The organism is uncultured Tateyamaria sp. (assembly GCF_947487805.1).
Classification (GTDB): Bacteria; Pseudomonadota; Alphaproteobacteria; order Rhodobacterales; family Rhodobacteraceae; genus Tateyamaria.
This window is the reverse complement of record NZ_CANKXW010000002.1, coordinates 671,781-728,055: the sequence shown is the minus strand read 5'-3', so window position 1 is coordinate 728,055 and position 56,275 is coordinate 671,781. Positions and strand designations below refer to the sequence as shown.

The following is a 56,275-nucleotide window of genomic DNA, read 5'->3' as shown; positions in this document are numbered from 1 at the left end:
AAGGCCCGCAAAGAGAAAGGCGACTGACATGCCACTGACGAAAGACTTCAAAGACACGATCAAAGCCCGCGCTGAGCGCGATCCTGAGTTTCGGGCGGGTCTGTTCCGCGAAGCCGTTGAGGCGATGCTCAGCGATGATCTGGAGACCGGCAAGGTGCTGCTGCGCGACTATGTGAACGCCACGGTGGGATTCGAGGCCTTGGCGCAAGACATGGACAAGGACCCCAAGAGCCTGATGCGAATGCTCAGCGCCAAGGGCAACCCGCGCGCGGATAATCTGCTGGCCATGGTTGCCCGCTTGAAGCAGCGTGAAGGCGTGTCTTTTTCCATCACCTCAAACGACAGACTACACGCGTAGCTTTTCGGTCAACCAAGCTAAGCTGGACAAGTCCCTTGTGATGTCATTGACGGCGAGGTCTCAATGCTGTGATCCGGGGACGGTGTGCGCACATCATCATTCAGCCAAAACGTTGATCAATAAGACAAAGCTTGGGTAATCAAGTCGATCATTCTAATGGGTTAGGCTCTTGATAGATTTGACTTCTTTCGAACTACGAGCTCAAGTTCGTTTGCTTCTAGCAAAGATAGTACTGTTTCTAACCTTACACCTTGATCACCATTTTCTACTTTTGAAACCGTTGCCTGCCGAAGGTCAGCGCGTTCCGCAATTTCAGCCTGAGTTGAGGCGGAAGCCTTTCTAGCTTCGGCGAGCAGAGCACCCAAGCGTTGCGGGCTAGAAATCAGACTATTCATCGCGCGTCCATTGCAGAAAAGATCACACTAGTCAGTATACGCTTTTGCGTATAATTGTATAGCCTAAGAACCTTCGCTTTGTACAACTTAACAAAGGGAATTTTGGAGTATTAGAAGCAAATGTCGCTGCCCCCTGGAGAGAAGAAGAAGCTCAGTGAGTCCGATATCTGCGACCTCTATATTACTCCGGCACTGAAGCGCGCTGGCTGGGATCAGTTTACCCAGATAAGGCGAGAAGTGACTTTGACGCCGGGGCCAATCATCGTCCGCGGTAACATGTCTTCCCGCAACAAGAAGAAAAAGAAATTTGCCGATTATGTCCTATCCTGGGAGCCGTCTCTTCCCGTGGCTGTATTGGAGGCCAAAGACAACAACCATTCTATAGGACACGGGATGCAGCAGGCGCTTAGCTACGCCGAGATCATGCAGATTCCAACGGCTTTCAGTTCAAATGGCGATGGTTTCGAACAACACAACAAGCACCCAAGCTCCGGCGAAGACATTGAAACATCTCTTTCTTTGACTGCGTTTCCAGACCCCCAAACCCTTTGGGCACGTTACAAATCGTTTCGTGGCATTGACGATGGTGAGCAAACCTTGCTCATGGAGCCGTACCATGATGACGGGTCGGGCAAAGAGCCGAGGTATTATCAGGCCGAAGCGATCAACCGCACCATTGAAGCTGTCGCCAAGGGCAAGAATCGAGTGCTATTGGTCATGGCGACCGGAACCGGCAAGACCTACACGACTTTTCAGATCATTTGGCGGCTTTGGAAGGCTGGTGCTGCAAAGCGCATTTTGTTTTTAGCTGATCGTAACATTCTTGTTGATCAGACTCTTGTGAATGACTTTAAGCCCTTTGGTTCAGTGATGACCAAAATTGGAAGTCGGAGAATTGATCCGTCTTATGAAATACACTTGGGTCTATATCAGTCACTCACGGGCCGTGAGGAAAGTGACAAGACGTTCAAGACCGTTTCCCCAGACTTCTTTGATTTGATCGTCGTAGATGAGTGTCATCGCGGAAGCGCATCTGAAAACTCGGAGTGGCGTGAGATCCTCGAGTATTTCAAGGGTGCCATACAGATTGGTTTGACGGCGACGCCAAAGGAAACCAAGGACGTTTCGAGCAGCACCTATTTTGGCGAACCAGCCTACACCTATAGCCTTAAACAAGGGATCGAAGACGGGTTTCTAGCGCCTTACAAAGTAGTGAAAATCGATATCGACAAGGATGTCGAGGGGTGGACCCCGCCACCCGGCGCCATCGATGATCTCGGCAACCCGCTTGAAGACCGACAGTACAACCAGAAAGACATGGATCGTCTTCTGGTGCTTAACCAACGCACCAAGCTGGTTGCCGCGAGGGTTATGCAGCTTCTCAACGCGACTAACCCTTTCAGCAAGACCATCATCTTTTGCGAAGACATTGACCACGCCGAGCGGATGCGCAAGGCAATCGTAAACGCTGCCGGCCAGATCGCGATCGATAATCCTCAGTATGTCCGGCGTATCACCGGCGATACTAAGGAGGATGGCAAAGCCGATTTGGACAATTTCATCGACCCGGAAAGCAAGTTTCCCGTCATTGCGACAACATCGGAAATGCTTACCACTGGCGTAGATGCGAAGACCTGCAAGCTGATAGTCCTCGATAAAACGATCACATCCATGACCACCTTCAAGCAAATCATTGGGCGGGGAACCCGCGTCGATGAGGAGCATGGCAAGTGGTACTTCACCATCATGGACTTCAAAAAGGCCACGGAGCTTTTCAACGACCCAGACTTTGACGGGGAAGCGGTCGTTATCTACGAGCCAGGCAATGATGATCCGCCCGAACCTCCTGATCCCCCAATTGATCCGGAGGACGATCATTTGGAACCGCCAGATAGTACTGGAATAACCAAACTAGTCGTCAGCGGCGTCGAAGTGGAGATCATTGCGGAACGCGTCAGCTTCATCGGTCCCGACGGTGCTTTGATCACGGAATCTTACAGGGAATTCGCGCGGAAACAGATTTTGACCGAGTTTTCGTCCTTGGACGACTTCATCCGCAAGTGGAACGACGCAGACAAGAAGGCCGCGATCATCCAGGAGCTGGAGGAGCATGGCATCTTGTTGGAGAACTTGGCCGAAGAGGTCGGCAAGGATTTCGGCGATTTCGACCTGCTCTGCCACATCGCATACGACCAGCCGCCTCTCACGCGCGCGGAGCGGGCCAACAACGTCAAGAAGCGCAACTACTTCACAAAATACGGAGACGAGGCCCGCAAGGTCTTGTCGGCGCTTCTGGACAAGTATGCGGACGAAGGTGTGCGCACGATCGAGGACGCCCGCGTCTTGCGTCTTGACCCCTTCGATGAAATTGGAACACCGGTCGAGATCATCCGCGATGTGTTCGGCGGCAAAGAACAATACGAACAAGCCGTTAGAGAGCTTGAGCAACAGATATACAGACAGGCGGACGGATAAATGGGTGATCTTACCAGCATCATCAAGGCAATTCAGGACATCATGCGCAAAGACGTGGGTGTCGATGGTGATGCGCAGCGCATCGGCCAGATGGTGTGGATGTTCTTCCTGAAGATTCTCGATGACCGCGAACAGGAACTTGAACTCATTGATGATGACTTCGTGTCGGCACTTCCCGACCACCTAAGGTGGCGCAATTGGGCGGGCGGGCGTGAAGGCCTGACCGGCGAAGGTCTGTTTGACTTTGTGCAAGATACGCTCTTTCCAAAGCTGAAGGCCCCCGTGAAGACGCAAGGCCCGCAGCGAGAACAGGCGCTCATCATCCAGCGCGTCTTCGAGAACGCATACAACTACATGAAATCCGGCACGTTGCTGCGCCAGGTCATCAACAAGATCAACGAGGTCGATTTCAATAACCGCGAAGACTGGCACACCTTTGGCGGTATCTATGAGCAAATCCTGCGCGACCTGCAAAGCGCGGGCAACGCTGGCGAATTCTACACGCCTCGCGCCGTCACTCGCTTCATCGTGAACCGAGTTGACCCAAAGCTGGATGAGGTCGTCTTTGACCCAGCCTGTGGGACCGGGGGCTTCCTGACATGCGCGATTGACCACAAGAAAGAGCACTACGCCAAAACCAGCAAAGACCGCCAGCAGCTCGCCAAGACCATCAAGGGCGTTGAGAAAAAGCCGCTGCCCTACATGCTCTGCATGACCAACATGATCCTGCATGGGATCGACAGCCCCTCAAACATCCGCCTCGATAACACGTTGGCCAAACCCTACCGCGACTATGGCGATAAGGATCGCGTGCACTGCATCATCACCAACCCGCCCTTTGGTGGGATCGAGGAAGACGGGATCGAGCAGAATTTCCCAGCAGGCCTGCGCACCCGTGAAACCGCTGATCTTTTCATCGCGGTCATCATCAAGCTGCTCAAGAAACACGGCCGCGCTGCGGTCGTCCTGCCTGATGGCTTTCTGTTTGGCGAAGGCACGAAGACACGGCTGAAAGAGTCACTTTTGACTGAGTGCAATCTGCACACCATTGTCCGCCTGCCCAACGGAGTCTTCAACCCATACACGGGCATTAAGACCAACATCCTGTTCTTTACCAAGGGTGAACCGACGAAGGACGTCTGGTTCTACGAACACCCTTACCCAGAAGGTGTGAAAAACTACAACAAATCCAAGCCCATGCAGTTCGCGGAGTTCCAGCCCGAGATCGACTGGTGGGGGGATGAGGCCGATGGGTTCAAGGCACGCGAGGAAACCAATCAGGCGTGGAAGCGTAGCGTTGAGTACTTCGAACAGCGTGGTTTCAACTTCGACGACAAGAACCCCTTTGAGGCGGCGAAGACGGACCATGACCCCGACAAGCTGTTGAAAGACTATCGGGAAGCGCAGAATGACATTCAGAAGCTGCGCGACCAGTTGAAGGACATTCTGTCAAATGCACTGAACGGAGCTCGCCCGTGACGGATGTGAACCAACTCATCACCGACCATCTGGATATCTGGGTGGCGGCGACAGAGAAGAAATCCAGCGCGGGCCGTGGGAATGGTGGTGCAACCAGCCTCTACGGAATCCAGAGGCTGCGCGAATTGATCCTGGAACTGGCAGTACGAGGAAAGCTGGTGCCACAGGATCAAGACGAGGAGCCTGCTGACGGCTTGCTTGACCGGCTGCATTTCCAGCAGTCTCAAATGTTTGCTAAGGGCTTCATTAAGAAGCCTAAACCCCTTGCAAAGATCACCAAGACAGAGATTCCCTTTGAGCTTCCGCGTGGCTGGACGTGGTGTCGAGTATCTCAGCTTGGTCACGATTGGGGGCAGAAGGTTCCAAAAGGCCAATTTACCTACATCGACGTTGGTTCCATTAACAAAGAGCTAGGACTGGTATCTGAGCCAACGGTTCTTGAGGCGAGCAAAGCGCCATCGCGGGCACGCAAGCTGGTTCGGAATGGGACCGTAGTCTATTCCACAGTTCGCCCATATCTGCTGAATATTGCGGTGATCACAGAGACCTTTGAACCTGAACCGATCGCGAGCACCGCCTTCGCTATCGTTCATCCATTCGACGGAATTTCGGCCTCTTACCTATATCGCTATTTCCGCTCGCCGACCTTCATATCGTATGTGGAAGGGTGCCAGACCGGTATCGCCTATCCGGCCATCAACGACAAACAATTCTTCTCTGGCTTGGTGCCGCTCCCCCCAACCGAAGAACAACTCCGCATCGTGGCCAAGGTGGATGAGCTGATGGCGCTGTGTGATGCGTTGGAGCATCAGGCCGAGGACAGCCTCAAGGCGCATCAAACCCTCGTAGAAACCTGCCTCGCCACCCTCACCAACAGCCAATCCCACGAAGAGCTCACCCAAAACTGGACCCGCATCGAAGCCCACTTCGACACGCTGTTTACTACTGAGGATAGTCTTAGCTCACTTTGGAAAATCATTTTAAAGTTAGCCATTAGAGGAAGCTTGGTGCCTCAGAACGAAACGGAGGGATCGGCTTCGCAACTTCTTCGAAGCATCGCAGCCAAAAAAGAAGTACTAATCTCTAACGGACGCCTGCGAAAATCAAAAGCACTCAAAGTCATCAATGAAGACGAAGCTCCCTTTACCCTGCCTAACGGTTGGGCTTGGTCTAGGCTGAACGATTTCATTGATGTTCGAGATGGAACTCACGACAGCCCCAAAGATGCAAATGGAACCAACACATTTCCGCTCGTAACAAGCAAGAACTTCAAAAACGGCGACATTGATTTTGACTCAGCGAGAAGAATTTCTGCCGCAGATCATTTCGAGATTTCGAAGCGCTCTCGCGTTGAACAGGATGACATCTTGTTCTCAATGATTGGTGGAAACTTGGGAAACCAAGTAATGGTCCGAACTGATGAGGTCTTTAGCGTTAAGAACGTGGCCCTTTTTAAATACTACGACAAGACCCAGAGCATTCCTGAGTTTGTAAAGCTATACATGGAAAACTTGGCCGTCGATTTGCAGTCACAAGCATCAGGTGGTGCACAGCCGTTTGTTTCATTGGGGTTTTTGCGGAATCTCATGATCGGTGTGCCAACGATCGAGGAACAGGAAAGAATTGTTGCAAAAGCGCGAGAACTGGAACGATTGATCGAACTGACAAGAGGCAGAATTTCTATTTCTACAGCAAGCTCAGTTGAGCTCGCTGACACCCTTACCTCGAAAATTCATTGAGAAAACATGCGCTTAAAATCAATTGAATCGATAGGTCCGAGAAACCTTTGCAAACGAGCCATCGATGCCTTGGCCTGACTTCACTGAGCTGACCTTCGGTTTCGCTTTCCTGCGTGAATTGGAGCAAAACTACGTGCTTGGTGGTAAGTTCCCCAAGGCTCCTGACTTCATCAGCCAAGGCGCAGAGGCGACGAAGGGCTATGACGTCGAGGTCACCCTCGATGGCTCAACGCCTGTCTTTATCCAGCTGAAGCGCTCCTACGTTCTAGTGCGCAACAGCGCACGCGAGATACAGGACGGCCTCTATGCTGATCCGAAAGTCTATCGCATGAACCTGCACAAGAACGGTAAGTACCGCCAACACAAGGCCCTGCAAGGGCTCGAAGCGCTCGGCAACGCCGTCTTCTACGTGACCAGCCAGATACACACACCCAAGGAGTTCTCAGACGCCTACAGCGCCGGAACGGTCGTGTCGCAGGCCTCGGCCATGTTCGCGCCCAATGAGATCGTTTTGCCGGACGACACGAAGGATCATCACGTCAGCTTCAAGCCGAACGATAGCTTCGGTTACGTGTACTCCAAAGAACCGCATCAGTTTGAACGAAAGTTTCAGAGCTTTGATAGCTGGCTTCCGACTGTTGGGCGGCGCGGACAAAGTGCGAAAGAGAACCGGCAACTGCTTGAAAAGACGGTTAAGTTCTTGAAAAAGAAACGAAGGCCGCGTGATCCGGTTCGCCAAATGATCCGCGACCAGCCACTCGAAGCCCAAGCCGCGATCCTCGCCTATTTTATTCTCGACGCCCAACTGACCTTCGTGAAGACATAGGGGAAATCTATGCGCCTAAAATCTGTCTGGATCAGCGAATATAAGAACCTTCACGACTTCACGCTCACCTTTGACGGCGACAGCTTCCTCGACATCTTCGTCGGCAAGAACGGCACGGGTAAGTCCAACTTTTTCGAGGCCCTGGTGGAGATCTTCAACTTCGTCTTTGCCTCGATGAAGCGGCGCAGCGAGATCAGTTTCGACTTCGATCTGTTCTACGAGATCGATGGTGGTGACGTGCGCGTATGTCGTGAGGGTGGCCAGTTGCAGGTCAACGGAGCGAACCGTTCGAAAATCGCCGACGCGCTGACACCCGACAACGTTATCATCTACTATTCCGGTCACAGCGACAAAATCACGTCTACCGTAGATCAGTACTCCCGGGCCTACGCCCGCCGGAACCGCAAATGGACCGGCGAGGAGGCGCGGGAGTTCATCAGCATCGGCGCGGAGTACAAGGAGATGCTGCTTTCGATCCTGTTAATGCAGCCCGACGATTGTGCGGCCCGTCGCTACATCTGCCAGAAGCTGGGGATCGAGGTCACGTCTGAAACCGTCACGCTTCGGCTTTCGCCGCCCAGGTTTAAGCACAGCGATGTCGAAGTTGGCGATGTGGCTTCGTTCCTATGGGGGGCGAAGGGCCAATCACTCGTTTTCGTTGAACGGTTGCTCAACTGTGTTAGGGGCGAGTTCACACGAGACTCGATTTATGACCGTGGGCAAGATCGATATACTATCCGCATTAATCTTGAGCTCTTCCGTGAAGAGTTTGCCGACGCGTCGTCGTCTGATCTTTTTCGCCAATTCGACAACCTTAAAACACTTGGCATGTTTGAGGGCTTGTCCATTCCGATCGGTTTGGGCGACGGAAGGCCGATCCTTGTCGGAGATTTTAGCGACGGCCAGTTCCAATCCGTTTACATTTTTGCCATCACGGAATTCTTCAAGGACCGTAACTGCATCACTCTCCTCGATGAACCAGACTCCTTTCTGCACCCGGAGTGGCAATTTAGTTTTCTTAAGCAGGTAGAAGACATTGCGGCCACCGAAGCCGCGCAAACCAATCACGTTCTACTCAGCAGTCACAGTGCTTCGACGATCGTCGAGGCCAATGAACCGCAGATACGCCTTTTTGAGATTGCGGATGGCAACGTCTCGGCGGTGCAGCGTGATAAAGCGGCAGTAGTCCAGTCACTCTCGGCTGGCCTAATTACGTTTAGTGAGCGTGAGGCGCGCCTCAACATTTACCACAATCTCAAGAACACCAATGGGCCAGTACTCATGGTTGAGGGGGTAACGGACGAAATCATCTTCGAAACGGCTTGGCGCAAGTTGTATGGAGCAGAGGTGAACCGGCCCTTTGAGATATTGAGCGCATTTTCTTGCACGACACTTGGCCGTTTGATGCGAAGCAATGAATTCTACCAAGACAATCAGGGGCGCAAAATTTTTGCGTTGTACGATTGGGATGAAGCTTACAACGAATGGAACATGAACCACAGTCAAGTTGTGCAAGGCAATGTTTCGCGTTGTTTGACCAAGAAGCGGAATGGAGTGGACGGCTACAATCTGATGTTGCCAGTTTCCGAGGAACATAGCTGCTACGGACAAGTTGTGAACGCAGCCACCAGAGAGCACTATAAAAGCAAGTCAAGTTTTCCTATGGAGCTGCTTTTTCGTGACGCGCCTGGAGTAGGCGCACATTTTGAAACCGATCCGACGCGCCCCGGCGATTGTCAGCGCTTCAAGGGTGACAAGGCAACCTTTGCTAAGGAAATAGTTCCCGCTCTACCGCCTGCGGCGTTTGAGCCCGCCAGACCCGTTTTTGACTTTATCCTGCATACTATCGGCCAATAGTAGCCAAAGCTACTCTTCGCCATAGAAATAGAACTTACGTCGCGAGACGTCGCTGTTTTTCAGCAGTATTTTCCATAGCGCTTCACCAATAAATGCGAGGATAGCCCCAGCAACACAAAGGTGAAGCAGGAACAGGGTGTAGATGTCCCAAAAGTTGCCTGTTTCAGAGCGGTAGGAAATGAAGCCAACGCAGGCGATCACCAAAAGGAAAATTCCCATCACGCGCAAAGAATTGGCGAATTTGTTGATTGGCGTCTTTGGGTCTTTCAAATGTTTCATCGGGTTGTCTGCCTTAGCCTATGGCCGAAAAGAACAGCTTTGCCTCACTTTGCGGCGAGGTACCCTTCGAAAGGGCTTGCTCAAAGATGTAATGGGTGAACTTTTGTATTTCCGCGCTGGAAAACGTCCTCTTGGTCGTCTGCGCGTGATCAAACACAGCCTGCGCGGTTTCCCCGGCTAAACGAGCGGACTGCTCACTGTCAGGCATGGAGCTTCCATACACCAGCCACATGAGGTTCTTGTCGAACTCTTCGCAAAACTTGACTGCGATAGAGAGTGGCAGCTCCCGTTTTTCAAGCTCGTAATTCTTATAAGATTTGTCAGCGATCCCCAGGATCGCTGCGACTTTGTTTTGAGGATAGCCGAGCTGACTGCGTACGCTCAGCATCCTTTGGCCAATTCCAATCAATACAGTTGACATTCGGACAAATGTTCCCATATTTGGACTTACGTAACCTTTTGTTGCGTATTCTTTCTATTGATATCACTAAATGCCAAAGAGGAAAGAACTATGGACGATTGTTCCCTGCTTACCCCGAGAGAATTGGCAGCTCATAGTGGCTGGCCTGAGAAGCGGATTAGGAAGTTGATAGCCACCAGAAGCATTCGATTCCTCAAGAACGGGACTAATTTCCTACTGCCGCAGGACGCGGTTCAGGACTACATCGCGCGGAATATGGTGGAACCTGACGAGCGTTCGGGCGCGAGCAAGCCATGAGCCGGGCAGAGCAAACGCCCATCATGGCCAGCGAGACCACCGCAGCCCGCTTGCTCGATCTGCGCACGAACGAGTTCAAGGCTTTGGTCGATGAAGGTCACCTACCGCCGGGGCATGAAATTGCGCCGGGCGTTGTTCGTTGGGATACTGAAACGCTCAAGCGAATTTCAGGTGGGGATGTGACAGGATTATGGGATCAAATTCAGTGGTAGGCCGACGCAAGAAGTACCTTTGGCAGCATCCGTCTGGCCGTTGGTACGTGCGCAAGAGCGTCAACGGCAAGATGTTCTATCTGGGGCGGATTACGGCGGAGGAAGGCACGGCTGAGTTCGACCAGCAGTATTGGGAGATTGTCAGCGGGAAAAAGGCGGTCGCCAAGACGTCATGGACCGCATTGATAGATGCTCTGCGCGAGACGGGCAAATGGGCGGGATATTCGCCCCGTTATCGAAGCGACCTTGAGCAAGTCTTTGAATATTTGACTGAAAAGATAGGGCGGGCTGACGTGGCACGCCTTACCCAAGCCGACATTTACGATGCGATGGATAAGAACAGGCATCGCGTCCGCTTTGCCAATTACATCCCGACTGCGATTAGCATGCTATCCAAGCTGGCGATCCGTAGGCGGTGGCGCAAAGACAATCCTGCGATTGATATCGAGCCGCTCAGAGTTCCCAAGGACCGCCAGAAGCCGCATTTGCCTTGGACAGATCGGGCGGTGGAAAAGATGCGCGAAGAGGGCGAGCCATTGCCCCGCCTGATTTTCGAGATTGGCGTTGGAAGTGTGCAGCGCCCTGGCGACTGGGTAGATTTTCAATGGGGCGACTATGATGGCGACACCCTCAAGTTGCGTCAGAACAAGACAAACACAGCCCTTTCCCTGCCGTGTACGATTGCGCTCAAGGCGGCGCTGGACGAGGCGAAAGCTGATCTGGGGTTCGCGCCGCACCCATCGCGCCACATCCTAACCCGTGCTGATGGTTCGAAGATGGATTATCACGCGATGGCGCGCGTCATGGTGCGCGAACGTAAGCGGTTAGACCTGATGGCCCATGATCAGCATGCACTGCGATATCGCGGGGTGATGGAATTGGCGTGGGCAGGCTGCAGTGACGATGAAATCGCCAGCTACAGCGGCCATACGTCTAAAGCGATGATCATCAAATATGCGGGGGAAGCGCGGCAAATCATGCGGGCGCGGCAGGCAGCAGCAAAGCGCAAATGACCCCGAACAGAACAGGCACAGAACGTGAAACTGATACCAGAGGTGATAGCCAATGAGCGGAAAAATTCGTAACCCATTGATTTTATTGGAGGCGAGTACCGGAATCGAACCGGTGTACACGGATTTGCAATCCGCTGCGTCACCACTCCGCCAACTCGCCTTGTATGGTGCGAGAATGCCGATAGACCATTCGCACAACGCCTGCAAGTGGGGCTTGTGCAAAAGTCGGGCGTGCGGCGTCTAGCGCGTTGCTCCGTCGCGCGGGATGTGGCACATCTAGAGACAAGATTCTGAACGAACGAGTTTAGCTGCCATGACAGACTTTTCCGCCCGCCGCACAATGATGGTCGATACGCAGGTGCGGCCTTCTGATGTGACCAAGTTTCCGATTATCGATGCAATGCTGACCGTCAAGCGGGAGGACTTTGTTCCGGCGTCGAAACGGGACGCGGCCTATCTGGGGGAAAATCTCGATCTGGGCGGGGCGCGCGTCCTGCTGGATCCGCGCACCCTCGCCAAGATGCTGGACGCGCTGGACATCGAGAATGAGGAACTCGTGCTCGATGTGGCGGCGGGCTACGGCTATTCGTCTGCGGTGATCGCGCATATGGCCGCGGCGGTTGTTGCGCTGGATTCGGACGAGGACATGCTGCGCGAGGCTCAGGACACGCTGATGGCTGCGGGCATCGACAACGTCATCACGCAGGCAGGCCCGTTGCATGACGGCGCGGCCGAGCATGGCCCGTATGATGTGATCGTGGTCCAGGGCGGTGTGGCCCATGTCCCGGACGCGTTGGTGGCACAGCTCAAGGAAGGCGGGCGGATGGCCTGTATCTTCATGGATGGCGCGCTTGGCGAAGTGCGCGTCGGTTACAAAATGGACGACAGAATGTCGTGGCGCCGGTCGTTCAACGCGGGCGCTCCGATCCTGGAAGGGTTCGAAAGGCACGACATCTTCCAACTCTAGACAAACAGGCATGCGCCCACAGGTCATTGGCGCAAAATGCGGGGGACAGAGCAGATGGACAAAAGAGCAGGGCACATGAGGGTTTGGCGCGTGGCGCGTTCGGGACTGGCGGCATTGGCGTTCTCCGCGTCGATGGCCCAGGCGGACAGTCTGGCAGATGCGCTGGTCGGAGCCTACAGCCACAGCGGGGTCCTTGATCAGAACCGGGCGCTGCTGCGTGCCGCGGACGAAGATGTTGCCATCGCCTTGTCCACCTTGCGACCGATCATATCATGGTCCGGGGACGTGACCCGCCAGTTCGGCAATTCCACCACGGCGGCTTCGGGGTTCACAGCACGAGACATCGGCTCCACATCGGTGAGCCTTGGGCTCTCGGCAACGCTCCAGCTTTTTGACGGCGGTGCGGATGCGGCGCGTGCAGAGGCCACCAAGGAAACCGTTCTCGCGACCCGCGCGGGGCTGCTGAACATCGAACAGAACGTGTTGTTGCGCGCCGCGGTGGCCTATTTCAATGTCGGACGTCAGCAGGAATTTGTGTCCTTGCGCCAGAACAACCTGCGCCTGCTGCAACAGGAATTGCGTGCGGCGCAGGACCGGTTTGACGTGGGCGAGGTGACACGCACGGACGTGGCGCTGGCCGAAGCCGCCGTGGCCCAGGCCCGCAGTAACCTGGCCGACGCGCAACGGAACCTTGCGCAGGCCCGGGCGGAATATGCTAACGCGACAGGCCGCCAACCCGGTCGGCTTGCAGGACTGCCCCGACTGCCGAAAACCACGACGGATCTGGCAAACGCGCAGGCCGTGGCCGTGCGCAACCACCCCGAACTGGACCAGGCGCGCCACCAGATCAGTGCAAATGAACTGCTCGTGACTGCCGCAGGCGCCGACATGATGCCCAACATCACGCTGGAGGGGCGTCTTGGCGTCAGCGAAACCTTCGGGGATCAAACGAGCTCGGAAACCGGCAGCATCGGTTTGAACGTCTCGGGCCCGATCTACCGCGGTGGTGAGTTGACCGCGCGCGAACGCCGGGCGCTGGCGGTGCGCGACGCGTCGCGTGGCAACCTGCACAACGTGCGCCACAATGTGCAGCAGGGCGTGGTGAACGCGATCTCCGATCTTGTGGCCGCCCGGGCGAGCCTTTTGGCATCCGAACGCCAGATCCGCGCGGCGCGCGTGGCGTTCCGAGGTGTGCGCGAAGAGGCGACATTGGGCGCACGGACCACGCTGGACGTTCTGGACGCGGAACAGGATCTGCTCGACGCCGAAACAAACCGCATCTCGGCGCAGGCCGACCAGTATATCGCGGCCTATTCGGTGCTGGAATCCATGGGCCTTTTGACGGCGCAACGCTTGAAACTACCCGTGCAGATTTATGACCCTGCGGCCTATTACAATCTGGTCAAGGACGGTCCTGCCAAGCTGTCCAAACAGGGCAAGCAGTTGGACAATGTGATCCGCGCACTGCAAATCGATTAAGGTTTTCAGCACAGTATTGTGCGACTCTCACGCGCGGGGTAGACTGCGCGTTGAGGTTAAGAGTGGTACAATACAATGTCTGATCCGATGACCAACACCGAGGTGGAGGACGTTCTGGCGTCCATTCGTCGCCTGGTGTCCGATGACAAGCGGCCGGAGACCGAAGCCGAGGCAACCGCTTCCAGCGACAGGCTGGTGTTGACGCCGTCTCTCCGCGTGATGGAGCCTGAGGCCAAGGACGCCGAACCGGACGACGTGGATGTGTCACCCGAACCGGACATGGATGCGACCTCTGACCCGGAAACCGACAAGACCCCGGAAACCGACGAGGCCCCCGATCAAGACAAGGCACCCGATCAGGACGACGCCTTCGAAGGCGCCCAGATCATGCAGGCCGTCGAGAATATCGAAGCGGTTCTTGCAGATGACGATCGGGACGTGGTTGCCGAACAGCCTTCGGTCGATATCGAACAGATGTCCATTCACGAGGCCTTTGCCGCCGAAGACGCGCCAGAGGAGGTGGAAGACCACGATGCGAACGCCGCCACCGAAGATGTGGCGGAGCCCGAGGCAGATGACGCCTCCGGTGACGTTGAGGTGGACGCAGCCCCCGAGCATGAAGATGACGCGGACATCGAGGACTTGGACGCGCAGGCCGACAGTGCTCCCCAGGGGTTGAGCGAAAAGATTGCGGCACTGGAAACCCTGATCGGCAAACGCAGCGAAGAGTTTGAACCTGACGAGCCTGGCACCGATGCCTATGCCGGTACTGAACCGCCAACCATGGCGTGGGAAGACGCGGATGAGGCCCCGGCCTATGCCGCCTATACCGATGCGCAACGCGACGCACCCGAGCCCGACCTAGAAGAGGCGGCGCAGATCTTTTCCAGTGACGAGGACGTGCTGGACGAAGAGGCCCTGCGCGACCTGGTCAGCGACATCGTACGGCAAGAGTTGCAGGGTGCGCTGGGTGAACGGATTACGCGCAATGTGCGCAAACTGGTGCGCCGCGAGATCCACCGCGCGCTGGCGGCACAAGAACTCGATTGATGACAGGCGCGGGCGTGACTGAATGAACACGCCGGCGCACCTTCTGATCGGAGCTGCGGCTTTTGGCAGGCCCATGCGCACCGGTGTTCTGTTGGCGGCTTTTCTTGGCGGCCTGCTGCCGGACCTGTCGCTCTACCTCATGGCGGGCACGTCTCTGTTCGTGCTGGGGATTTCCCCGCAACGGGTGTTCAACGAACTTTACTTCTCCGACGCATGGCAGACCGTATTTGCCATCGATAATTCGTTTGTTCTGTGGGGGATCCTGTTGGCGGTGGCGCTGTGGTGGCGTGTGCCCTGGGCCATTGCGTTGACGGGGGCTGCGATGCTGCACCTGAGCCTCGATTTTCCACTGCACCATGACGACGGGCGGCCGCATTTCTGGCCCGTGTCGGATTGGGTGTTCGAAAGCCCGTTCAGCTATTGGGACCGGGCCCATGGCGCCATGTGGATCGCCCCGATCGAAGGCGTCATCGCGCTGGCTGCGGGGATTGTCCTGCTGCTGCGCCGCGAGCCGATCTGGGCCATGGTGATGACGATGATCCTGATGGCGGCCGAGGTGTGGATTGTGCGGCAGTGGCTGTTTTTCTTCATCGACAGCTAGAGCGACATGCAACTGACCAGGAACATGCTCCATCTTCAGACCCGTCGAAGTCTGGGTTGAATGGGTCAGGCTTTTAAGTTTCTGCTTTGGGGCAGGCCACAGGGCAAAAGAAAACGCGCCCGGCAGAGGGGCGCGTTTTCCTTAGCAGCAGTCGTGTGGCGCAGGATCAGGCGGCTTCGGCCTGTTGTGCTGCGTTGCGACGCTCGGACTCCTCACGGCTCAGCGCCACGGATGTCCGCACACCTTTGCCCACGAATTCCATCAGCCCTTCCACGACACGTTCGTTCGGGTCGATACCCGCACAGCTCAGGACTTCACGTCCGTCGCGCGACCGTGCCCAGCGAGCGATCTGCTCAGGGCCATTTCCATATTTCTTGTCATCGGCGATTGCATCGTCGAGGGCAGCCAATACGACGGCTGCAAACAGTTTACGTGCACGGTTGCCTTGTTCATTGTTAAAGGCTGTGCCGTCAACGAAATCTTTCATTCGTCGTCCTTCCTTTATTCTTGCTCTTGTCTTTCCGGCGTGACGCTCGTTATGGCCTATCCCTACCGATTCGGATACCCCATATTTGCATGGCACCCTTGCGCTGAGCGCATATCTCGCTGCGGGTGCAGCACAGTATTTGGTTGTCTTGCCGCGTCTCCATCACCGAGATATAGGGGGCATCAACTTTTCATCAACCTTTTGCCATGGTTTTGACACATGCCTAAAATTAACGGAAACGAGATCCGCCCCGGAAACGTGCTGGAGCACAACGACGGCCTGTGGGCCGCGGTCAAGGTGGACCACGTGAAGCCCGGCAAGGGCGGCGCCTTTGCTCAGGTCGAGATGCGCAACCTGCGCAACGGATCCAAGCTGAACGAACGGTTCCGCAGCGCCGACAAGGTCGAGCGCGTGCGCCTCGAACAGAAAGACCAGCAGTTCCTCTACGAAAATGACGGGATGCTCGTCTTCATGGACACCGATACGTACGAACAGATCGAACTGCCCGCCGAAATCCTCGGCGACCGGCGTCCGTTCCTTCAGGACGGTATGACCATCGTGGTCGAATTCTACGAGGCCGAGGCGTTGAACGCGACACTGCCGCAGAAAGTAACCTGCAAGATCGTCGAGACCGAGCCGGTGGTCAAAGGTCAGACGGCTGCCAACTCTTTCAAGCCTGCGATCCTCGACAACGGGATCAAGGTCATGGTGCCGCCCTTCGTCGGGCAGGACGAGGACATCGTCGTCAACACCGAGACGATGGAATATTCCGAGCGCGCCTGATCTCGGAGATCAGTCGGCGGCGTCCCACGTGACGGTGGCGTCGCCCGCCTGCATGGCCCCGCGCGCCCGGTCAAAGCGCAGGTAGGCCAGCGCGGTATCGCCTGACCGGCTGTGCAGCGTGCCCACCGGTTTGCCATCGGCGGTGATGGCGGTGCCCGGCTCCGCCGCACCCGTCACCTGCACCTGCACCAGCCCCTTGCGCAGGGTCGTCTTGTGCTTCATCCGCGCGGTCACCTCCTGTCCGACATAGCAGCCCTTGCGGAAATCCACGCCTTGCAACGCCTCGAACCCGGCCTCAAGGATATAGGTGTCGGGATGCAGGTCCGCCCCGCTTTGCGGGATGCCATGCGCCACATAGATGGCGGCCCAATCCTCCGTGTCTTCCTGCGGCGCATCGCGGTAGGCGCGCCAGCCAAGGGCGGGATGCCGCGGGTCGGCCAAGCCGTCGGACGGCACATCGCCCAGCCCGCGGTGCAGGAACAGGTCCGCATCCTCGATCGCCACATCCGCGCGCAGCTTGTACATGCTCAGCCGCTGGCGCAGGGCAGGGGCCTGACCCGCATCGGCATCCAGCAGCACCGCGTCGCCATCGGCGACCAGAAAGAAATCCGCCAGATACTTGCCCTGTGGCGTCAGCAGCGCGGCATAGACCAGACCGGCGTCGATCCGCTCCACATCATTCGTGACAAGCCCTTGCAGAAAACTCCGCACGTCACGGCCGGTCAGGCGGAGGATTTCACGGTCAGACATCAGGCGTTCCTTTCCCAGCGGGTCCTTTTCATATAACAGCCAACTCCACGTGCAAAAGGGGAGAAGGCGTCGTGCCCGCACCAATATCCGTGATCGTACCCACGCTGAACGCGGCGCCGCAGCTTCAGGCCTGTCTGGCTGCGTTGATGGAGGGCGTCGAGGCGGGCCTGATCGCAGAGCTGATCGTGACCGATGGTGGTTCAACGGATGAAACGCGCGTGCTGGCAGAGGCTTGGGGGGCCAACTTCTGCGAAGGCCCCGCCTCGCGCGGGGGCCAATTGCGCCGTGGCTGTGACATGGCGCGGGGCCAATGGTTGCTGATCCTGCATGCGGACACCGTTCTGGCACCCGGCTGGACCGCTGCGGTGGACGCGCATCTCTGGCAGGCGCGGGCGGGCTATTTCGCGTTGCGCTTTGATCATGGGGGGCGCTTCGTTGCTGGATGGGCCAACCTGCGGGCCCGCTTCCTCGGGCTGCCATACGGGGATCAGGGGCTCTTGATCCGCCGCACGCTCTATGACGCGGTGGGTGGGTATCAGGACATTCCGCTGATGGAGGATGTCGCCATGGCCCGCGCGCTGTCGGGGCAGTTGCAGGCGCTGGACGGTGTGGCAGTGACCAGTGCCGCCAAGTACCGTCATCAGGGCTGGATACGGCGCGGCGCGCGCAATCTTTGGACCTTGCTGCGTTATCTGTCGGGGGCCGACACACAGGCCCTGGCCCGGGCCTACCGCCGCGAACGCTGATCAGCCCGCCAGACGTGTCCAGAGCCGGGTCAACAGGCCCGGTGCGGGCGGTTCGGCCCGCTGCCCATCGCCGCCAAATCCGGGCGTCATGGTCCCGTCGATGACCGTTTTGCCGTCCTTGAACTGCAAGCGGTAGAGATCGGCATAGATCCCGCCGCGCTCCAGCAACTCTTCGTGTGTGCCGGAATCCATCACTTTGCCGCGGTCCATGACCACGATCTTGTCAGCCCCGCGAATGGTGGCCAACCGGTGCGCGATCACCAGTGTTGTGCGCCCCTTGGACAACCGGTCGAGCGCGGTCTGCACCACCTTTTCCGATTGGGCATCCAGCGCCGAGGTCGCCTCGTCCAGAAGCAGCACAGGCGTGTCGCGCAACAGCGCGCGCGCGATCACCACCCGTTGCCGCTGTCCACCAGACAAGGCAGAGCCGCGCGGCCCCACATGGGTGTCGAGGCCATCGGGCAGCTTGTCGAGAAAGTCGGTCACATGAGCCGCATCAAGTGCCGCCTGCAAGCGGTCGTCGCTGACATCCGTGCGCCCCAGCAACACATTTTCCCGCAAGGTCTCATCGAACAGCAGCGCCTCTTGCGTCACCACGGAGTAAAGCCCACGCAGATCGGTCAGCGACATCTCGATGGTGGGCACCCCGCCAATGCGCACCGTACCGCTTTGCGGATCCACAAGGCGCGTCAGCAGGTTGAAGATGCTGGATTTCCCGGCACCCGAAGCCCCCACCAGCGCAGTTGTCTCGCCGGGCCGCGCAATCAGGCTGACATCGTCCAGCACGCGCGTGTCACCATAGGACAGCGACGCGCCCTCGATGGCAATTTCGGGCACCCCACCTGGGGCCACTGCGGGCGTGTCGGGGGAGGTGAGCGCCAATGGTGCGTCCAGCAATTCCTTGACCCGCTCGATGGACGCCGCCGCCGCCTGCCACAGGCCCGAAATGTTGCCCAGCCGCCGCATCGGATCAAAGGCAAAGCCCATCGCGGTAAAGAACGTCATGAACTGGCCGATGGTCTTTTCGCCCGAGATGATCTCGGACCCGCCATAAAGGATCACGGCCATGAACCCGACGCCCGAGATGATGTCGATCATCGCCGGGATGGTCGCGGCACCAAAGGCGGTTTTTGACTCGGTCTTGATGAACCGTTGGGTCAGACTGCGATATTGCGACGCCTGGTAACGTTCCAGCGCGTTCAGCTTGATCTGCACGATGCCGTGAAATACCTCATCCAGCCGCGTGGCCAGCGTGGCGCCCAGATCGCGCGACTTGCGCGCCTGCGCCCGCACGAACCGCTGCGCCATGGCTGCCGGCAGGACCAGAACGGGGATGCCGATACAGGCCAGCAGGGCCCAGACCGGATCGACGCTGATCGCCACGCCCAGCAGGACAATCAGCCCCATCAGGTCGCGGCCCGCGCCGGTGATGATGGCGCGCCACACGTCGCCCACCGCGCCCACATCGCCCTGTACCCGCTGGATCAGGAACCCCGGCGGGTGGATCTGGTGAAAGGCGCCGTCCTGCAACATGATCCGGTCCAGCAGGTCCATCCGCAGCGCGGCACTGGTCTTGAGCGCCACGCGGGTCAGGATCAGCTTTTGAATGACCGACGACACGGCGCGCACCACGAATGTCATCACGACCAGCGCGCCCACCCAGAACAGCATGCCCGCGTCCCCGGCCACAAAGACCTGATCGAACATCGGTTCCATCAGCTTGGCCAGCGCCCCCAGCATCGATCCTTCGATCAGCATGAAGAACACGGCCACACCCATGATGCGCGCGTGCTTTTTCAGATAGTTGGTCCAGAGCCACCGCAGCAACGGGCCCGAAGGTGCACTTGGCGTGTCTGGTGTGTTGGGTGAGGTCACGTGTGGATACGTGCGGCGTGCGGGCCGCGCTCCGATCTGTTCCGTTGAGCCAAAGATGTATCGCGGGCGGTGGGGCAGGGCAAGCACTGCGCTGATTGACGCCGCGCCGCAGCACGCTAGGGTGCGCGGGCAACGCTTCGGAGAACGCCATGTCCACCACATCCATCGCCAGTCAGGGTCGTGCCTACCTTGCCATTCCGGGCCCGTCCGTCATGCCCGAGGCCGTGTTGCAGGCGATGCACCGCGCGGCCCCGAATATCTATGCGGGCGAGCTGATCGATATCGCGGCCAGCCTTGTGCCGGATCTTAAGGCCGTGGCGCGGACGGATGGCCATGTTGCCATGTATATCGGCAACGGCCACGCCGCATGGGAGGCCGCATTGGCCAACACGGTGGCTCCCGATGACACGGTACTGGTGCCCGCAACAGGGCGCTTTGCCCATGGTTGGGCCGAGATGGCCGAGGGGCTGGGCGCGCGCGCGCAAATCCTCGACTTTGGCAAGCGCGCGCCATGGGATCTGGACCAGATCGCCGACGCCCTGCGCGCTGATACCGGCCATGCGATCAAGGCGGTACTGGCGGTGCATGTCGACACGTCCACATCCGTGCGCAACGATGTGCCCGCGCTGCGGCGTATTCTCGACGATCTGGACCACCCCGCGCTTTTGATGGCCGATTGCATCGCGTCACTGGGCTGTGACCGGTTCGAAATGGACGCCTGGGGTGTGGATGTGATGGTCACGGGCTGTCAAAAGGGGCTGATGGTGCCGCCGGGCATGAGTTTCGTGTTCTTCAACGACCGCGCGCAGGCCGTGCGCGCCGCCATGCCCCGCGTCAGCCGCTACTGGGATTGGGAACCGCGCGCCAACCCGCAAGAGTTCTTTATGTACTGGAACGGCACCGCGCCCACGCATCACCTCTATGGGCTGCGCACCGCGCTCGACATGATCCACGCCGAGGGGATCGAGCATGTCTGGGCCCGCCACACCCTGCTGGCGCGCGCGATCTGGGCCGCCTGCGAGACGTGGGCACAGACCGGCCCGCTCGAATTGAACGTGGCCCGCGCCGAGGATCGCAGTACCGCCGTCACCGCCTTGCGGCTGGGTTCCCCGCACGGCACCGCGCTGCGTGACTGGGTGTCCGAACATCTGGGCCTGACGCTCGGCATCGGTTTGGGCATGGCCCCTCCGGGGGATCCGGCCTGGCACGGGTTTTTCCGGCTGGGCCATATGGGCCATGTGAACGGCCACATGATCATGGGCCTCCTGGGCGGCATCGAAACGGGTCTGACCGCGCTCGATATCCCGCACGGGACCGGCGCGCTCGAGGCCGCGGCACAGGTGATTGCCAAGGGCTAGACGTTCTTGCCACGCCGGATCGATGCGGCCTGCCGTTCTGCGGCCCAAACGCGGCCGCGCTCGATCAGGTGGTTAACGCCAAGCCCCAGCAATACGGCGGCGATCAGGCCCCAGATCGCCCAGATTGCAACAAGGATCCACGTGATGTTTACGCCGAACATGACAATGCAGGCGCTGGTGTAATTCGGCGCGCGGCCCATGCGGTGATCGTCCATGACACCCTCGAAGACAAAGCGAACTGCCCGCGAGTATACTGCGACATTCTGACGTGTCAGCCCCCCTGCGCCTCCGCGAGGGCAGGGGGTAGCGCGGTGGCAAAGGCCGCCAGGTCGGCCTGCGTGCCACAACTGACCCGGATGCAACGGTTTTGCGGCGCGGCAAAGGGCATGCGCACGAAGATGCCCCGCGCGATCAGGCCATCGAGCACCGCTTTGGCGAAGGCCCCGTCGCGCCCGCAATCGATGGCCACGAAATTTGTGGCCGACGGCAGGGGCGTCAGCCCGTTCTCGGTCGCGATCCGGGCGATGGTCTCGCGTGCCGCCCCGATCTGTGCAACGACGCTGCGTAGGTAATCCTGGTCCTGCAATGCCGCCAGCGCCCCGGCCTGTGCCGACCGGTTCATGCCGAAATGATTGCGCACCTTGTTGAACGCATCAATCAACGGGGCCGCCCCAATCGCATAGCCGACCCGCGCCCCCGCCATGCCATAAGCCTTTGAAAAGGTGCGCATCCTGACGACGCGCGGGTCAGTGGGGGCGATGTCCGGCGCGGTGCCTGCGGGCGCGCATTCGACATAGGCCTCGTCAAGGATCAGCACGGTGCCCTCGGGCAGGTGCGCCATCGCGCGCAGCAGGGTCGCACCATCATGGACCGTGCCCATCGGATTGTCGGGATTGGCGAGGTAAACCAGCTTGGCCCCAACCTCCGCCGCCTTGGCAAAGAGGGACGCGGGGTCTTCGTGGTCGTCCACATAAGGCACGGTGTGGATGGTGCCGCCGTAGCCCGCGACATGGTAGTTGAACGTCGGATACGCGCCCAGCGACGTCACAACATGATCACCGGGCCCCACGAACAGACGCGCGAGGTACCCCAGCAGGCCGTCGATCCCTTCGCCCACCATAATGTGTTCGGGCGCGATCCCGTGATGGGTGGCAAGGGCTTGGCGCAGGTCGTGGTTTTCCGGGTCGCCATACATCCACTGCCCGGCCTGCGCCATCGCGGCCACGGCAGCGGGCGAGGGGCCAAAGACGCTCTCATTGGCCCCCAGCCGCGCGTCGAACGCCGCACCACGCGCGCGCTCCTGCGCTTCGGGGCCGACAAAGGGCACGGTCGAGGGAAGGCTGGCGGCAAGCGGGGTCAGGCGAAGATCTGTCATGGCCAAGGCCTAGCGCGGGCGCGCGGCGTGGGCAAGGATTTGGAGATTGGGCGGGGCGCTCCTATATGAGAATCATTCGCAACTAGGGAGCGAGATATGCCAGACCTGACACGCCGCGGTTTCATCGTCACCGCACTGGCGGCCAGTGCGGTGCGCACAGTGCCTGCCGTAGCCACCCGCACAGGGGGGCGCCGCATCCTGACGCTGGTCTATGACAAGGGCCTGGGCATGATGCGCGCCGTGGAACGCGTGGTGCCCTGACGTTTTTCTGGCCAAGTCAACAGCAATCGGCTTGGGTGGGGCAAAGCAGAAGGAACTCGCCATGTCCGACACGCCCCGCGTCACCATCACCTACGAAGATCACATTGCCCACGTCCGCTTGACACGGCCCGACAAGATGAACGCGGTCGATCAGGCCATGATCGACGCCGTGATTGCTGCGGGTCTTGAGGTTGCGGCCTCGGACGCGCGCGTCTGCGTTGTGTCGGGCGCGGGCAAAGGATTTTGCGCTGGCATTGACGTGGGCAGCCTTGGCGCGATGATCGGCAAGGATCCGGGTGAGCTGCTGATGCCACGCACCCACGGGGACGGCACCACGAACCAGTGGCAGGAGGTTGCGATGGTCTGGACCCGCTGTCCTATGCCCGTGATCGCCGCCGTGCATGGCGTGTGCTATGGCGCGGGGCTGCAACTGGCGCTGGGGGCTGACATCCGCATCGCGTCGCCCGATGCCAAACTGGCGGTTATGGAGATGAAGTGGGGCATCGTGCCGGATATGGGCGGGATGGTCCTGTTGCCGCGTCTCGTGCGGTCGGATGTGTTGCGCAAGTTGACCTACACTGCGACCCCGATCGGGGCGGCGCAGGCCGAAGCGTGGGGGCTGGTGACCGAGCTGGCCGACGATCCGGTTGCGGCTGCGCTCGAGTTGGCCGCGGGCCTGACGCAGAAATCGCCCTCGGCTCTGCGTGCGGCCAAGGCATTGATTGCATTCGCGGAATCCCATCCGGCTGAGGATGTCCTGTTGGAGGAAAGCCGCGCCCAAGCCGCGCTGATCGGGACGCCCGACCAGATGGAGGTCGTCGCCGCCCAGATCCAGAAACGCCCGCCTGTGTTCACGTGATCCAAAGGCCGCCTTGCGGCGACGCGATTCTTGGCGGCGGCTGACAGGTGAGCCCTCATTTTGCGTGCGCGGGTGCCTGAACAGCCACCCGCAGCACCGGCTCAGAGTTCCTTGAGCCGGGCCAGAGCCTCTTGCAGTTTGGCTTCTTCGTCTTCGCGCAGGGCGAGGTTGGCCTTGGTTTCCTCGACCACCTCTGCGGGCGCGCTTTCGGCGAATTTCGGGTTCTTGAGCCGTCCGCGCAGACCGCCCAGTTCCTTGGCCAGCTTGCCGAGGGTCTTTTCGAGCCGGGCCACTTCGGCGTCTACATCGATGACATCCGCAAGGGGCAGACCGAAGGTGCCGCCCGAAACAGCGAGGGCCACGGTGCCTTTGGGGAAATCAGCGACTTCTTCGAGGCTTTCGAGCCGGGCGAAGCGGTGGATCAGCGCCTTGTTGCGCTCGTATGCCGCTTTGGCGTCTGGCGCGAACCCCTTGACCACGCACGGCACGTAGGCACCGGCGGGGACGTGCATCTGCGCGCGGGCCGAGCGGATGGCCTCGATCAGCTTGATGACCCAGTTCAGTTCGACATCTGCCTCGGCATCCACGAGGTCGGTGGTATAGTCCGGCCAGTCAGCGTGGATCAGACGTTTGGGACGCTGTTTTTGTTGCCAGAGCTCTTCGGTGATGAAGGGCATGATGGGGTGCAGCAGGATCAGGCATTGATCCAGCGCCCAGGCATAGGTGGCCTTGGTTTCCGCGATTTCTTCGGCGGTGCCTTCGTCAAAGATCGGTTTGGTGAATTCCAGATACCAGTCGCAGAACGTGTTCCAGGTGAAGGCGTAGAGCGCGGAGGCCGCGTCGTTGAAGCGGTAATCGGTCAGGGCCTGGTCCACGATTTCGCGGGTTTTGGCCACTTCGCCCTTGATCCAGCGGTTGAGCGGGTGGCGTGTCCCCGCGGGGACAGTGTCGGAATGGGGCAGGTCAAACACGCCGCGCATCTCGCCGTAGCTGGCCGCGTTCCAGAGTTTGGTGCCGAAGTTGCGGTAGCCCGCGATGCGCTGGGTGTCGAGTTTGAGCGTGCCGCCGAGCGACGCCATAGCCGCGGAGGCAAAGCGCAGGGCATCCGCGCCGTATTCGTCGATCAGGTCGAGCGGGTCCACGACGTTGCCGGTGGATTTCGACATCTTCTTGCCCTTGGCGTCGCGGACGAGGCCGTGGAGGTAGACGGTGTCGAAGGGGATGGTATCGGTAACAGCCAGCTGCATCATCATCATGCGGGCAACCCAGAAGAACAGGATGTCCTGGCCGGTGATGAGGTCACTCGTCGGAAAATACTTGGCGAGTTCGTCCGTGTCCTCGGGCCAGCCGAGGGTGCCAATGGGCCAGAGGCCGGAAGAGAACCAGGTGTCGAGGACGTCTGGGTCGCGCACCAGTGAAACCCAAAACTGGTCCTCATCCGTGGTTTCGCCGCCTTTCCCCCGCAAATTTATCTGTGTGTGAAGCCTTGGGTGCAAATCGCCAACGGTTCCCGACGCTTTTCCGAGTGAGATTTCAAAGCGATCTCCATAGTATTCGCGCGCACTATTGAGCACGGATTTTTCATCTGCAGCGCAGAAGGCGACCGCATTGTCGAGCTTCCACCAATAGGTTTCATCGGCGGCTTCGCGATCGCGTTGATCAGCAATCCCGTTTTGGAGGAATTCTTCGTCAAACTTGGGCCCATACCAAACCGGGATCTGGTGCCCCCACCAAAGCTGGCGCGAGATGCACCAAGGCTCGATGTTTTCGAGCCAGTGGTAATAGACCTTCTCCCCGCTTTCGGGCAGGATTTTGACGTCGCCATTGCGCACCGCGTCTAGCGCGGGGCCGACGATCTTGTCGGTGTCCACGAACCATTGGTCGGTGAGCAGGGGTTCGATGACCACCTTGGAGCGGTCGCCGAAGGGCTGCATGATGGGTTTGTTTTCGACCATGGGGATGGTGGGCAGATTGCCCACCCTACGGTCGGGGTCTGCCTCGGCCTCGGCGTCGTAATCCGGGTTGGGGATCATGACAGCGTTGCCTTCGGCGGTGATGTCGGCGACCACACGTTTGCGGGCCTCTTCACGGGTGAGGCCGCGGTATTCGTCCGGCACCAGGTTCATGGCGGCGATCATCGCCTCGTCGAACTCTTGTTTACCGTTGGCGATGGCCTGGGCCACGGCGGCCTCTTTGGCGTATGGTTGGCCGTCGGCGCGCATGTTCGCCTTTGTGTCCATCAGGTTGTACATCGGGATGCCGCCGCGTTTGGCGACCTGATAGTCATTGAAGTCGTGCGCACCGGTGATCTTGACCGCGCCGGAGCCGAAGTCGGGGTCGGGGTATTCGTCCGTGATGATCGGGATAAGACGACGGTGTTCCTTGGGGCCAACCGGAATTTCGCAAAGTTTTCCGACGATTGGCGCGTAGCGCTCATCCGATGGGTGAACAGCGACGGCGCCGTCGCCCAACATGGTTTCGGGGCGCGTCGTGGCGATGGAGATGTAGTCGCGTTCCTCGGTCAGGGTGACGTTCCCGTCCGCGTCCTTTTCCACATAGGTGTAGGTCTCGCCGCCCGCGAGCGGGTATTTGAAGTGCCACATGTGGCCCGGCACTTCGATGTTCTCGACCTCGAGGTCCGAGATCGCTGTCTCGAAATGCGGGTCCCAGTTGACCAGCCGCTTGCCGCGGTAGATCAGGCCCTTGTTGTACATGTCGACAAAGACCTTGATCACCGCGTCGTGGAAGTTGCCATCGTTCCCGTCGGGCGCACCCGGCGCGCCGGACATGGTGAAGGCCTCGCGCGACCAGTCGCAGGACGCGCCGAGGCGCTTGAGTTGGGACACGATGGTGCCGCCGCTTTCGGCCTTCCAATCCCAGATCTTTTGCGTGAACGCCTCGCGGCCCAGTTCGGTCCGGCTGGGCTGTTGCTGTTCGGCCAGACGCCGTTCGACCACCATTTGCGTGGCGATGCCGGCGTGGTCCGTGCCCGGTTGCCAGAGCGTGTCAAAGCCGCGCATCCGGTGCCAGCGGACCAGCACGTCCTGAAGCGTGTTGTTGAACGCGTGGCCCATGTGCAGGACGCCGGTGACGTTGGGGGGCGGGATCATGACGCAGTAGGTCGCCGCATCCGTGCGTGCGTTTGCCCCGGCGGCAAAGCAGCCCGCAGCCTCCCAATCGGCATAGATCCGAGGTTCGACTTCGGCGGCGTTGAACTTTCCCAGTGCCATGGCGCTGATCCCTTTTTCTGTTGGCCGTGAGATAGCGGTGGGGGCCGGTGAAGGGAAGGGGGGTTTTGGCGCCCGTGATGTTGGATTAGCCTGCGGTGCATGAAGGATTACACCGATGGGCCCGCGCCCGGTGTCTTTGTTCTGTGGATTGCCAAGGGGGCGTTGTTTCCTGTTGTGCTGGTGATCTTTGTCGGCTTTGCTGCGGCCTTCAGTTACCAGTCGCTCAAGCTGGGACTGGCGTTTGATGTCGAGGGGATTGTGACCTCGGCCACCGTGACGGATCGGCGGACGGAGACCTTGCGGCGCGATGGGGAGACCGAGACGGCGTACCATGTGACCTTTGCCTACGAGACTGCGGATGGTCCGATGGTGGTGGAGCGCAAGGTCAGTCGGGGCGTTTTCCGCGATATGGTGCCGGGTGCATCGCGCGATATCCGGTATCTGGCCAGTCGGCCACGGGTCATGGAACACACGGTTGGTCACATCTGGCAGGGCGGTCAGGTCATGCGGTGGGTGTCGCTGGGGTTTGGCCTTGCTGCGCTTGGTGCGTTCTGGTGGACCGCGCGCCCGGCTGTCGAGGCGTTGCGGGCCAGGAAATACGGTCGGGCGGAGTGGGCCAAGGTGCACTATGTTGATGAGCGTGTCAGCAAGTCCAAGGATGCGGAGTCGCGGACATATGTGCTGGTTTGGCGCGATGCGCGGGGTGAGATGGGGGAAAGCCTGCCGTCAAGCTCCAGGACCCGCTATTTCCGGTATGGACCCACATCCGACATCGAGGTTTTTCGCGACAGCCGGGGCAAAACATGGTGGGTTGGCGATGTCGGCCCGCGCGCGGCTGCGGCCACCGTGCCGGATGTTGGCAAGTCCTAGTCGTTTCTGGCTCTGGACACTGGCTCAGGTGTCGCTAGGTTCGCAGTCAACCAGTCCCCTCCAGCGACAGGAGCTTTCCCATGGATAAGTTCGGCAAGAGCCAACCCGTCATTCGCCGCGAAGATGTTCGTTTCCTGACCGGGGAGGGGCGGTATGTCGATGACATTGCGCCCGACGGTGCGTTGCAGACATTCGTGTTTCGGTCGCCCGTGGCGCATGGCGTCATCACCGAACTGGACGTGAGCGACGCCCGTGAGGCCGATGGCGTGCACGCTGTTTATACGTTGGCGGACCTTGAAGCGGCGGGCATGAAGGTCGGGATGCCGGCGGCACTGATCAAGAACCGCGATGGCAGCGACGGAGCCAATCCCGAGCGCCCCGTGCTGGCGCGGGACCGGTTGCGGTTCGTGGGCGAGCCCGTAGCCGTTGTGATTGCCGACACGCTGGCGCAGGCCCGCGATGCCGGTGAGATGATCATGCTCGACTATGACGATCTGCCGGCCAAGATGGACACGGCCAAGGGTGGCGAACCGATCCATCCGGAAGCGCCGGACAATGTGGTCTATGACTGGGCGATCGGAGACGAGGACGCAACCAACGCGGCTTTTGAGGCGGCGGCGCGTGTGGTGGCGCTGGACGTGGCGGACAACCGGGTGATCGTCAACTCGATGGAGCCGCGCGGATGCTATGCCGAGCCAGATGGCGACCGGTTGCACGTGGCGATCAACGGGCAGGGGGTCTGGGGACCCAAGGGTGTGCTGGCCACGGCCCTCGACATGCCCGAGGACGCCATCCGTGTGACCAACCCTGACACCGGCGGCGGATTCGGGATGAAGGCGTTCATGTATCCGGAGTATTTCGTGGTGGCCCACGCCGCCCGCGCGTTGCAGCGCCCTGTGCGCTGGATGTCGGAACGGACCGAAGCAATGCTTTCGGACAATGCGGGACGCGATCTGACGTCGCTGACCGAGCTGGCCTTTGACGAAAATCACTGCATCATTGGCTACCGCGTTCTGACTGAGGCGAACATGGGGGCGTATAATTCGCAGTTCGCGCAGTACATCCAGACGCAGTTGTTTTCGCGGGTGCTGACCGGGGTCTATGACATGCCGGCGGCGTTTTTGCGGTCGGTCGGCTATTACACCAACATGACGCAAGTGGATGCCTATCGTGGGGCCGGGCGGCCGGAGGCGATTTATATCCTCGAGCGGGCCATCGACCGGGCCGCGCGCGAGCTGGGGGTGGATCCGATGGAGCTGCGCCGGATCAATTTCATCAAGCCGGACCAGTTTCCATACGACACGTTGGTGGACGAGACCTATGACGTGGGCGATTTCGACAAGGTGCTGCGCCGCGCCGAGGCCGAAGCCGATGTGGCCGGGTTCGCCGCGCGCAAGGCGGCGGATGCAGCGGCCGGGCGTCTGCGGGGCATCGGGGTCTGTTACTATATTGAAAGCATTCTGGGCGATCCTTCGGAAAGTGCGAAGGTCGAGTATACGGATGAGGGCCGCGTGAACATCTATGTCGGCACACAGTCGAACGGGCAAGGTCACGAGACGGTCTATGCCCAGTTCCTGTCGGATCAGACGGGCATCCCGGTGGATCTGATCGACGTGGTGCAGGGTGACAGTGACCGGATCAAGCAGGGCGGTGGAACCGGCGGGTCGCGGTCCGTGACGACGCAGAACACTGCAACACTTGCCACGGTTGCGGCGATGACGGAGGCCTTTGTTGCCTTCCTCAGCGAGGAGGAGGGCGTGGCCGCGTCCGAGATTTCCTTTGACGACGAACAGTTCCGCATCGAAGGGTCGAACATGACGCCGACCATGCTGGAGGTGGCGGAGATGGCCCGCGAGAAGGGGCGCGAGGATCTGTTGGTGCACGAGCGACGCACCACGCTTGACGCGCGCAGCTTTCCCAACGGGTGCCATATCACGGAGGTTGTGATCGATGCTGACACCGGCGTCACCACGGTCGACCGCTATACGGTCGTGGATGATTTTGGCAACCTTATCAATCCGATGCTGGCCGAAGGTCAGGTGCATGGCGGGGTTGTGCAGGGCATCGGGCAGGCCCTGACTGAACATGTGCAATTCGACGAAGATGGCCAGCTGCTCACGGCAACGTTCATGGATTACGCCTTGCCGCGTGCCGATGACGTTCCCTACATCGGTTTTACGTCCGAGCCGGTGCCGTCCACAGCCAACATCATGGGGATGAAGGGCTGTGGTGAGGCGGGCACCGTCGGAGCGCTGGCCGCGGTATCCAATGCGGTGCAGGATGCGCTGTGGGAACATGGCGTGCGTCAGGCGGACATGCCGTTCACGCCGATGAAGGTTTGGGAATTGTTGAAGGATGGTCCTATCGCGGCTGAATAAATCCATTGCGGGCTGGCTTCGGGGCCGGTTCGGGAAAGGATTGGCCGAAGTGGCCCCGCCGGTGCGGGGCCAGACCGTTCACGTGATCATCATCGATGGCACCATGTCGACGCTGGAGCCCGGCGACGAGACCAATGCGGGGTTGACCGCAAAGTTGCTGGGCGAGATGGGCACAGCGGTGTCGCTGTATTACGAGCCGGGTTTGCAGTGGTCGCATTGGCGGCGCGGTGGGGACGTGATCTTTGGCCGGGGGATCAACCGGCAGATCCGGCGCGCCTATGGCTATCTCGCCTCGCGGTATCGGCCTGGTGACCGAATTTACCTCTTTGGCTATTCGCGCGGCGCCTATGCGGTGCGGTCGCTGGCGGGCATTATCGACCGGGTCGGTCTGCTGCGCGCGGATGCGGCGACCGAGCGCAACATTCGTGACGTTTACCGGCATTACGAGTGCACGCCGGACAGTGCCGCGGCGGTGGCCTTTGCCGGTGTGCATTGCCACGCGGCGGTCGAGATCGAGATGATAGGCGCCTGGGACACGGTCAAGTCACTGGGGTTGAACATGCCCTATCTGTGGCGACTGAGCGCGCCACGTCATGCGTTTCACAACCATCATCTTGGCAAGAGCGTGAAGCGCGGGTTTCATGCGCTGGCGCGCAACGAGACGCGCGTAGCCTATGCGCCGGTGATGTGGGACACGCGGGAGGACTGGGACGGGCATCTGGTGCAGATGTGGTTTCGCGGCACCCATGGGGACATTGGCGGCCATTTGACCGGTTATGATGCGGCGCGACCTTTGGCCAATATTCCGCTGGTGTGGATGCTGGAGCAGGCGGAAGCCAGTGGTCTGCCGTTGCCCGAGGGCTGGGCCGGGCGGTTCGCGCAGGATCCGCAAGCGCCGTCCGTGGGGACGTTTCGCGGCCTGGGTCGTTGGTTCATCACCCGCAAGCCGCGCCCGGTTGGGCTGGATCCGTCGGAGCGGGTGCATCCGTCGGTGGCCATGGGGCCCGAGCCCAGGTCGCTGGCGGATCGGGTGTCGGAGTGGCGGGGTCGTGTGATCGGTCCGGGACGGGGGTGACGCTGTTTGGCCTGTGGCCAAAGGCGCCCCACCCGCCGTCCCGCAGGTCTAGCGCAGGGTCATGATCAGGCAGGTGGTTGAGCCGGTGGCATAGAGTTTGCCATCGTCCACGCCGCGGATTTCCCCGGTTGCGACGCCCGTGCTGCGCCCGGCGTGGTCCACGGTGCCGGTGCATGCGATGGTCATGCCCAGCGGGATCGTGCGGGTGATGTTGATCTTGTATTCCAGCGTAGTGTAGATCGCGCCGCGCGGCACTTTGGTCATCACGGCGCAGGCCATCGCGCTGTCGAGCAGCGTGCCATACCAGCCGCCATGCACGGTGCCCATCGGGTTGGTCGTCTTGAATGTGGGCGTGCCGTGGAAAGTGGCGGTGCCGTCGGCCACGTGGTGGAGCGCGTAGCCCAATGTGCTGCCGATCGGGGGGGCGGGCACGGTGCCGTCAAGGATGCCTTGCATGAACTCCAGGCCGGACATGGACAGGAGGTCGGCCTGGCTGGGCAGGTCACCGGGGCCTTGGGCGATCAGGGGCATGGGCGTGGTCCATCTGTTGATGGGGTCACGATAGGTGAATTGGACCGATTGGTCTAGTGCGGAATTCGACCCGGATCAGGCAACGTTGCGCATTGCGGCGGGAGGCAGCAGGCCAAGCGCGCGGCAGACTTGCAGTGTCATGTCGGGGCGGTTGAGCGTGTAAAAGTGCAGCGCGTCCACGCCTTCGCTGATCAGCGTGTCGCACATGTCCGCGCAGTGGGTCAGGGCAAAGAGGTCCGCGCGGTCCTCGCGCGTGGCACGGTCAAAGGCTGTGGCAGTTGCGGCGGGGATGGGAGTGCCGCAGCGCTGGGCAAAGCTGCGGGCACGGGCCCAGTTGGTGATGGGCAGGATGCCAGGGGTGACGGGTGCGGTGATGCCTGCATCCGCGCAGGCGTCGCGGAAGCGCAGGAATGTGTGTGCCTCGAAGAAAAACTGGGTCAGCGCCTCGCTTGCGCCGGCGTCGAGCTTGGCCTTGAGCCAGTCGATGTTCTGGCGCATGGACTGTGCATCGGGGTGGCTGTCGGGATAGGCGCCGACACGGATGTTGAAAGGGCCGGCATTGGCGAGGGCACGGATCAGTGCGACGCTGTCGGCGAACCCGTCGGGATGGGGTGTGAAGGCACCGCCATCGGCGGGGTCCCCGCGCAGGGCCACGATGTCGGAGATGCCTGACGCGGCGTAGCGGTCAGCTGTGCGCAGCACGTCCGCGCGGCTTTGGCCTGTGCAGGTCAGGTGGGCGGCGACGGCCAGGCCGGAGGTTTTGCGCAAGGTCTGGGCCGCCTCCTGTGTCAGGGCCTGGGTGCTGCCGCCTGCGCCATAGGTCACGGAGATGAAGCGCGGCGCCAGCGGGGTCAGAGCCTTGACCGTATCCCAGAGATGGAATGCGGCATCGAGGGACTTGGGCGGGAAGGTCTCGAAGGACAGGGCGGTCATGGGCATCTCCGGGGATTGGGGTTGTCACCTGTATGCCGCAGGTTGTAACTTGAGACAAATTCATAACTCTCAAGAAGAACATGAGGTTTGCATGCATATCGAGTTTCGCCACCTGCGCACGATCAAGGCCATCCACGAGGCGGGCGGGTTGGCGCGGGCGGCAGAGCAGTTGCACATCACACAGTCCGCATTGAGCCATCAGGTGAAGGGGTTGGAGGATCAGGCGGGAGTTGAATTGTTTGTGCGGCGGTCGAAACCGCTGAAACTGTCGGCGGCGGGCTTGCGGCTGTTGCGGTTGGCCGAGCAGGTGCTGCCGCAGGTGGAGGCCTTGCAGGCCGAGTTCACGGGGTTGCGCGACGGATCGTCGGGGCGGTTGCATATCGCGATTGAGTGCCACGCCTGTTTCGAGTGGTTGTTTCCGGTGCTGGAGATGTTTCGCAAGTCGTGGCCGGACGTGGATGTGGATATCCGGCCCGGTCTGGCCTTTGATGCGCTGCCTGCGCTGCTGAAGGAGGAGGTGGATCTGGTGGTGTCATCGGATCCCGAGGACCTGCCCGGCGTGGAGTTCGTCGAACTCTTTGATTATGCGCCGGTTTTCGTGGCCGCGTCGACCCATCCGCTGGCGCAGAAGCCGTGGATCGATGCGGCGGATTTCAGGGATCAGACGCTGATCACCTATCCGGTGGAACGGACGCGGCTGGACGTGTTCAGCCAGTTGCTGATCCCGGCCAAGGTCGAGCCTGCGGCGGTGCGTCAGGCGGAGTTGACGGCGGTAATCCTGTTGTTGGTGGCGTCCAATCGTGGGGTGTCTGTGCTGCCCGACTGGGTGGTGCGCGAGGTGAAGTATTCCAGCGATTATGTCACTCGGCCTTTGACCGAACAGGGGCTGACCCGGCGGTTGTATGCGGCGGTGCGGAGTGATGAGCGCGACAAGCCCTATATGCGGAAGCTGATTGATCTGGCGCGGATAGAGGCGCGCAAGTTGCAAGCCGTGTAAGGGCTGCGTTTCAGGGATCGTCTGTGTGGCTGGCCGCTTTTGTGGGCGCAAAGGCAGCCCTTGCCACCGGGCGCGTCTGCCTACGCAGCCGCACCCGGCAAAGACGCCCGTCTACGGACCCTTGTGTCGGCTGCGGATCAGATGAGTTTTACGATCAGTTTGCCGGTGTTCCGACCCTCGAGCAGGCCCATGAACGCGCCCGGAGCGTTTTCGAGCCCTTGCACGATGTCTTCGACCACCTTGATCTCTCCGTTGGCCACGCGCGGGGCAACGTCGGCCAGGAAGGCGGGCATCTGGTCCCAGTGGTTGGAGATGATGAAGCCTTGCACGTTCAGATGTTGGACGAGGATTGTACGCCACAGGGCGGGTACGGACATGGCCGCCTCTGCGCCCGCGCCAAGGCCGCCCGCATTGTACCATGAGATCATGCCGCAGAGCGGGATGCGCCCATGGGCGTTCATCAGCGGGATCACCGCTTCGAGGACCTTGCCGCCGACATTTTCGAAATAGATGTCGATGCCGTCCGGGGCTGCGCCGTTCAGGGCCGCGCGCAGGGATTTGGCATCCGAATGGGCGCGGTGGTCGAGGCAAGCGTCAAAGCCGAACCTGTCCACGGCCATGGCGCATTTGTCGGCCCCGCCTGCGATGCCGATGGTGCGCAGGCCCATGGCCTTTGCCAGTTGCCCGACCATGGATCCCACCGGGCCGGTGGCTGCGGCCACAACGAGGGTTTCGCCGGGCTGCGGACGGCCCAATTTGTGCAACCCGTACCAGCCGGTAAAGCCGGGCATGCCCAGCATGCCGAGGCTGGTGGTGAGCGGTGCGGCGTTCGGGTCGACCTTGCGGCACAGCTTGGCGTCCGCCACGGCATGGGTGGCCCAGCCAAAGCCGCCAAAGGCGAAATCGCCGGGTTGGAACCGGTCGGAGTTCGAGGCGATGACTTCGCCGACGCCGCCGCCTTCCATCGTGGCGCCCACGGGCGTGGCTGCGGCGTAGGATTTGCCGCCATCCATGCGCCCGCGCATATACGGATCGAGGGACATGTAGTGCACGCGCACGAGGATTTCGCCCGCACCCGGTGTTGGCACTGGGCCCGTCTCGAGCGCGAAGTTGTCCGGCGTGGGCGCGCCTGTGGGGCGGCTGGCGAGGGTGATGTGCTGCATCTGGTCGGGCATGGCGGGCTCCTTTGTGGGTGCGGCCACCTGAACAGCCGACGGCCCCCTTGGCAAGGGCGCGGCATGGGCGTATAGCGCCCCCTTGATCCCACACCCCCATCCGGAGCGACCCGATGCAAGGCAGCGCAAATCTCAACATCATGGTCAAGGCCGCGCGCAAGGCGGGCCGGTCGCTGGTCAAGGACTTTCGCGAGGTGGAAAACCTCCAGGTGTCCATGAAGGGGGCGGGCGATTTCGTGTCCAAGGCCGATCTGGCCGCCGAAGAGATTATCCGCGACGAGTTGCGCGGCGCGCGGCCCACCTATGGCTGGCTGGCCGAGGAAGGGGGCGAGGCGGATGGTGAGGATCCCACGCGCCGCTGGATCGTGGATCCGCTGGATGGCACGACGAATTTCCTGCACGGGTTGCCGCACTGGGCCGTGTCCATCGCGCTGGAGCACAAGGGGCAGATCGTGGCGGGCGTGGTGTACGACCCGGCCAAGGACGAGATGTTTTTTGCCGAAAAGGGCAATGGCGCCTTCATGAACGACCAGCGGTTGCGTGTGTCGGGGCGGTCCAAAATGATCGAGGGCCTGTTTTCGACGGGCCTGCCCTTTGGCGGGCGGTCAGACCTGCCGGAGACGTTGAAAGAGCTGGCGCGCCTGATGCCCGCCTGTTCCGGGGTGCGGCGGTTCGGGGCGGCGGCGCTGGATTTGGCCTATGTCGCGGCGGGGCGCTATGACGGCTATTGGGAGCGTCGCCTGAACGCGTGGGACATTGCCGCGGGGCTGTTGATCGTGCGCGAGGCCGGTGGGCTGGTGGAACCGCTGACGCCCGGCAACGACATCCTTGAAGATGGCGAGATCATTTGTGCCAACGAGCCGATGTTCCCGCAGCTGGCCAAGATCATCCGTACCTAATCTGCTCGGTCGGACGGGTGGTTGATGCCATCGGTCCAGGGGATCGGTTCATGCTCTGCGGGGTTGACGCCTTCGAGCGTGCCCATGTTCACGCCGATCTCGTTCGGGTCAGCGCGGCGGTTGTGGAACATGTAAATCCCGCAGATCTTGCAGAAATGGTGGCGCGCGGTTTGCGTGCCCCATTGATAGAGCGTGAGAGCGTCCGCACCTTGCAGGATGTGCACCCCGTCCTTGGGAGCGGTGACGGCTGGGGCCGCGCGGCGTTTGCAGAACGAACAGTCGCAGCGGCCGGCCGTTTCCAGCCCGCGCGTCAGCGTCACGTCGAGCACCACGGCCCCACAATGGCACGATGCTATCATCTGCGCACCTTGGGCAGGCGGGACCGGACATATTGCGCCTCCGGGTGCGGTGGGTGGCCGTCGGTGCGCCGCCAGAAGGACGGGCCACCACGGCGCAGCCAGAGCGGTGTGGCCGCGAGCATCCCTGCGACAAAGCCACCTGCGTGGGCCCAATATGCCACGCCGCCCGCCGTCGCGTCCGCGGCGAGGCCGCCCACGAACTGCATGGCGAACCACAGCACCAGCATGATCCACGCAGGGATCGGGAAGATGCGGAAAAACACGATCAGGATCAGCAGGATGTCGACCCGTGCGCGTGGGTACATCAGCAGATAGGCCCCCATGACCCCCGCGATGGCCCCGGATGCGCCCACCGTGGGCACGGTGGAATAGGGGGCGGACAGGATGTGCACCAGCCCGGCAGCCACGCCTGTGGCGAGGTAGAAGCCGAGAAAGGGCAGGTGGCCCATCTCGTCCTCGATATTGTCGCCAAAGATCCACAAAAACAGCATGTTGCCCGCAAGGTGCATCCAGCCGCCGTGCAGGAACATCGAGGATATCAGCGTCTCGTACCCGTCACCCGATGCGATACGGGCAGGGATCGCGGCGTATTGAAAGAAGAACCCGTTGAGCGCGCGCCCGTCCTGGAACAGACCCACATAGCTCAGGAAGATCCCGATATTTGCCGCAAGCAGCAGGTAGGTGACGTAAGGCGTTCGGCCCGATGGGTTGTGATCGCGAATTGGGAACATATCCGCACAGTTGTGCCAACGCGCGCCGGGGTCAAGCGGTCAGGCCGCTGACCCCAGAAGGGCGGCGTTGCCACCTGAGGCGGTGGTGTCCACGCAGACGTGCCGCTCCACGGTGGCGTGTGCTATGTCCGGTGTACTTGTGATCAAGGGGATAACGGGGCCGGTGCGCGCAGCCAGTGCCTGATCCATGGCACGCGCGGTGTCCGCATCGCCCCACCAGATCACGCCGCCATAGGCTGGTCCGGTGCGCAGTGCGTCTGCGTCAAAGGCGCCAGTGGCCATCACCGCGACACCGCCCAGGGCCTCGACCTGATCGCACTGTGCGCGGGCGGCGTCGGCGCCGGGGCCTGCGCAGAAGAGCGGTGCGCGTGGGTGGCGGCTGAGCATGTTGGATTCGCCTGTGGGGCCGGGCATCGCGGTTTGCATCAGGGCCTTATGCGGGGCCTCTGGGCAAGGGGGCAGCGGGGCGGGGGCCGCCCAATGCGATACGGTTCCCGCGGGCAGCGGTGCGGTGAACCGCGTGATATAGTCTGGGCCGCCCGCCTTGGGGCCGGTTCCTGACAGGCCGTGCCCGCCAAAAGGTTGGCTGCCCACCACCGCGCCGATTTGGTTGCGATTGACATAGATGTTGCCCGCCGTGATCCGATCAGACACGTGCTGAACCCGGTCATCGATCCGTGTGTGCAACCCAAAGGTCAGCCCGTATCCCGTGGCATTGATGTCATCGATCACGCGGTCGAGGTCCTGTGCCCGGAAGGTTGCCAGATGCAGCACTGGGCCAAAGATCTCCTGTTCCAGATCGCCGATGCCGGTGACCTTGATGAGAGTCGGTGCAACATACGTGCCGGCTTGTGGCGTCGGCAGGCGGTGCAGGACGCGCCCCTCGGTCAGCGCCAGCGCGATATGCGCGTCAATGCCCGCGCGGGCCGCGGCGTCGATCACCGGGCCGATGTCTGTCGACAATGCCCAGGGTTGGTCAATGTGCAGCGCGTCCATCGCGCCGACCAGCATCTCGGTGAAGGCGGGCGCGATGTCTTCTTGCATATAGAGACAGCGCAGGGCGGAGCAGCGTTGCCCGGCGGACTGAAAGGCGCTTTCGATCACCGACTGAACAGCCTGTTCGGGCAAGGCGGTGCTGTCCACGATCATGGCGTTCAGACCACCCGTTTCCGCGATCAGTGGCGTGCCGGGGGCCGCGTGGGTGGCCAGCGTGCTGCGGATCCGCAGCGCGGTCGCGGTGGAGCCGGTAAAGGCCACGCCGTTGATGCGCGGATCGGAGGTGAGGGCCGCGCCGATCTGACCATCGCCCAGCAGCAGTTGCAGCGCGGCGCGTGGCACGCCCGCCTCGTGCAGGAGCGACACAGCAAGGTGCGCGATCAGTGGCGTCTGTTCCGCAGGCTTGGCCAGCACGGCGTTGCCTGCCGCAAGGGCCGCCGCGATCTGGCCGGTGAAGATCGCAAGCGGGAAGTTCCACGGCGAGATGCAGACAAACCGGCCCGCAGGTGCGCAGTCGTCCGCGAAATTGGCGTAGTAGCGCAGGAAATCCACCGCCTCGCGCAATTCGGCGACGGCGTCGGGCAGGGTCTTGCCCGCTTCGCGTGCCAGCAGGGCATAAATCTCGCCGAAATGCGCCTCGTAGTGGTCCGCGGCGGCATTCAGGATACGGTGGCGGTCGGGGGCTGCTGCGTCCCAGGGCTGTGCTGTATCAAAGGCGGCAGTGACATCGCCCGCGTCCGCCCAAGTGGCATGGCCCACCACGTCCCTGGGATCTGAGGGGTTGATGCAGTCGTGCCGCGTGCCTGTATTCGGCGCGACGGTCAGCGATGTGGCAGCCCATTGATGCTGGGCAAAAGGCGCGCGCGCGGTGTCGATCTGCGCCAGCGTCGGCAGGTGGGTCAGGTCGAACCCGCTCGAATTGCGGCGCGCAGGGGCATAGAGAGCAGGCCCGTCCGGGATCACGACAGGGGCCTCGGAAAGGGCGTCGAACGGGTCGGCGGCGACCACCTCGGCCGGCACCGCGTCATCGACGACCTGGTTCACAAAGCTGGAGTTGGCCCCGTTTTCCAGAAGCCGCCGCACCAGATAGGCCAGCAGGTCGCGGTGCGCGCCAACGGGCGCATAGATGCGGCAGCGGGTGCTGTTGTCGCGCAGCACCATGGTGTGCAGCGCCTCGCCCATGCCGTGCAGACGTTGGAATTCAAAGGGCTGCGCGTCGGCCATATGCAGGATCGCGGCGACCGTATGGGCGTTGTGCGTGGCAAATTGGGGATAGATACGATCGGTCAGGTTCAGCAGTTTGCGCGCATTGGCGATATAGGACACGTCGGTGGCCGGTTTGCGGGTGAAGACGGGAAAGCGGGCCATGCCTTCGACCTGCGCGCGTTTGATTTCCGTGTCCCAGTAGGCGCCCTTGACCAGACGGACCATGATGCGCCGGTCGTGCCGTTCGGCCATATCGTGCAGCGTGTCGATCACGGCGCCCGCGCGGGGGCCATAGGCCTGTACGACCACGCCAAAACCGTCCCACCCTGCCAGCGCGGTGTCGCCCAGCACCGCGTCGATCACCTCGAGCGACAGTGTCAGACGGTCTGCCTCTTCGGCGTCGACGTTGAGCCCCATGCCTGCCGATTTGGCCAGCAGTGCAAGTGATCGCAGACGCGGGACGAGATCGCACATGACGGTCTCGGACTGGGCGCGCTCATAGCGGGGGTGCAGCGCCGAGAGCTTGACCGAGATGCCCGGGTTCTGGCGGATGTCATCGCTGGTGCAGGCGCGCGCAATGGCCGAGATCGCACGGCTGTAGCTGAGGTGATAGCGCCGGGCGTCCGCATCGGTCAGCGCGGCCTCTCCCAGCATGTCGTAGGAGTAGGTAAAGCCCTTGGCCTCCATGCCCGCCGCACGGTCCATGGCGGCGTCGATATCCTCGCCCAGCACGAACTGGCGGCCCATTTCCTTCATTGCGCGGGCCACGGCACTGCGGATCACCGGCTCGCCCAGACGCTTGATCGCGCTGCGCAGATGGCGCACCGGGCCCGGCTGATCATCATCGAGTACGCGGCCGGTCAGCATCAGCGCCCAAGTGGAGGCGTTCACGAGGCTTGAGCTGGAATGCCCTAGGTGCTTGCCCCAGTCGGACGGCGCGATCTTGTCCTCGATCAGCGCATCGATCGTGTCAGCGTCGGGCACGCGCAAGAGCGCCTCGGCCAGACACATCAGCGCGACCCCTTCGTCGGTCGACAGACCATATTCGGCGAGGAAAACCTCCATCAGTCCGGGCGCGGCCTGCGTGCGGATCGCGGTCACAAGTGCGGCGGCATCGCGCGAGATCGCCGCGCGCGCCGCATCAGACAGATTTGCAGTGGTGATCAGTTCTGCCAGGACCTGATCGGGGTCCGCATACATACCTGCGTCCAGCGCCATACCGCGTTCCAGTTCGATGTCACGTGCCATCATGGTTTCCTTTTCCATTGTGGGCAGTATAACAGCTTATGGATAGGCGTAATGGGCTGAAATTCGCAAAAAGGCAGGAATAATGATCAAGAGAGAGACGGGATTGAAGCCATCTCGGCTGGACGGAATGGACCGGTTCGACCAGGCGATTCTGACGGCGCTGGCCGAGGATGGCAGGATGAGCATCACCGACCTTGCCAGTCGGATTGGCCTGTCGAAATCGCCCACGCAGGCGCGGTTGCGCCGTCTGGAAAGCAGTGGGGTCATTATGGGATACCGCGCCCTTTTGGATCCGATCCAGTTGGGGCTGGATCACGTGGCCTTTGTCGAAGTCCGTCTCGAAGACACCCGCGAGGCCGCTTTGCGGGCCTTCAACGCAGCAGTGCAATCTGTACCGGAAATCGAGCAAGCCCACATGATTGCAGGAAATTTTGACTATCTTCTCAAGATCCGGACGCGGAACATGGCGCAGTACAGGGCGTTCCTTGGCGATGTGATTTCGTCGCTGCCGCATGTCACGGCCACATCGACATTCGTGGCAATGGAAGCCGTCAAGGAGGTCATGTTGCCGGGCATTGACTGAGTTGTGTCCGCGCAAGGCTTGACCTGCGACGCTTGTGCCGCATCCTTTGGGCCATGAAACACCTTTTGCTTCTTGCCTGTCTGGCTGGCCCCGCGCTGGCGGACACGTGCCCTGCGGTACAGGACAACCGGGCTGCCCTCACGGAATTGCGCGACCAAATCCGCGCTGCACCCAGTCAGCTAGCGGCGGAGCCGTTGTCGGCGCAAATGTGGGAGATCTGGCTGACTGCGCCTGATGCCCCGGCGCAGGAGATGTTGGACAAGGGCCTGCGGCAGCGCAATAACGGCGATTACGCAGGGGCGTTTGCCAGTTTTGACCGGTTGATCGCCTACTGCCCAGACTATGCCGAAGGGTTCAATCAGCGCGCGTTCACCAGTTTCCTGCGGGCCGATTACCTGTCCGCACTGCGCGATCTTGACGCCGCTCTTGAGCTGTTGCCGGATCATGTTGGCGCGCAATCCGGGCGCGCGTTGACGCTGATGAACATTGGTCGGGCGCAGGATGCGCGGGCCCAGATGCTGGACGCGCTGGCCAACAACCCTTGGCTCTCCGAACGGGCATTGATCGCGGATGGCGCGCCGCTGGGCCCGGCGGGCGAGGATATCTGAGCGTCCTCTTGAGTAGCCGCGCGCGATTGCCTAACAAGGTCGGGCGCGGGCGTGATGGAATGGTAGACATATCAGACTTAAAATCTGAAGGGCGTATGCCCGTGTGGGTTCGAGTCCCACCGCCCGCACCAAACCCGATCTGCCGATAATCCCGGGCACGAATCGGCGTGAATTCAGGAATACTTGTCCCCCTTTGCCCTCACTGCCGTGCGGCTTTCTTCGTTTTGCACCTCTGACACGGGGCGTGCTGTCTGCACGTCTGGGTGAAAGTTGCCCGGAGTTAATCGCGCAGTAAGGGTGCTGTTCTATGACCCGACGACGAGCAATACGCGCCGATCGGGTTTGCCCATCAGTGCATGGAAAAAAGGTGTCGCACATGCGGGCGTTCAATTTGGCCAAACTGAGGGAATCACGCCTCAACAGTCTGCTGGTGAAATCGGTTCTGATCGCGGCGCTCATGACACTTGCGGTTGTGGCTGCCAAGACAGTGTATGACCGCAGCGAGAAATGGCAGCTGATCTCCGAGGCCTTGTCCGCGCGCGCTGTGGATGTGACGGACCTGCTGGCGATGCAAATGGGCGGGTCGATCAAGTTCGGCAACGAGGTGGCGGTGCAGCAGATCACGACAAATGTCATGGCCTCGGCACAGCCCGATGCGTTGGGCGCGCTGGTGGTCAGTGCCACAGGCGTCGTCCTGTACCAGACCGACGGCCAGAATTTTCAATCGGAGGCAAACCTGGCCCTGATCTCGCAAGCACTGGAAAGCGGAACCCGTGTCATGTCTCCCGATATGCTGACCGTGGTCACGCCTGCGATGTTCGGATCGGACGGTGGCATTGCCGGTGCGGTCTTGACAGCATGGACGCTGCAGCATGTGACCGCGTCGCTTTCAGATAGCGAATTGCGTGCCATGGGGATTGGCGCGATCGTGCTCCTTCTGGCGGTGTGCGGCATCACCTTGTATCTGTATTTTGGCATGGCAAGGCCGCTGGATCGGCTGGGCGCGTCGATGGATGGAATTGCCAACAAGAAATTCGACATCGAAATCCCGTATACGGACCGCGCTGACGAGGTTGGCCGGATTGCCCAATGTCTGGATGCGTTCAGACTGAGCCTTGCAAGGGCGAAATCGATGCAGCGGGAAAGCGCGTTCAAGGGCGCGGCATTCGAGGGCAGCTCGGCGCCCATGATGATGATCGACGTAGAGGGCATCGTGACCTTTGCAAACCCGGCTTGCGTGATGCTGCTGGATGATCTGGCGTCCGACCTTGAAACGGTTTGGCCCGATGCGGCGAAAGGTGCGTGGGTTGGCTCTGATCTGCGAAAACTGCATGGGATCACGGACGAGGCCGGCGAGGTTGCATCGACCTATCTCAGAATTGGCGAAAGACATCTGCGGCTGAAGGTCAACGCGGCTTTGGATCACAAGCAAAGGGACATTGGCGCAGTCGTTGAATGGAGTGATCGCACCGAGGCGCAACGAAATGCCGCCCTGCTGGATGGGATAGACCGCACGCAAGTGCGCATGGAGTTCGATAAGACCGGGGCGTGTTCCGCGCTCAATGCGAGTGCTGCGGAGGCTTTGGGGTTCAATGAGGCGGGTTGTCAGGGCACCGCTCTGGGTTCCGTTTTGTCAGAACAACAATCCGATCCACATATGCCGGACGATCTTGCAGCCTGCGTTCTGCGCGGCGAGCAGGTGCACGGGAAAATCGATGTGATCGGCGAGGGCGGTCAGGCTGCAGTGATCGACGGTGGTTTCATCGCGGTGCGGTCCGAAGAAGGCGTGCTTGAGCGTGTAATCCTGATTGGGGCGGATGTGACGCGGACAGAACAGGATGTGCGCCGCGCACATGAGGAACAGCGCCGCGTCGGAGAAGAGCAGACCCGCGTCGTCGCTCTTCTGGGTGAGGCGTTGCACCAGTTGGCGGATGGCGATCTGGATGCCCAGCTGTCGGCGGACATGCCGGAAAACTATGCGCAGCTGCGAGCCAATTACAATCTGGCGATCACGGCGTTGCGCGACGCCATGACCGCGGTGGCGCATAACGTGGAGTCGATCCGCAACGAGACAGCCGAGATTACGACGGCAGCGGACGATCTGTCGCGCCGCACGGAACGCCAGGCGGCGACGCTCGAGGAAACGGCCGCGGCACTGGACGAATTGACGACCTCCGTTGCCTCGGCAGCCGAAGGCGCTGATGCTGCGAGCCGCATGTCGGCGGATGCGCAATCCAACGCGGAAAAAGGCGGCGAGGTAGCCGGTCTTGCCGTGGCAGCCATGGACGGGATCAAGGCATCGTCGCAGGAAATTTCCAAGATCACCTCGGTCATTGATGATATCGCGTTCCAGACAAACCTGCTTGCGCTCAACGCCGGTGTCGAAGCGGCCCGCGCAGGAGAAGCGGGGCGCGGGTTCGCTGTCGTTGCAACAGAAGTACGCGCCTTGGCGCTTCGGTCATCGGACGCGGCGCGCGAGATAAATACGCTGATCTCCACTAGTTCGGATCAGGTGCAACAGGGTGTCGATTTGGTTGGACGGACGGGAACAGCGCTCTCTGCGATTGTGACATCGGTTGCGGAAATTTCGGAGCGGGTGTCGGAAATCGCCAGTTCCGCGCGGCAGCAGGCGGCGGGGCTGAACGAAATCAACGTGGCCGTCAATGAACTGGACCATGTAACCCAGCAAAACGCGGCGATGTTCGAAGAAACCACTGCTGCCAGCCACGCTTTGACTGCGGAAGCCGATAGCCTTGCAGCAGCGGTTGCGAAATTCCGGTTGAAAAATGCGCCGGCGATCAAGGTGCGGCCGCTTAGTCAGGCCGCTCCCGCCACAGATATGCCAATCACCGAGGGCGCGCTCGCTTTGGCTGTGGATCCGGCCGAGGACACGAATCCGCAGGCCGGGTGGGAAGAGTTCTAGCGCGCAGGGCTCTGGGCGGGTCACACTGGCCCATGCCAGTTGGGCCCATGTCAGTTAGATCCAGGTACAACAGGCCTGTCTGTTTCTCAGCGAAGCGCGACCTCGACCAATTCAGACAGGTCGAACGGGCTTGATCAGCCGCGCGTGCCGGCAAACCGCGATTGCCAGTCGGCGCGATCATCGTCGGAAATCTTGGCAAAAAGGTTTTCGGGCACAGCAAATGTCTGACCCGCCTGCACCGACGACAACGCTGAAGCCACGTCCTCGGGCCAGTCCGCGCTTTCCATGCCGAGACTGCTCTGCATCCGATCGGACGCCGTTGGGATGAAGGGGCTTGATATGGTTGCGTAAAGGCGGATGAGATTAAAGGCCATACGGATCTGCATGGCCGCTTGCGCTTCGTCTACCTTGATCGTGGCCCAGGGTGCCGCGGCTTGCAGGTATTCATTGCCTGCCACCCAGATCGCGCGCAACTCCTGAGCGGATTTGCGCACTTCCATGGCTTCCATCAAAGCACCGTAACGCGTCACCCGCGCTTGCAGCTCTTCGATCAAAGCGGTCTCGCGATCGCCATAGGTTCCGCCCGAGGGCACGGTCTCACCGAATTTCGAGCGACAGAACTTTGTCACCCTGCTGACGAAATTACCCAACACGTCCGCGAGATCCTTGTTCACGCCCTGTTGGAACAACTCCCACGTAAATTCGGAATCCGAGGTTTCCGGGCAATTGGACAAAAGCCACCAGCGCCAGTAGTCGGCGGGCAGGATCTCCAGCGCCTGGTCCATGAACACGCCGCGCCCCTGGCTGGTTGAAAACTGCCCGCCATCATAGGTAAGGTAGTTGAAGGACTTGAGGTGATCGACCATCTTCCACGGCTCGCCCGACCCCAGGATTGTTGCCGGAAAGCTCAGCGTGTGAAAGGGGACATTGTCCTTGCCCATGAACTGGGTGTAGCGGACGTCATCTGCACCTTTGTCCGTGCGCCACCAGCGTTCCCAATCCGCATCGCCGTTTGCGTCCGCCCATTCCCCGGCGCAGGCAATGTATTCGATGGGGGCGTCGAACCAGACATAGAACACCTTGCCTTCCATGCCGGGCCAGTCTTCGTTCCCGCGCCGCACGGGGATGCCCCAGTCCAGATCTCGCGTGATGCCGCGATCCTGCAAGCCGTCGCCGTCATGCAACCATTTCTTGGCAATGGACGTGGTCAGGATCGGCCAATCGGTCTTGCTGTCGATCCAGGCATCAAGGTCGTCTTTGAGCGCGGATTGGCGCAGGTAGAGGTGTTTGGTTTCACGCACCTCCAGATCGGTCGAGCCGGAGATGGCGGAACGCGGATTGATCAGGTCGGTGGGATCAAGCTGTTTGGTGCAGTTCTCGCATTGATCGCCGCGTGCCTTGTCATAGGCGCAGTTCGGGCAGGTCCCCTCGATATATCGGTCCGGCAGGTATCTTCCGTCCGCGTTGGAATAGACCTGCTGTTCGGACACTTCGCGGATCAGACCGGCATCGGCCAGCCGTCCGGCGAAATGCTGGGTCAGCGTGTGGTTTTGCGGCGATGAGGACCGGCCAAAGTGATCGAAGGACAGGCCGAACCCTTTGGCGATGTCCGCCTGAACAGCGTGCATTTCGGCGCAATATTCGGCGACCGGTTTGCCCGCCTTGGCGGCGGCCAGTTCGGCCGGGGTGCCGTGTTCGTCGGTGGCGCACAGAAACAGCACCTCGTGCCCGCGCGCGCGCAGGTAGCGGGCATAGAGATCGGCGGGCAACTGGCTGCCGACAAGATTGCCGAGGTGCTTGATCCCGTTGATATAGGGAATGGCGGATGTGATCAGGTGACGCTGCATGGGGTGGCCTTTTGGCATGTTGCGCCCCATGTAGCAGCGCGGTGCAGCCGGGAAAAGGCCCTGATGACCTGCGCGTTATTTGTCGTCGCGAAAGTGCTTGGTCAGGCGGCCGATCTGAAAGGACGTGCGGGGGCTGTAGACATAGCGGGTCCTGTCCGTGGGCGCCGCGCGCGCGCGCATCCGGGCCAGCCCGAATACGATCAGCGCACCGTGCCCCAGGGCGATCATCGCAAACAGCGCAGGGGGACCAAAGGCATCGATCAGGGCGGAGGCGGTCAGGGGGGCGGCAATCGCGCCAAGAGCGAAATAGAACATCAGCGCCGCCGACAGTTCGACACGCTCGGAGGCATCAGCAAAATCGTGGGCGTGTGCCGCGGCGACAGAGTAGATCGGGAAAGTCGTCAGACCGAACAGCCCTGCGGTGAGCATGATCATTGCTGTTCCGGCCCCGCCAGCGAACGCGGTGATGGCGCAGCTGGCCATGGCTGCGGCAGACAGCCAGATCAGCACCCATCGCCGGTCATATTTGTCCGCCAGCCAGCCCATTGGGTATTGCGCGATTGCGCCGCCCAGCACGAAAGCGGCCATGAACCACGCGATCTGCGCTGTGGTCAGGCCGACTTCCTGGCCATAAACGGGGCCGACCATGCGGAACGACGCGCTGGACAGGGCGGCCACCAGAACGCCGGCGGCGGCGAGCGGAGACCGGTCGAAGGCAAGGCGGGGCCTCAGCCTGGGGGAGGCGGGCGTTTCGGGCTGTTTGACCTTGGTCAGGGTCAGCGGCAGCAGAGCGGCGCAGCACACGATGGCGAGGATGTTGTAGCTGACATAGCTGGCGGGTTCGAGCACGCCGATCACCAGCTGTGCCGCGAGCGACGCGCCCATATCAATGACCCGGTAGACGCCCATCGTGCGACCGCGTGTTTCGTTGGTGACCTTGGCCTGCAACCAGGCCTCGACCACAGTGTAGCAGCCCGCCACGCACATGCCCGAGGCGACCCGCATCACGGCCCAGGCCACGGGATCGACGATCAGCATATGGGCCAGTAGTCCGATAGCGCCTGCTGCGGTAAAGGCGGCAAAGGCGCGCGAGTGGCCCACGCTGCCCATCAGGCGTGGCGCCCACCAGCACCCGATGAAGAACCCCAGGAAGTGCGCCGAGCCGAGCAGGCCGATTTCCTGCCGTGTAAAGTCGAGCGCCAGTCCGGACAGCGCGTCCAGTGGACCAAGGGAGCCGGAGCTGAGCTGGAGCAGGATGACCGAGAGGAACAGGGCCGCGAAGGAGATGATCATGCGCATGACGTGCCCCTTGTGCGCCATCGTGCGGCGGGCCCCATGCCATTATTCGACGGTGGGTTGTCGTTTTCAGGCCGGGGCGGATATTTCTGCGCTGATGGCGATGGCGACTGTGTCGTTCACGAGATCGCCATAGCCGGTGGCGCCAAAGTCGCGGCGGTTGATCGTGCCGGAGAGGTTTACGGTCAGTGCGGTGAAGTCGTCGGGGGCAGAGCCGCGCGGGCGAAAGAGGTTGGCGTCAAACCGGACAGGGCGGGTTTCGCCGCGCAGGGTCAACAGCCCTTCGATCACCGCGCCGTCCGAGAGCCGCGACCGTGATCCCAGCCGGATGCGGGTCGAGGTAAAGCGCGCCAGCGGGAAAGCCGCGGCATTCAGGACGCTGGAGGATTTCAGCGCCTCGGTCGCGAGGATCAGCCCGGTGCGGGCGCGGCGCACATCGGCCGTGACGTCCGCGGTGGAGGCGGCGAGGTTGCTGGTGTCGACGCTGAGGTTGGCGGTGTCGATGGGGACGGTTCCCTTGATCGGCGCGCCGTTGAGGTGAAACGTGTAGGTGATTGTCGCGCCTGCGCCGCTCAGCCGGTAGGCGCGGGGGACGGCAAGCGCGGGCGTGGCGAGACTGGCGAGGCTGAGGCCGATGAAATGGCGGCGATGCATGGGCGTATCCTTGATCGGGTGACAGGACGCTAACACGGCAACGTCAAAAATCATGCATCCGATCACGCAGCCTTGATGGATCCGGAGATATGCGGCAGCGGCTGTCCGGGCGTGCGGGTGACGCGCCATGCCTTGGGCGGGGCCGTGCGCGCGCGCAGGCGGGTCAGGGTCCATGCGCCGGGGGTGCCCTTGTGATCGGGGGCCAGGTGCCAGCGGGTTTCCACCCCTTGCGCCCCACCCATACCGGGGGTCAGCAAGACGCCCAGGGGTGGCGCGACCGTGCCCTTGCCCCCGGTTTCAGCCGCCAGGTGCATCCGCCGCACCGGCGTCAGCGCGGGCAGGCCCGGAAGGTCCGCAATCACGCAGGCAACCGCGCCTGAGCGCAGCGCTTCCTCCATGCTCCACAACATGTCATCGGCCCGTTTTGCGTGGACCATGATCAGCCGGGCGGGGTTGATGAAGGGCATGAAGCCGCAGGCGTGCAGCTGTTCGCCCCCCCATTCGGGCGCAATCCAGATCACCGGGCCGGTTGTCTGTGCCGCCAGCCACAGGGCCAGACGGTGGCGTGCGGGTCCGCAGGCTTCGTGCACCCGCCCGAGCGCAAGCCCGTCGATGCCGGTGTTGGTGCCCGTGTTGGTGCCCGTCTGATCCGGAGCGTCGGGCAGGATGTTCAAACACTGCGCGGCCTTGCTGCGGGCCATGAGGGACTGGGGGACTGGCATGGTTTGGAATATACATGTTCCCCATATGTTCTCAATAATTCTCTGACAATGCCAACTGGAAATTTAACTTGCCCGTCAGGACCGCGCCGCTAGGGTCCGCATAAGACACTGACAAGGAAGAAAACCCATGGAACGACGCAGACTTGGCCGCACGGATATCGAAGTATCGGCCTTGTGCCTGGGGTCCATGACATGGGGCACCCAGAACACCGCCGCAGAGGGGCATGCGCAGATCGACCGCGCCATCGCGGCGGGCATCAATTTTGTCGACACCGCCGAGATGTACCCGGTCAACCCGATCAGCAAGGCCACCATTGGCCGCACCGAACGGATCATCGGGCTGTGGCTGGAAAAAGGGGGCACGCGCCATGATCTGGTGCTGGCCACCAAGCATTCCGGCGAGGGCATGCGCCACGTGCGCGGCGGTGCGCCGATCACGGCGCAGAGCATTCCGGAGGCCATCGAGGGATCATTGCGCCGGTTGCAGACCGATTACATCGACCTCTACCAGTTTCATTGGCCCAATCGCGGCAGCTACATGTTTCGAAAGAACTGGACCCATGATCCCAGCGGGCAGGACCCGGTCGCGGTGCGCCAGAACATGGAAGACTGCCTGGGTGCGTTGCAGGACGAGGTGACGCGCGGGCGCATCCGCGCATTTGGCCTGTCAAACGAAAGCGCATGGGGTACTGCGCAGTGGCTGGCCGCCGCAGAACGCACGGGCGGGCCGCGCGTCGCAAGCACGCAGAACGAATACTCGCTGATGTGCAGGCTTTATGACACGGATATGGCCGAGCTGGGCGTGAACGAGGACGTGGGGCTGTTGGCGTTTTCGCCTTTGGCGGCAGGTCTTTTGACGGGCAAGTATCAGGCAGGTGCGGTGCCCGAGGGATCGCGTCTGTCGCTGAATGCGGATCTGGGCGGGCGCAAGACGCAGCGGGCCTTTGAGGCGGTGGATGCCTATCTGGGGGTAGCGGGCAAGCACGGGCTGGACCCGGTGCAGATGGCGCTGGCCTGGTGCATGACGCGGCCCTTCATGTGTTCGGTGATTTTTGGGGCCACGTCGATGGATCAGCTGGAGGTGGCGCTGGGTGCCGCCGACCTGGAGTTGGACGGGGAGGTGCTGGCCGATCTGGATGCCGCCCACCGGGCCCATCCGATGCCGTATTGATCCCCTTGCGCACCTGCGGTGCACGTGATTGCCGGTGACCCCCTACCTGGCCTTCCCCTCGGGGGAAGGAAGAAGAATTCAGGCCGACCCCGTTATGCTGGCGGTGCGGGCGCTGCTCGGTGGCGTACCGTAGGTCTTGGTGTAGGCGCGTGTGAGGCTGGCCACCGCAGGAAAGCCTGTGGCGAGGGCGACGTCCTGCAAGGGGGTGTCGGTGTGCAGCAACAGCCGCTGTGCTTCGGCCAATCTGAGGCCGAGGTAGTGGGATTTGGCCGTCGTGCCTAACGTCCGTCGGAAGTGGAGTTGCAGCGTGCGCGCACTCAGGCCGAGCCTGCCTGCGATGTCCGGCAATGGGAGTGGCTGGTCGAGATGCGCTTCCATCAGGTGATGCGCCCGCGCCGTGATACGGGTATGGCGGTGGGCTGGCGGGTGGCGCAACTGTGGTTCCGACGCATCCGGGTGATGGGTGTGAATGAAGCTGGCCGCCACGGCTTGCGCAAGGCCCGCGCCGTGGACAGTTGCGATCAGGTGCAGCACCATGTCGAGGGCCGGGGCCGCGCCGCCGCTGGTCCAGAGGCGGTCTGATACCACGTAGCGGGCATTGACGACGTGCACCTCGGGGAAGGTTTCGGAAAACGCGGTCAGGTCTTCCCAGTGCGTGGTGGCGCGGTGGCCGTTCAGGATGCCCGACTTTGCGGCAATCCAGGGCCCGCCGTCGATCGCCAGAATGCGCGTGCCGGATCGGTTCAGACGCCGGAGGCTGGCCATGAGGCGCGGTGTCGCCTGGGACTGCAGATCAAATCCCGCCACGATGATCAGGACGTCGCAGTCGGTCACGCGGTGAACCGGGGCCGCCGGAACGGTAAGGCCGCTGGTGAGAACGACATCCCGGGCGTCGGGCGTGGCAAAGCGCCAGTCAAACGCGTGCCGCCGGCTGTGACGGTTTGCGGCGCGCAGCGGGTCCACCGCCGCGGCGAGAGACAGGGTGTTCGTATTTTGCAGGACGAGAATTTCGGTTTTTGCCATATCACTTCGCTTTTTGCCAAGGTTGACATGGAATTCTCGCCAATGTGTGAAAAAACGCAAGGAGACCGCAGATGCCTTTGTCGATGAACCGTGAGGTGTTTATCACCTGTGCCGTGACCGGGTCTGGGGGCACGCAGGACCGCAGTCCGCATGTGCCGCGCAGCCCCGAGCAGATTGCCAACAGCGCGATCGCGGCGGCCAAGGCCGGGGCGGCGATTGTTCATTGCCACGTGCGCGACCCCGAGACAGGTGCGCCGTCGCGCGACCTGTCTTACTACCGCGAGGTGACGGATCGCATCCGGGATGCGGATGTCGATGTTGTGTTGAACCTGACCGCGGGTATGGGGGGCGACATGGTGTTTGGAGATGTCGAGGCCCCCTTGCCGCTGAAAAACGCAGGCACTGACATGATCGGGGCCACGGAACGTGTGGCGCATGTGGCGGAGTGTCTGCCGGAGATATGCACGCTGGACTGTGGCACGATGAACTTTGCCGAGGCTGATTATGTCATGACGAACACGCCGGGCATGCTGACGGCAATGGGGCGCATGATGACCGGGCTTGGGGTCAAGCCGGAAATCGAGGCCTTTGACACCGGGCATCTTTGGTATGCCAAGCAGTTGGTGAAGGATGGTGTTCTGGATGCGCCTGCGCTGGTGCAGCTGTGCATGGGTGTGCCATGGGGCGCGCCGGATGACCTGAACACATTTATGGCGATGGTGAACAATGTGCCCGAGGACTGGACGTTTTCCGCATTTGCGCTTGGACGCAATCAGATGGCCTATGTGGCGGCGGCTGTGCTGGCGGGGGGCAACGTTCGCGTGGGGCTTGAGGATAATCTGTGGCTGGGCAAGGGAGAGCTGGCGCAGAACTGGCAGCTTGTCGAGCGTGCGGGCACCATCATCGAGAACATGGGTGCGCGGGTCATTGGCCCGGATGAGGTCCGCGCCAAATTGGGCTTGACCAAGCAGGCCCCCAAGGGGTGAGGGCGGCGCGCGCTCTGCTGTTGTGGTTGGCGCTTGGCGCCTGTGCGCCTGCGCCGCAGGAGGCCTTTGAGCTGCCATTGCGCAATCCGACGGTGCCGATCGGCGCGATTTCCCGATTTGACCTGGGCGCGTTCGCGGGTGACTGGCAGGTGCGGGAGAGTGCGGGCGGGGCGTGGATCCTGACGCGTTTTTCGGTTGACGCTGACAGTATGGACTGGCGCGAGGTCTGCGGCGCCGGGCCTGCGCACGGGCGCATCAATCTGCGTGCGCCGGGCATATTGCGCGTCACATATGAGGACGGCGTGCAGCGCGATATCTGGGTCGTGTGGATCGACCCCGATCATCGTACGGCAGCGCTGGGCACGCCTGAGGGCGACTTTGGCTTTGTGGTGACGCGGACAGACAGCGTGCGGCGTGATCAGGTGACGGCGGCGCGGCAGGTTTTGGATTTCAACGGATACCGGACGGACACATGGAACAAGGTACAGTGAAGACGGCGGCCATCATCGGTGGCGGCGTTATTGGTGGCGGCTGGGCCGCGCGGTTTCTTTTAAATGGATGGGATGTGCGGGTGTTTGATCCGGACCCGCAGGCCGAGGAAAAGTTGGCGCCGGTTCTGGCGCAGTCGCGGCGGGCCTTGCCCAGCCTGACGGATGTGGCCCTGCCTTCCGAAGGGCGGTTGACCTTTTGCGATACCATGTCCGAAGCGGTCGACGGTGCGATTTGGGTCCAGGAAAGCGTGCCTGAGCGATTGGAGTTAAAGCGCAAGGTCTACCAGACGGCGCAGGCGGCGATGTCGCCTGACGCGATCCTGGCTTCTTCCACCTCCGGGTTCACGCCATCGCAGTTGCAGGGATGTGCGACGCGACCGGAACAGATCATGGTGTGCCACCCCTTCAACCCCGTGTATTTGATGCCGCTGATTGAGGTGGTTCCGTCACCGGCGACGGATTTAGCTTTGGTGGAAAAGGCCGAAGGTATCCTGCGGTCGCTTGGGCATTATCCGCTGCGCGTGCGCAAGGAAATTGATGCACATATTGCGGACCGGTTTCTTGAGGCCGTGTGGCGCGAAGCACTGTGGCTGGTCAAGGACGGGGTCGCCACCACCGAAGAGATCGACGAGGCCATCCGCATGGGGTTTGGCATTCGCTGGGCGCAGATGGGGCTATTCGACACTTACCGAACGGCGGGTGGCGAAGCGGGGATGCGGCATTTCATGGCGCAGTTTGGTCCGGCGCTACAGTGGCCGTGGACCAAGCTCATGGATGTGCCTGAGTTTACCGACGAATTGGTGGACCTGATCGCGGGGCAGTCCGATGCGCAGTCCGGGCACATGACCATCTCGGAGATGTTGCGCGCGCGCGACGACAACCTTGTCGGCATGATGCGCAGTCTCAAGGCCAATGATTGGGGTGCTGGCGCGGTGATGAACGCCCATGAGGCGAGCTTGCGCGCCGGTACGGTGCTGGGCGCGCATCTGGATGAGCTGGAGGATGTATCCGCCCCGTTGCTGACGGTCCGGCGTGCGGTGCCGCTTGATTGGACGGATTACAACGGTCACATGAACGAAGCGCGGTACTTGCAGGCCTTTGGCGACGCGACGGACCGGTTCATGGAGATGGTGGGCTGTGATGCGGCCTATATCGCGACGGGGGGCAGCTATTTCACGGCCGAGACGCATATCCGACACGTGGATGAGGCCCTGGCGGGCACTTTAATCGAGGTGCGGACGCAGGTGCTGGCGGGCGCTGGCAAGAAGCTGCATCTGTTCCACGAGATGTACGACGGGGACCGTTTGCTGGCTACGGGAGAACATTTCCTGCTGCATGTGAGCCTTGAGACGCGCCGTCCGTCCGACCCGTCGGAGGCGATTTTGGCCGCACTTGCCCGTGTGTCGGGCGCGCATGCGGATTTGCCCCGACCCGACGGTGCGGGGCGCGCTGTGGGGCAGCGGCCGTGAAGCGTGTTCTGGTCACGGCAGGCGCGTCGGGGATCGGCCTTGCCATGGGGCACGCTTTTGAGGCTGCTGGGTTTTCGGTTCGGGTGACGGATGTCGATGCCGCCGCCCTGGAGAAGGTGCCCGCATCCTGGAACGCGCATTTGTGCGATGCGGCGGACGAGGCACGCGTTGCGGCGGTGATGGAAGCGGCGGGCCCATTGGATGTGCTCTGTGCCAATGCCGGCATTGCGGGCCCGACCGCGCGTGTTGAGGATGTCGACCTCGCGGAGTGGCGGGCCTGTGTGTCGGTCAATCTCGAAGGGGCGTTCCTTGCGGTCAAGCATGGGTTGCCCGCGATGAAGGCCGCGGGGCAGGGCAGTATTGTGTTCACCTCGTCGACGGCCGGGATATATGGCTATCCCAATCGCGCGCCTTACGCGGCGGCGAAGTGGGCCGTGATCGGGTTGATGAAGACGGTCGCGATGGAAGCTGGGCCGTTTGGCGTGCGGGCAAATGCCATTTGCCCCGGTGCTGTGGAAGGCGCGCGGATGGAGGGTGTTCTGGCGCGCGAGGCGACGGCCAAGGGCATGACCCGCGACGCGGTATATGCGGGCTATGCGCAGGGCACGTCGATGCGCAGTTTTGTGGAGGCTTCGGACATTGCGGATATGGCGGTGTTTCTTGGATCAGATGCCGCGCGGCGCGTGTCTGGGCAGGTGATCGCGGTGGACTGCCATACGGAGAATCCTGATCCCAAGCTGTGAGGTCGGGGGCGGCTCTGTTTGCCTGACGGCAAAGGCGCCCGCCCGCCGACCCGTTTGGCGCTATGTCATTTTGCGGCGCAGGGTTTCGACGTGATCGGGGATATCGCGAGCGGTAAAGGCCGCGCGCCGTACAAGATCGTCGAAATGGAGCGACAGGGTTTCGATGCGCGCGCGGTCTCGAAAGGCCATGTAGTGGCCGCCGGTGTAGATCACGGCAAGCAGCGGGCCGAAGACCGTGATGGGCGCGGAATAGAGCATGCGGGCGTCATAAAGGTAGAGGCGGAGCCTCGGATAGAGCTGTGTGCTGAGGGTGAGCAGTTGATTCAGCTGGTCGGCGCGGATGTGTTTGGGCAAGCCTGAGTAATAGCCGGTGCCGGTGGCGAAACTGTCCAGTTCGTGCAGGGGCAGGGCGATCTCGTAGTCGGACTGCGCGCTGCGCATCCAGTTCAGGCGGTCCCTGGACGCGTTGATCGCCTGGGTCGTGGTGCGGCCAAGATGAGGCCCGTATTCCCATTCCAGCATGGCGTTGGTCTTGAGCATATCGGGCAGCCCGGCGGGCACATGGCGTATCTTGTAGCCTGCGGCCTCCTGGTGCCAACCAAAGATACGTTCATCAATCAGGGCACGGGGGGCTTCGGTCAGGGTGAGGGCCGCGGCTGTGAGAGCGGCGGCGCTTTCGGGGCGGTCGGAGAGGCCCAGAAGCCAATCAGCCGACACGCCCAAGGCCTGGGCGCAGGCCCCGACGGTCTGAGCGCCGGGCAGGCGGGCGCCGTCATCGGCAAGGGCTTGGCTGACCGTTGATCTGTCCGTACCGATCGTTCGGGCCAGTGCGCTTTGCGACATTTTCTGTTCACGCATTGCCGCGGCCAGCCGCTGGCGGAACTGGGCAGCGCGGTCTCGTTTGTCGATAATTCCTACCATGTGGTGACAAATATCACGAAACGCGGTCTTTGTTAACCACTTGCCAACTGCGCAGCAGGGCGATGCATCGCTAGGGTTTGACGGTACGCCCACACGCCCGTGAAAGGAAACCGCACGCAATGCATCGTAAACGGACGACGCGGTACCTGCCGTCAGAACGGCCCTTTGTGGTTGAATGGATCACTCTGACGTTGTTCCTCGCCTGTATTCTGACTTGGGGTGCGTCGATTCTTTGGTTGCCTTCCGTGTCCTTGCCTCTGGCCATCCT

Annotated in this window: 53 protein-coding genes and 2 tRNA genes (2 of these 55 only partly in view); 33 read left to right on the top strand and 22 right to left on the bottom strand. The window is 61.4% G+C overall.

What is annotated here, in order from left to right:
- Together Q0949_RS09260 and Q0949_RS09255 are read left to right on the top strand one after the other, a co-directional pair.
- On the top strand, positions 1-27 hold the final stretch of the coding sequence (locus Q0949_RS09260) for a type II toxin-antitoxin system RelE/ParE family toxin (RefSeq protein ID WP_299370809.1). 321 nt of this gene lie to the left of the window's left edge; only the last 27 of its 348 coding nucleotides appear in the window; the start codon falls outside the window, past its left edge; it ends in the stop codon at positions 25-27.
- Position 28: 1 nt separating this feature from the next.
- Positions 29-358: a transcriptional regulator gene (locus tag Q0949_RS09255; RefSeq protein WP_299370806.1), complete on the top strand. Its 330-nt coding sequence runs from the start codon at positions 29-31 to the stop codon at positions 356-358.
- A gap of 161 nt (positions 359-519) precedes the next feature.
- On the opposite strand, the gene Q0949_RS09250 is transcribed toward Q0949_RS09255, so the two are convergent.
- Positions 520-753 (bottom strand): helix-turn-helix domain-containing protein, encoded by a 234-nt coding sequence (locus Q0949_RS09250; RefSeq protein WP_091428958.1) that lies wholly within the window; start codon positions 751-753, stop codon positions 520-522.
- A gap of 120 nt (positions 754-873) precedes the next feature.
- Between Q0949_RS09250 and hsdR the strand changes: the two genes are divergently transcribed.
- The 5 genes from hsdR (at position 874) to Q0949_RS09225 (ending at position 9,129) form a co-directional block, all read left to right on the top strand.
- Positions 874-3,228 (top strand): EcoAI/FtnUII family type I restriction enzme subunit R, encoded by a 2,355-nt coding sequence (gene hsdR / locus Q0949_RS09245; protein WP_299370802.1) that lies wholly within the window; start codon positions 874-876, stop codon positions 3,226-3,228.
- Positions 3,229-4,707, top strand: coding sequence for a class I SAM-dependent DNA methyltransferase (locus tag Q0949_RS09240; protein WP_299370800.1), 1,479 nt, complete (start codon positions 3,229-3,231; stop codon positions 4,705-4,707). It begins immediately after the preceding gene.
- A complete protein-coding gene (locus tag Q0949_RS09235) occupies positions 4,704-6,446 on the top strand; it encodes a restriction endonuclease subunit S (RefSeq protein WP_299370798.1) in 1,743 nt (580 codons plus the stop codon). Before Q0949_RS09240 ends, Q0949_RS09235 begins: the two co-directional genes overlap by 4 nt.
- 64 nt (positions 6,447-6,510) lie before the next feature.
- The gene (locus Q0949_RS09230) at positions 6,511-7,272 is read left to right on the top strand and encodes a hypothetical protein (protein ID WP_299370796.1); all 762 of its coding nucleotides are present in this window, start codon (positions 6,511-6,513) and stop codon (positions 7,270-7,272) included.
- Between the two features lie 9 nt (positions 7,273-7,281).
- Complete coding sequence (locus tag Q0949_RS09225) at positions 7,282-9,129, top strand: AAA family ATPase (protein ID WP_299370794.1); 1,848 nt, start codon at positions 7,282-7,284, stop codon at positions 9,127-9,129.
- Between the two features lie 9 nt (positions 9,130-9,138).
- Here the strand turns inward: Q0949_RS09225 and Q0949_RS09220 are convergent, their stop codons facing one another.
- Both Q0949_RS09220 and Q0949_RS09215 read right to left on the bottom strand, forming a co-directional pair.
- Positions 9,139-9,408: a hypothetical protein gene (locus tag Q0949_RS09220; RefSeq protein ID WP_299370791.1), complete on the bottom strand. Its 270-nt coding sequence runs from the start codon at positions 9,406-9,408 to the stop codon at positions 9,139-9,141.
- Between the two features lie 13 nt (positions 9,409-9,421).
- Positions 9,422-9,829 carry a helix-turn-helix transcriptional regulator gene (locus Q0949_RS09215; RefSeq protein ID WP_299370789.1) on the bottom strand — a complete coding sequence of 136 codons (408 nt, stop codon included), beginning with the start codon at positions 9,827-9,829 and terminating at the stop codon, positions 9,422-9,424.
- 293 nt (positions 9,830-10,122) lie between these two features.
- On the opposite strand from Q0949_RS09215, the gene Q0949_RS09210 reads away from it, so the two are divergent.
- Both Q0949_RS09210 and Q0949_RS09205 read left to right on the top strand, forming a co-directional pair.
- Positions 10,123-10,338, top strand: a complete 216-nt coding sequence (locus Q0949_RS09210) for a hypothetical protein (RefSeq protein WP_299370787.1) — start codon at positions 10,123-10,125, stop codon at positions 10,336-10,338.
- A 47-nt stretch (positions 10,339-10,385) separates the two neighbouring features.
- Positions 10,386-11,351 (top strand): tyrosine-type recombinase/integrase, encoded by a 966-nt coding sequence (locus Q0949_RS09205; RefSeq protein ID WP_299370785.1) that lies wholly within the window; start codon positions 10,386-10,388, stop codon positions 11,349-11,351.
- 86 nt (positions 11,352-11,437) lie between these two features.
- Here the strand turns inward: Q0949_RS09205 and Q0949_RS09200 are convergent.
- A tRNA-Cys gene (locus tag Q0949_RS09200) sits at positions 11,438-11,511 on the bottom strand.
- Positions 11,512-11,664: 153 nt separating this feature from the next.
- Here Q0949_RS09200 and Q0949_RS09195 point away from each other — a divergent pair.
- The 4 genes from Q0949_RS09195 to Q0949_RS09180 all read left to right on the top strand — a co-directional run bounded on the left by Q0949_RS09195 (position 11,665) and on the right by Q0949_RS09180 (position 15,448).
- Positions 11,665-12,318 (top strand): protein-L-isoaspartate O-methyltransferase, encoded by a 654-nt coding sequence (locus Q0949_RS09195; RefSeq protein WP_299370783.1) that lies wholly within the window; start codon positions 11,665-11,667, stop codon positions 12,316-12,318.
- Positions 12,319-12,393: 75 nt separating this feature from the next.
- Complete coding sequence (locus Q0949_RS09190; protein WP_299370782.1) at positions 12,394-13,797, top strand: TolC family outer membrane protein; 1,404 nt, start codon at positions 12,394-12,396, stop codon at positions 13,795-13,797.
- Positions 13,798-13,872: 75 nt separating this feature from the next.
- Complete coding sequence (locus tag Q0949_RS09185) at positions 13,873-14,847, top strand: hypothetical protein (RefSeq protein WP_299370780.1); 975 nt, start codon at positions 13,873-13,875, stop codon at positions 14,845-14,847.
- 22 nt (positions 14,848-14,869) lie between these two features.
- Positions 14,870-15,448, top strand: coding sequence for a cobalamin biosynthesis protein CobQ (locus tag Q0949_RS09180; protein ID WP_299370778.1), 579 nt, complete (start codon positions 14,870-14,872; stop codon positions 15,446-15,448).
- Between the two features lie 166 nt (positions 15,449-15,614).
- Here Q0949_RS09180 and Q0949_RS09175 read toward each other — a convergent pair whose 3' ends face one another.
- The gene (locus tag Q0949_RS09175; protein ID WP_039684470.1) at positions 15,615-15,935 is read right to left on the bottom strand and encodes a DUF6280 family protein; all 321 of its coding nucleotides are present in this window, start codon (positions 15,933-15,935) and stop codon (positions 15,615-15,617) included.
- Between the two features lie 219 nt (positions 15,936-16,154).
- Here Q0949_RS09175 and efp point away from each other — a divergent pair, with 219 nt between their 5' ends.
- Positions 16,155-16,718, top strand: a complete 564-nt coding sequence (gene efp, locus Q0949_RS09170) for an elongation factor P (RefSeq protein ID WP_299370776.1) — start codon at positions 16,155-16,157, stop codon at positions 16,716-16,718.
- 9 nt (positions 16,719-16,727) lie between these two features.
- On the opposite strand, the gene Q0949_RS09165 is transcribed toward efp, so the two are convergent.
- On the bottom strand, positions 16,728-17,468 hold the full coding sequence (locus tag Q0949_RS09165) for a folate-binding protein (RefSeq protein WP_299370774.1): 741 nt from the start codon (positions 17,466-17,468) through the stop codon (positions 16,728-16,730).
- A 71-nt stretch (positions 17,469-17,539) separates the two neighbouring features.
- On the opposite strand from Q0949_RS09165, the gene Q0949_RS09160 reads away from it, so the two are divergent.
- Positions 17,540-18,214 carry a TIGR04283 family arsenosugar biosynthesis glycosyltransferase gene (locus tag Q0949_RS09160; protein ID WP_299370772.1) on the top strand — a complete coding sequence of 225 codons (675 nt, stop codon included), beginning with the start codon at positions 17,540-17,542 and terminating at the stop codon, positions 18,212-18,214.
- Here Q0949_RS09160 and Q0949_RS09155 read toward each other — a convergent pair whose 3' ends face one another.
- Positions 18,215-20,089 (bottom strand): ABC transporter ATP-binding protein, encoded by a 1,875-nt coding sequence (locus Q0949_RS09155; RefSeq protein WP_299370770.1) that lies wholly within the window; start codon positions 20,087-20,089, stop codon positions 18,215-18,217.
- Positions 20,090-20,238: 149 nt separating this feature from the next.
- On the opposite strand from Q0949_RS09155, the gene Q0949_RS09150 reads away from it, so the two are divergent.
- A complete protein-coding gene (locus tag Q0949_RS09150) occupies positions 20,239-21,447 on the top strand; it encodes an aminotransferase class V-fold PLP-dependent enzyme (RefSeq protein WP_299370768.1) in 1,209 nt (402 codons plus the stop codon).
- Here the strand turns inward: Q0949_RS09150 and Q0949_RS09145 are convergent.
- Together Q0949_RS09145 and Q0949_RS09140 are read right to left on the bottom strand one after the other, a co-directional pair.
- Positions 21,444-21,662: a hypothetical protein gene (locus Q0949_RS09145; RefSeq protein ID WP_299370766.1), complete on the bottom strand. Its 219-nt coding sequence runs from the start codon at positions 21,660-21,662 to the stop codon at positions 21,444-21,446. The two genes, Q0949_RS09150 and Q0949_RS09145, sit on opposite strands and share 4 nt — an antisense overlap.
- Before the next feature lie 56 nt (positions 21,663-21,718).
- Entirely contained in the window at positions 21,719-22,822 is a 1,104-nt protein-coding gene (locus Q0949_RS09140; protein ID WP_299370764.1) for a pyridoxal phosphate-dependent aminotransferase, read from the bottom strand.
- Between the two features lie 96 nt (positions 22,823-22,918).
- Here Q0949_RS09140 and Q0949_RS09135 point away from each other — a divergent pair, with 96 nt between their 5' ends.
- Positions 22,919-23,083 (top strand): Tat pathway signal protein, encoded by a 165-nt coding sequence (locus tag Q0949_RS09135; protein WP_299370762.1) that lies wholly within the window; start codon positions 22,919-22,921, stop codon positions 23,081-23,083.
- A gap of 61 nt (positions 23,084-23,144) precedes the next feature.
- A complete protein-coding gene (locus Q0949_RS09130; RefSeq protein ID WP_299370760.1) occupies positions 23,145-23,942 on the top strand; it encodes a crotonase/enoyl-CoA hydratase family protein in 798 nt (265 codons plus the stop codon).
- Between the two features lie 101 nt (positions 23,943-24,043).
- On the opposite strand, the gene Q0949_RS09125 is transcribed toward Q0949_RS09130, so the two are convergent.
- Positions 24,044-27,172, bottom strand: coding sequence for a valine--tRNA ligase (locus Q0949_RS09125; RefSeq protein ID WP_299370758.1), 3,129 nt, complete (start codon positions 27,170-27,172; stop codon positions 24,044-24,046).
- Between the two features lie 99 nt (positions 27,173-27,271).
- Here Q0949_RS09125 and Q0949_RS09120 point away from each other — a divergent pair, with 99 nt between their 5' ends.
- The 3 genes from Q0949_RS09120 (at position 27,272) to Q0949_RS09110 (ending at position 31,495) form a co-directional block, all read left to right on the top strand.
- The gene (locus Q0949_RS09120; protein ID WP_299370756.1) at positions 27,272-28,042 is read left to right on the top strand and encodes a DUF3592 domain-containing protein; all 771 of its coding nucleotides are present in this window, start codon (positions 27,272-27,274) and stop codon (positions 28,040-28,042) included.
- Between the two features lie 80 nt (positions 28,043-28,122).
- A complete protein-coding gene (locus tag Q0949_RS09115) occupies positions 28,123-30,420 on the top strand; it encodes a xanthine dehydrogenase family protein molybdopterin-binding subunit (protein ID WP_299370754.1) in 2,298 nt (765 codons plus the stop codon).
- On the top strand, positions 30,398-31,495 hold the full coding sequence (locus Q0949_RS09110) for a DUF2235 domain-containing protein (protein WP_299370752.1): 1,098 nt from the start codon (positions 30,398-30,400) through the stop codon (positions 31,493-31,495). The genes Q0949_RS09115 and Q0949_RS09110 overlap by 23 nt, the downstream gene beginning before the upstream one ends.
- Before the next feature lie 48 nt (positions 31,496-31,543).
- Here the strand turns inward: Q0949_RS09110 and Q0949_RS09105 are convergent, their stop codons facing one another.
- Together Q0949_RS09105 and Q0949_RS09100 are read right to left on the bottom strand one after the other, a co-directional pair.
- The gene (locus Q0949_RS09105; protein ID WP_299370750.1) at positions 31,544-32,026 is read right to left on the bottom strand and encodes a PaaI family thioesterase; all 483 of its coding nucleotides are present in this window, start codon (positions 32,024-32,026) and stop codon (positions 31,544-31,546) included.
- A gap of 75 nt (positions 32,027-32,101) precedes the next feature.
- Positions 32,102-32,965: a methylenetetrahydrofolate reductase gene (locus Q0949_RS09100; protein WP_299370748.1), complete on the bottom strand. Its 864-nt coding sequence runs from the start codon at positions 32,963-32,965 to the stop codon at positions 32,102-32,104.
- Positions 32,966-33,050: 85 nt separating this feature from the next.
- Here Q0949_RS09100 and Q0949_RS09095 point away from each other — a divergent pair, with 85 nt between their 5' ends.
- Positions 33,051-33,956 (top strand): LysR family transcriptional regulator, encoded by a 906-nt coding sequence (locus tag Q0949_RS09095; RefSeq protein ID WP_299370746.1) that lies wholly within the window; start codon positions 33,051-33,053, stop codon positions 33,954-33,956.
- A 137-nt stretch (positions 33,957-34,093) separates the two neighbouring features.
- Here the strand turns inward: Q0949_RS09095 and Q0949_RS09090 are convergent, their stop codons facing one another.
- Positions 34,094-35,131 carry an NADP-dependent oxidoreductase gene (locus Q0949_RS09090; RefSeq protein WP_299370744.1) on the bottom strand — a complete coding sequence of 346 codons (1,038 nt, stop codon included), beginning with the start codon at positions 35,129-35,131 and terminating at the stop codon, positions 34,094-34,096.
- A 113-nt stretch (positions 35,132-35,244) separates the two neighbouring features.
- Here Q0949_RS09090 and Q0949_RS09085 point away from each other — a divergent pair, with 113 nt between their 5' ends.
- Positions 35,245-36,030 (top strand): inositol monophosphatase family protein, encoded by a 786-nt coding sequence (locus Q0949_RS09085; protein WP_299370742.1) that lies wholly within the window; start codon positions 35,245-35,247, stop codon positions 36,028-36,030.
- On the opposite strand, the gene Q0949_RS09080 is transcribed toward Q0949_RS09085, so the two are convergent.
- The 3 genes from Q0949_RS09080 to putA are packed head-to-tail and all read right to left on the bottom strand — an operon-like array spanning position 36,027 to position 40,570.
- The gene (locus Q0949_RS09080) at positions 36,027-36,389 is read right to left on the bottom strand and encodes a GFA family protein (protein ID WP_299370740.1); all 363 of its coding nucleotides are present in this window, start codon (positions 36,387-36,389) and stop codon (positions 36,027-36,029) included. The two genes, Q0949_RS09085 and Q0949_RS09080, sit on opposite strands and share 4 nt — an antisense overlap.
- Positions 36,386-37,120 (bottom strand): rhomboid family intramembrane serine protease, encoded by a 735-nt coding sequence (locus Q0949_RS09075; RefSeq protein WP_299370738.1) that lies wholly within the window; start codon positions 37,118-37,120, stop codon positions 36,386-36,388. Before Q0949_RS09075 ends, Q0949_RS09080 begins: the two co-directional genes overlap by 4 nt.
- Before the next feature lie 39 nt (positions 37,121-37,159).
- Positions 37,160-40,570, bottom strand: a complete 3,411-nt coding sequence (putA, locus tag Q0949_RS09070) for a bifunctional proline dehydrogenase/L-glutamate gamma-semialdehyde dehydrogenase PutA (protein ID WP_299370861.1) — start codon at positions 40,568-40,570, stop codon at positions 37,160-37,162.
- 82 nt (positions 40,571-40,652) lie between these two features.
- On the opposite strand from putA, the gene Q0949_RS09065 reads away from it, so the two are divergent.
- The 4 genes from Q0949_RS09065 (at position 40,653) to Q0949_RS09050 (ending at position 44,684) form a co-directional block, all read left to right on the top strand.
- A complete protein-coding gene (locus Q0949_RS09065) occupies positions 40,653-41,153 on the top strand; it encodes an Lrp/AsnC family transcriptional regulator (protein ID WP_299370736.1) in 501 nt (166 codons plus the stop codon).
- Between the two features lie 53 nt (positions 41,154-41,206).
- Positions 41,207-41,761, top strand: coding sequence for a hypothetical protein (locus tag Q0949_RS09060; RefSeq protein ID WP_299370733.1), 555 nt, complete (start codon positions 41,207-41,209; stop codon positions 41,759-41,761).
- A gap of 45 nt (positions 41,762-41,806) precedes the next feature.
- Positions 41,807-41,892, top strand: a tRNA-Leu gene (locus tag Q0949_RS09055).
- A 245-nt stretch (positions 41,893-42,137) separates the two neighbouring features.
- Complete coding sequence (locus Q0949_RS09050; RefSeq protein WP_299370731.1) at positions 42,138-44,684, top strand: methyl-accepting chemotaxis protein; 2,547 nt, start codon at positions 42,138-42,140, stop codon at positions 44,682-44,684.
- Between the two features lie 134 nt (positions 44,685-44,818).
- Here the strand turns inward: Q0949_RS09050 and metG are convergent, their stop codons facing one another.
- From metG to Q0949_RS09030, 4 genes are all read right to left on the bottom strand, one after another.
- Entirely contained in the window at positions 44,819-46,531 is a 1,713-nt protein-coding gene (gene metG, locus Q0949_RS09045; protein ID WP_299370729.1) for a methionine--tRNA ligase, read from the bottom strand.
- Between the two features lie 75 nt (positions 46,532-46,606).
- The gene (locus Q0949_RS09040) at positions 46,607-47,830 is read right to left on the bottom strand and encodes an MFS transporter (RefSeq protein ID WP_299370727.1); all 1,224 of its coding nucleotides are present in this window, start codon (positions 47,828-47,830) and stop codon (positions 46,607-46,609) included.
- A gap of 66 nt (positions 47,831-47,896) precedes the next feature.
- Positions 47,897-48,481: a YceI family protein gene (locus Q0949_RS09035; RefSeq protein ID WP_299370725.1), complete on the bottom strand. Its 585-nt coding sequence runs from the start codon at positions 48,479-48,481 to the stop codon at positions 47,897-47,899.
- Positions 48,482-48,543: 62 nt separating this feature from the next.
- A complete protein-coding gene (locus tag Q0949_RS09030) occupies positions 48,544-49,182 on the bottom strand; it encodes a hypothetical protein (RefSeq protein ID WP_299370723.1) in 639 nt (212 codons plus the stop codon).
- A 148-nt stretch (positions 49,183-49,330) separates the two neighbouring features.
- Between Q0949_RS09030 and Q0949_RS09025 the strand changes: the two genes are divergently transcribed.
- Positions 49,331-50,374 carry an aldo/keto reductase gene (locus Q0949_RS09025; protein ID WP_299370721.1) on the top strand — a complete coding sequence of 348 codons (1,044 nt, stop codon included), beginning with the start codon at positions 49,331-49,333 and terminating at the stop codon, positions 50,372-50,374.
- 78 nt (positions 50,375-50,452) lie between these two features.
- Here Q0949_RS09025 and Q0949_RS09020 read toward each other — a convergent pair whose 3' ends face one another.
- Positions 50,453-51,397, bottom strand: a complete 945-nt coding sequence (locus Q0949_RS09020) for a helix-turn-helix domain-containing protein (protein WP_299370719.1) — start codon at positions 51,395-51,397, stop codon at positions 50,453-50,455.
- Positions 51,398-51,468: 71 nt separating this feature from the next.
- Between Q0949_RS09020 and Q0949_RS09015 the strand changes: the two genes are divergently transcribed.
- The 4 genes from Q0949_RS09015 to Q0949_RS09000 are packed head-to-tail and all read left to right on the top strand — an operon-like array spanning position 51,469 to position 55,086.
- Complete coding sequence (locus tag Q0949_RS09015) at positions 51,469-52,383, top strand: 3-keto-5-aminohexanoate cleavage protein (RefSeq protein WP_299370717.1); 915 nt, start codon at positions 51,469-51,471, stop codon at positions 52,381-52,383.
- Entirely contained in the window at positions 52,380-52,874 is a 495-nt protein-coding gene (locus tag Q0949_RS09010; protein WP_299370716.1) for a lipocalin family protein, read from the top strand. The genes Q0949_RS09015 and Q0949_RS09010 overlap by 4 nt, the downstream gene beginning before the upstream one ends.
- Positions 52,856-54,343, top strand: a complete 1,488-nt coding sequence (locus tag Q0949_RS09005) for a carnitine 3-dehydrogenase (RefSeq protein ID WP_299370715.1) — start codon at positions 52,856-52,858, stop codon at positions 54,341-54,343. Before Q0949_RS09010 ends, Q0949_RS09005 begins: the two co-directional genes overlap by 19 nt.
- Positions 54,340-55,086: an SDR family oxidoreductase gene (locus Q0949_RS09000; RefSeq protein ID WP_299370714.1), complete on the top strand. Its 747-nt coding sequence runs from the start codon at positions 54,340-54,342 to the stop codon at positions 55,084-55,086. The genes Q0949_RS09005 and Q0949_RS09000 overlap by 4 nt, the downstream gene beginning before the upstream one ends.
- A gap of 60 nt (positions 55,087-55,146) precedes the next feature.
- Here Q0949_RS09000 and Q0949_RS08995 read toward each other — a convergent pair whose 3' ends face one another.
- Positions 55,147-56,007 (bottom strand): helix-turn-helix transcriptional regulator, encoded by an 861-nt coding sequence (locus Q0949_RS08995; protein ID WP_299370712.1) that lies wholly within the window; start codon positions 56,005-56,007, stop codon positions 55,147-55,149.
- 119 nt (positions 56,008-56,126) lie between these two features.
- On the opposite strand from Q0949_RS08995, the gene Q0949_RS08990 reads away from it, so the two are divergent.
- A protein-coding gene (locus Q0949_RS08990; RefSeq protein ID WP_299370710.1) for a fatty acid desaturase crosses the window boundary here: on the top strand, positions 56,127-56,275 show its start. Its footprint extends 781 nt past the window's final position; 149 of the gene's 930 nt are visible here — the first part of the coding sequence; it begins with the start codon at positions 56,127-56,129; the stop codon falls past the right edge of the window.

Bases quoted from the DNA above. Each gene is read 5' to 3' on its own strand.
- Q0949_RS09255 (WP_299370806.1), top strand. From the start codon at position 29: ATGCCACTGACGAAAGACTTCAAAGACACGATCAAAGCCCGCGCTGAG.
- Q0949_RS09250 (WP_091428958.1), bottom strand. From the start codon at position 753: ATGAATAGTCTGATTTCTAGCCCGCAACGCTTGGGTGCTCTGCTCGCC.
- hsdR (WP_299370802.1), top strand. From the start codon at position 874: ATGTCGCTGCCCCCTGGAGAGAAGAAGAAGCTCAGTGAGTCCGATATC.
- Q0949_RS09240 (WP_299370800.1), top strand. From the start codon at position 3,229: ATGGGTGATCTTACCAGCATCATCAAGGCAATTCAGGACATCATGCGC.
- Q0949_RS09230 (WP_299370796.1), top strand. From the start codon at position 6,511: ATGCCTTGGCCTGACTTCACTGAGCTGACCTTCGGTTTCGCTTTCCTG.
- Q0949_RS09225 (WP_299370794.1), top strand. From the start codon at position 7,282: ATGCGCCTAAAATCTGTCTGGATCAGCGAATATAAGAACCTTCACGAC.
- Q0949_RS09220 (WP_299370791.1), bottom strand. From the start codon at position 9,408: ATGAAACATTTGAAAGACCCAAAGACGCCAATCAACAAATTCGCCAAT.
- Q0949_RS09215 (WP_299370789.1), bottom strand. From the start codon at position 9,829: ATGTCAACTGTATTGATTGGAATTGGCCAAAGGATGCTGAGCGTACGC.
- Q0949_RS09210 (WP_299370787.1), top strand. From the start codon at position 10,123: ATGAGCCGGGCAGAGCAAACGCCCATCATGGCCAGCGAGACCACCGCA.
- Q0949_RS09195 (WP_299370783.1), top strand. From the start codon at position 11,665: ATGACAGACTTTTCCGCCCGCCGCACAATGATGGTCGATACGCAGGTG.
- Q0949_RS09190 (WP_299370782.1), top strand. From the start codon at position 12,394: ATGAGGGTTTGGCGCGTGGCGCGTTCGGGACTGGCGGCATTGGCGTTC.
- Q0949_RS09185 (WP_299370780.1), top strand. From the start codon at position 13,873: ATGTCTGATCCGATGACCAACACCGAGGTGGAGGACGTTCTGGCGTCC.
- Q0949_RS09180 (WP_299370778.1), top strand. From the start codon at position 14,870: ATGAACACGCCGGCGCACCTTCTGATCGGAGCTGCGGCTTTTGGCAGG.
- Q0949_RS09175 (WP_039684470.1), bottom strand. From the start codon at position 15,935: ATGAAAGATTTCGTTGACGGCACAGCCTTTAACAATGAACAAGGCAAC.
- efp (WP_299370776.1), top strand. From the start codon at position 16,155: ATGCCTAAAATTAACGGAAACGAGATCCGCCCCGGAAACGTGCTGGAG.
- Q0949_RS09165 (WP_299370774.1), bottom strand. From the start codon at position 17,468: ATGTCTGACCGTGAAATCCTCCGCCTGACCGGCCGTGACGTGCGGAGT.
- Q0949_RS09150 (WP_299370768.1), top strand. From the start codon at position 20,239: ATGTCCACCACATCCATCGCCAGTCAGGGTCGTGCCTACCTTGCCATT.
- Q0949_RS09145 (WP_299370766.1), bottom strand. From the start codon at position 21,662: ATGGACGATCACCGCATGGGCCGCGCGCCGAATTACACCAGCGCCTGC.
- Q0949_RS09140 (WP_299370764.1), bottom strand. From the start codon at position 22,822: ATGACAGATCTTCGCCTGACCCCGCTTGCCGCCAGCCTTCCCTCGACC.
- Q0949_RS09135 (WP_299370762.1), top strand. From the start codon at position 22,919: ATGCCAGACCTGACACGCCGCGGTTTCATCGTCACCGCACTGGCGGCC.
- Q0949_RS09130 (WP_299370760.1), top strand. From the start codon at position 23,145: ATGTCCGACACGCCCCGCGTCACCATCACCTACGAAGATCACATTGCC.
- Q0949_RS09125 (WP_299370758.1), bottom strand. From the start codon at position 27,172: ATGGCACTGGGAAAGTTCAACGCCGCCGAAGTCGAACCTCGGATCTAT.
- Q0949_RS09120 (WP_299370756.1), top strand. From the start codon at position 27,272: ATGAAGGATTACACCGATGGGCCCGCGCCCGGTGTCTTTGTTCTGTGG.
- Q0949_RS09115 (WP_299370754.1), top strand. From the start codon at position 28,123: ATGGATAAGTTCGGCAAGAGCCAACCCGTCATTCGCCGCGAAGATGTT.
- Q0949_RS09110 (WP_299370752.1), top strand. From the start codon at position 30,398: ATGGTCCTATCGCGGCTGAATAAATCCATTGCGGGCTGGCTTCGGGGC.
- Q0949_RS09105 (WP_299370750.1), bottom strand. From the start codon at position 32,026: ATGCCCCTGATCGCCCAAGGCCCCGGTGACCTGCCCAGCCAGGCCGAC.
- Q0949_RS09100 (WP_299370748.1), bottom strand. From the start codon at position 32,965: ATGCCCATGACCGCCCTGTCCTTCGAGACCTTCCCGCCCAAGTCCCTC.
- Q0949_RS09095 (WP_299370746.1), top strand. From the start codon at position 33,051: ATGCATATCGAGTTTCGCCACCTGCGCACGATCAAGGCCATCCACGAG.
- Q0949_RS09090 (WP_299370744.1), bottom strand. From the start codon at position 35,131: ATGCCCGACCAGATGCAGCACATCACCCTCGCCAGCCGCCCCACAGGC.
- Q0949_RS09085 (WP_299370742.1), top strand. From the start codon at position 35,245: ATGCAAGGCAGCGCAAATCTCAACATCATGGTCAAGGCCGCGCGCAAG.
- Q0949_RS09080 (WP_299370740.1), bottom strand. From the start codon at position 36,389: ATGATAGCATCGTGCCATTGTGGGGCCGTGGTGCTCGACGTGACGCTG.
- Q0949_RS09075 (WP_299370738.1), bottom strand. From the start codon at position 37,120: ATGTTCCCAATTCGCGATCACAACCCATCGGGCCGAACGCCTTACGTC.
- putA (WP_299370861.1), bottom strand. From the start codon at position 40,570: ATGGCACGTGACATCGAACTGGAACGCGGTATGGCGCTGGACGCAGGT.
- Q0949_RS09065 (WP_299370736.1), top strand. From the start codon at position 40,653: ATGATCAAGAGAGAGACGGGATTGAAGCCATCTCGGCTGGACGGAATG.
- Q0949_RS09060 (WP_299370733.1), top strand. From the start codon at position 41,207: ATGAAACACCTTTTGCTTCTTGCCTGTCTGGCTGGCCCCGCGCTGGCG.
- Q0949_RS09050 (WP_299370731.1), top strand. From the start codon at position 42,138: ATGCGGGCGTTCAATTTGGCCAAACTGAGGGAATCACGCCTCAACAGT.
- metG (WP_299370729.1), bottom strand. From the start codon at position 46,531: ATGCAGCGTCACCTGATCACATCCGCCATTCCCTATATCAACGGGATC.
- Q0949_RS09040 (WP_299370727.1), bottom strand. From the start codon at position 47,830: ATGCGCATGATCATCTCCTTCGCGGCCCTGTTCCTCTCGGTCATCCTG.
- Q0949_RS09035 (WP_299370725.1), bottom strand. From the start codon at position 48,481: ATGCATCGCCGCCATTTCATCGGCCTCAGCCTCGCCAGTCTCGCCACG.
- Q0949_RS09030 (WP_299370723.1), bottom strand. From the start codon at position 49,182: ATGGCCCGCAGCAAGGCCGCGCAGTGTTTGAACATCCTGCCCGACGCT.
- Q0949_RS09025 (WP_299370721.1), top strand. From the start codon at position 49,331: ATGGAACGACGCAGACTTGGCCGCACGGATATCGAAGTATCGGCCTTG.
- Q0949_RS09020 (WP_299370719.1), bottom strand. From the start codon at position 51,397: ATGGCAAAAACCGAAATTCTCGTCCTGCAAAATACGAACACCCTGTCT.
- Q0949_RS09015 (WP_299370717.1), top strand. From the start codon at position 51,469: ATGCCTTTGTCGATGAACCGTGAGGTGTTTATCACCTGTGCCGTGACC.
- Q0949_RS09005 (WP_299370715.1), top strand. From the start codon at position 52,856: ATGGAACAAGGTACAGTGAAGACGGCGGCCATCATCGGTGGCGGCGTT.
- Q0949_RS08995 (WP_299370712.1), bottom strand. From the start codon at position 56,007: ATGGTAGGAATTATCGACAAACGAGACCGCGCTGCCCAGTTCCGCCAG.